This is a genomic window from Delftia sp. K82 (assembly GCF_002193035.1).
Taxonomy (GTDB): Bacteria; Pseudomonadota; Gammaproteobacteria; order Burkholderiales; family Burkholderiaceae_C; genus Comamonas; species Comamonas acidovorans.
Genome location: NZ_MYFL01000003.1, coordinates 881,931 through 937,872 on the forward strand (window position 1 = coordinate 881,931; position 55,942 = coordinate 937,872).

At 64.0% G+C, this 55,942-nt stretch carries 54 protein-coding genes and 2 pseudogenes (2 of these 56 only partly in view); 15 read left to right on the forward strand and 41 right to left on the reverse strand.

The genetic code is table 11. The features are described 5' to 3' along the window. The 4 genes from KDK82_RS20780 to KDK82_RS20795 form a co-directional block, all read left to right on the forward strand. Nucleotides 1–488, forward strand: the 3' portion of a protein-coding gene (locus KDK82_RS20780) for a site-specific integrase (protein WP_088166084.1). Its footprint begins 802 nt before the window's first position; the window shows 488 of its 1,290 coding nt (coding positions 803–1,290); its start codon lies beyond the left edge, outside the window; its stop codon occupies nucleotides 486–488. A 347-nt stretch (nucleotides 489–835) separates the two neighbouring features. Then, nucleotides 836–1,207, forward strand: a complete 372-nt coding sequence (locus KDK82_RS20785; RefSeq protein ID WP_043372548.1) for a type II toxin-antitoxin system RelE/ParE family toxin — start codon at nucleotides 836–838, stop codon at nucleotides 1,205–1,207. Beyond that, a complete protein-coding gene (locus KDK82_RS20790; RefSeq protein WP_043372545.1) occupies nucleotides 1,200–1,523 on the forward strand; it encodes a DNA-binding transcriptional regulator in 324 nt (107 codons plus the stop codon). The genes KDK82_RS20785 and KDK82_RS20790 overlap by 8 nt, the downstream gene beginning before the upstream one ends. 52 nt (nucleotides 1,524–1,575) lie before the next feature. Further along, nucleotides 1,576–2,361 (forward strand): hypothetical protein, encoded by a 786-nt coding sequence (locus KDK82_RS20795; protein WP_043372541.1) that lies wholly within the window; start codon nucleotides 1,576–1,578, stop codon nucleotides 2,359–2,361. 106 nt (nucleotides 2,362–2,467) lie between these two features. Here the strand turns inward: KDK82_RS20795 and KDK82_RS20800 are convergent, their stop codons facing one another. From KDK82_RS20800 to KDK82_RS20875, 16 genes are all read right to left on the reverse strand, one after another. After that, on the reverse strand, nucleotides 2,468–2,737 hold the full coding sequence (locus KDK82_RS20800; protein WP_088166085.1) for a DUF2274 domain-containing protein: 270 nt from the start codon (nucleotides 2,735–2,737) through the stop codon (nucleotides 2,468–2,470). Beyond that, nucleotides 2,734–4,002 (reverse strand): TrbI/VirB10 family protein, encoded by a 1,269-nt coding sequence (locus KDK82_RS20805; protein ID WP_088166086.1) that lies wholly within the window; start codon nucleotides 4,000–4,002, stop codon nucleotides 2,734–2,736. Before KDK82_RS20805 ends, KDK82_RS20800 begins: the two co-directional genes overlap by 4 nt. Before the next feature lie 2 nt (nucleotides 4,003–4,004). Then, complete coding sequence (gene trbG, locus KDK82_RS20810; RefSeq protein ID WP_088166087.1) at nucleotides 4,005–4,997, reverse strand: P-type conjugative transfer protein TrbG; 993 nt, start codon at nucleotides 4,995–4,997, stop codon at nucleotides 4,005–4,007. Beyond that, nucleotides 4,994–5,698: a conjugal transfer protein TrbF gene (gene trbF, locus KDK82_RS20815; RefSeq protein WP_088166088.1), complete on the reverse strand. Its 705-nt coding sequence runs from the start codon at nucleotides 5,696–5,698 to the stop codon at nucleotides 4,994–4,996. Before trbF ends, trbG begins: the two co-directional genes overlap by 4 nt. 17 nt (nucleotides 5,699–5,715) lie before the next feature. Next, nucleotides 5,716–7,092: a P-type conjugative transfer protein TrbL gene (trbL, locus tag KDK82_RS20820; protein ID WP_088166089.1), complete on the reverse strand. Its 1,377-nt coding sequence runs from the start codon at nucleotides 7,090–7,092 to the stop codon at nucleotides 5,716–5,718. After that, nucleotides 7,089–7,433 (reverse strand): hypothetical protein, encoded by a 345-nt coding sequence (locus KDK82_RS20825; protein ID WP_088166090.1) that lies wholly within the window; start codon nucleotides 7,431–7,433, stop codon nucleotides 7,089–7,091. Before KDK82_RS20825 ends, trbL begins: the two co-directional genes overlap by 4 nt. 12 nt (nucleotides 7,434–7,445) lie before the next feature. Further along, on the reverse strand, nucleotides 7,446–8,174 hold the full coding sequence (gene trbJ, locus KDK82_RS20830; RefSeq protein WP_034046887.1) for a P-type conjugative transfer protein TrbJ: 729 nt from the start codon (nucleotides 8,172–8,174) through the stop codon (nucleotides 7,446–7,448). Further along, entirely contained in the window at nucleotides 8,171–10,618 is a 2,448-nt protein-coding gene (gene trbE / locus KDK82_RS20835; RefSeq protein ID WP_088166091.1) for a conjugal transfer protein TrbE, read from the reverse strand. Before trbE ends, trbJ begins: the two co-directional genes overlap by 4 nt. Nucleotides 10,619–10,630: 12 nt before the next feature. Continuing rightward, nucleotides 10,631–10,903: a VirB3 family type IV secretion system protein gene (locus tag KDK82_RS20840; protein ID WP_088166092.1), complete on the reverse strand. Its 273-nt coding sequence runs from the start codon at nucleotides 10,901–10,903 to the stop codon at nucleotides 10,631–10,633. After that, nucleotides 10,900–11,286: a TrbC/VirB2 family protein gene (locus tag KDK82_RS20845; protein ID WP_022995779.1), complete on the reverse strand. Its 387-nt coding sequence runs from the start codon at nucleotides 11,284–11,286 to the stop codon at nucleotides 10,900–10,902. The genes KDK82_RS20840 and KDK82_RS20845 overlap by 4 nt, the downstream gene beginning before the upstream one ends. After that, nucleotides 11,283–12,353, reverse strand: coding sequence for a P-type conjugative transfer ATPase TrbB (gene trbB, locus KDK82_RS20850; RefSeq protein ID WP_088166093.1), 1,071 nt, complete (start codon nucleotides 12,351–12,353; stop codon nucleotides 11,283–11,285). The genes KDK82_RS20845 and trbB overlap by 4 nt, the downstream gene beginning before the upstream one ends. Continuing rightward, entirely contained in the window at nucleotides 12,350–12,826 is a 477-nt protein-coding gene (locus tag KDK82_RS20855) for a ribbon-helix-helix protein, CopG family (RefSeq protein ID WP_034046909.1), read from the reverse strand. The genes trbB and KDK82_RS20855 overlap by 4 nt, the downstream gene beginning before the upstream one ends. Beyond that, nucleotides 12,823–14,838, reverse strand: coding sequence for a conjugal transfer protein TraG (locus tag KDK82_RS20860; protein WP_034046911.1), 2,016 nt, complete (start codon nucleotides 14,836–14,838; stop codon nucleotides 12,823–12,825). Before KDK82_RS20860 ends, KDK82_RS20855 begins: the two co-directional genes overlap by 4 nt. 231 nt (nucleotides 14,839–15,069) lie before the next feature. Next, a complete protein-coding gene (locus KDK82_RS20865; protein WP_034046912.1) occupies nucleotides 15,070–15,333 on the reverse strand; it encodes an EexN family lipoprotein in 264 nt (87 codons plus the stop codon). After that, nucleotides 15,330–16,274: a LysR family transcriptional regulator gene (locus tag KDK82_RS20870; protein WP_034046914.1), complete on the reverse strand. Its 945-nt coding sequence runs from the start codon at nucleotides 16,272–16,274 to the stop codon at nucleotides 15,330–15,332. The genes KDK82_RS20865 and KDK82_RS20870 overlap by 4 nt, the downstream gene beginning before the upstream one ends. Nucleotides 16,275–16,383: 109 nt before the next feature. Then, complete coding sequence (locus tag KDK82_RS20875; protein WP_034046916.1) at nucleotides 16,384–17,727, reverse strand: nucleobase:cation symporter-2 family protein; 1,344 nt, start codon at nucleotides 17,725–17,727, stop codon at nucleotides 16,384–16,386. Nucleotides 17,728–18,175: 448 nt separating this feature from the next. Between KDK82_RS20875 and KDK82_RS20880 the strand changes: the two genes are divergently transcribed. From KDK82_RS20880 to KDK82_RS20895, 4 genes are all read left to right on the forward strand, one after another. Continuing rightward, nucleotides 18,176–19,159: an isopenicillin N synthase family oxygenase gene (locus KDK82_RS20880; RefSeq protein WP_088166094.1), complete on the forward strand. Its 984-nt coding sequence runs from the start codon at nucleotides 18,176–18,178 to the stop codon at nucleotides 19,157–19,159. A gap of 16 nt (nucleotides 19,160–19,175) precedes the next feature. Next, nucleotides 19,176–19,622: a VOC family protein gene (locus tag KDK82_RS20885; protein WP_058332139.1), complete on the forward strand. Its 447-nt coding sequence runs from the start codon at nucleotides 19,176–19,178 to the stop codon at nucleotides 19,620–19,622. A gap of 336 nt (nucleotides 19,623–19,958) precedes the next feature. Then, nucleotides 19,959–21,011 carry a BMP family ABC transporter substrate-binding protein gene (locus KDK82_RS20890; RefSeq protein ID WP_230945022.1) on the forward strand — a complete coding sequence of 351 codons (1,053 nt, stop codon included), beginning with the start codon at nucleotides 19,959–19,961 and terminating at the stop codon, nucleotides 21,009–21,011. Nucleotides 21,012–21,466: 455 nt separating this feature from the next. After that, nucleotides 21,467–22,420 (forward strand): LysR family transcriptional regulator, encoded by a 954-nt coding sequence (locus KDK82_RS20895; protein ID WP_088166095.1) that lies wholly within the window; start codon nucleotides 21,467–21,469, stop codon nucleotides 22,418–22,420. Here the strand turns inward: KDK82_RS20895 and KDK82_RS20900 are convergent. From KDK82_RS20900 to KDK82_RS20925, 6 genes are all read right to left on the reverse strand, one after another. Beyond that, complete coding sequence (locus KDK82_RS20900) at nucleotides 22,417–22,986, reverse strand: LysR substrate-binding domain-containing protein (RefSeq protein ID WP_179217955.1); 570 nt, start codon at nucleotides 22,984–22,986, stop codon at nucleotides 22,417–22,419. The two genes, KDK82_RS20895 and KDK82_RS20900, sit on opposite strands and share 4 nt — an antisense overlap. A gap of 462 nt (nucleotides 22,987–23,448) precedes the next feature. Beyond that, complete coding sequence (locus KDK82_RS20905; protein ID WP_034046930.1) at nucleotides 23,449–23,847, reverse strand: VOC family protein; 399 nt, start codon at nucleotides 23,845–23,847, stop codon at nucleotides 23,449–23,451. Between the two features lie 94 nt (nucleotides 23,848–23,941). Next, nucleotides 23,942–24,772, reverse strand: a complete 831-nt coding sequence (gene fghA / locus KDK82_RS20910) for an S-formylglutathione hydrolase (RefSeq protein ID WP_058332135.1) — start codon at nucleotides 24,770–24,772, stop codon at nucleotides 23,942–23,944. A 10-nt stretch (nucleotides 24,773–24,782) separates the two neighbouring features. Further along, nucleotides 24,783–25,892: an S-(hydroxymethyl)glutathione dehydrogenase/class III alcohol dehydrogenase gene (locus KDK82_RS20915; RefSeq protein ID WP_034046935.1), complete on the reverse strand. Its 1,110-nt coding sequence runs from the start codon at nucleotides 25,890–25,892 to the stop codon at nucleotides 24,783–24,785. A gap of 101 nt (nucleotides 25,893–25,993) precedes the next feature. Beyond that, entirely contained in the window at nucleotides 25,994–26,965 is a 972-nt protein-coding gene (locus KDK82_RS20920; protein WP_034046937.1) for a 2-oxoglutarate and iron-dependent oxygenase domain-containing protein, read from the reverse strand. A gap of 64 nt (nucleotides 26,966–27,029) precedes the next feature. Then, nucleotides 27,030–27,992, reverse strand: a complete 963-nt coding sequence (locus KDK82_RS20925) for an isopenicillin N synthase family oxygenase (RefSeq protein ID WP_088166097.1) — start codon at nucleotides 27,990–27,992, stop codon at nucleotides 27,030–27,032. Between the two features lie 849 nt (nucleotides 27,993–28,841). On the opposite strand from KDK82_RS20925, the gene KDK82_RS20930 reads away from it, so the two are divergent. Continuing rightward, nucleotides 28,842–29,645, forward strand: coding sequence for an outer membrane protein OmpK (locus KDK82_RS20930; RefSeq protein ID WP_080731513.1), 804 nt, complete (start codon nucleotides 28,842–28,844; stop codon nucleotides 29,643–29,645). 114 nt (nucleotides 29,646–29,759) lie between these two features. Here the strand turns inward: KDK82_RS20930 and KDK82_RS20935 are convergent. The 10 genes and pseudogenes from KDK82_RS20935 to KDK82_RS20990 form a co-directional block, all read right to left on the reverse strand. After that, nucleotides 29,760–30,249 (reverse strand): annotated as a pseudogene (locus tag KDK82_RS20935) (DUF3363 domain-containing protein); the annotation flags it as partial. Nucleotides 30,250–30,319: 70 nt separating this feature from the next. Further along, nucleotides 30,320–32,302: a relaxase/mobilization nuclease and DUF3363 domain-containing protein gene (locus KDK82_RS20940; protein WP_088166098.1), complete on the reverse strand. Its 1,983-nt coding sequence runs from the start codon at nucleotides 32,300–32,302 to the stop codon at nucleotides 30,320–30,322. A 460-nt stretch (nucleotides 32,303–32,762) separates the two neighbouring features. After that, nucleotides 32,763–33,362, reverse strand: a complete 600-nt coding sequence (locus KDK82_RS20950) for a S26 family signal peptidase (protein WP_088166100.1) — start codon at nucleotides 33,360–33,362, stop codon at nucleotides 32,763–32,765. Next, nucleotides 33,359–33,904 (reverse strand): DUF2840 domain-containing protein, encoded by a 546-nt coding sequence (locus tag KDK82_RS20955; RefSeq protein WP_088166101.1) that lies wholly within the window; start codon nucleotides 33,902–33,904, stop codon nucleotides 33,359–33,361. The genes KDK82_RS20950 and KDK82_RS20955 overlap by 4 nt, the downstream gene beginning before the upstream one ends. Beyond that, the gene (locus KDK82_RS20960; protein ID WP_043376397.1) at nucleotides 33,901–34,185 is read right to left on the reverse strand and encodes a hypothetical protein; all 285 of its coding nucleotides are present in this window, start codon (nucleotides 34,183–34,185) and stop codon (nucleotides 33,901–33,903) included. Before KDK82_RS20960 ends, KDK82_RS20955 begins: the two co-directional genes overlap by 4 nt. Then, entirely contained in the window at nucleotides 34,182–34,820 is a 639-nt protein-coding gene (gene parA / locus KDK82_RS20965; RefSeq protein ID WP_043372464.1) for a ParA family partition ATPase, read from the reverse strand. Before parA ends, KDK82_RS20960 begins: the two co-directional genes overlap by 4 nt. Before the next feature lie 265 nt (nucleotides 34,821–35,085). Further along, nucleotides 35,086–35,931 (reverse strand): replication initiator protein A, encoded by an 846-nt coding sequence (locus KDK82_RS20975; protein ID WP_088166102.1) that lies wholly within the window; start codon nucleotides 35,929–35,931, stop codon nucleotides 35,086–35,088. A 26-nt stretch (nucleotides 35,932–35,957) separates the two neighbouring features. Then, nucleotides 35,958–36,242 (reverse strand): annotated as a pseudogene (locus KDK82_RS20980) (helix-turn-helix transcriptional regulator). 111 nt (nucleotides 36,243–36,353) lie between these two features. Continuing rightward, entirely contained in the window at nucleotides 36,354–37,121 is a 768-nt protein-coding gene (locus KDK82_RS20985) for a DUF2285 domain-containing protein (RefSeq protein ID WP_043372459.1), read from the reverse strand. Between the two features lie 343 nt (nucleotides 37,122–37,464). Beyond that, nucleotides 37,465–37,815, reverse strand: coding sequence for a DUF2958 domain-containing protein (locus KDK82_RS20990; protein WP_043372458.1), 351 nt, complete (start codon nucleotides 37,813–37,815; stop codon nucleotides 37,465–37,467). 295 nt (nucleotides 37,816–38,110) lie between these two features. On the opposite strand from KDK82_RS20990, the gene KDK82_RS20995 reads away from it, so the two are divergent. From KDK82_RS20995 to chrA, 3 genes are all read left to right on the forward strand, one after another. Continuing rightward, the gene (locus tag KDK82_RS20995) at nucleotides 38,111–38,401 is read left to right on the forward strand and encodes a helix-turn-helix domain-containing protein (protein WP_043376396.1); all 291 of its coding nucleotides are present in this window, start codon (nucleotides 38,111–38,113) and stop codon (nucleotides 38,399–38,401) included. A gap of 134 nt (nucleotides 38,402–38,535) precedes the next feature. Next, complete coding sequence (locus KDK82_RS21000; RefSeq protein ID WP_043372456.1) at nucleotides 38,536–38,838, forward strand: PadR family transcriptional regulator; 303 nt, start codon at nucleotides 38,536–38,538, stop codon at nucleotides 38,836–38,838. Continuing rightward, a complete protein-coding gene (gene chrA, locus KDK82_RS21005; RefSeq protein ID WP_043372455.1) occupies nucleotides 38,835–40,064 on the forward strand; it encodes a chromate efflux transporter in 1,230 nt (409 codons plus the stop codon). Before KDK82_RS21000 ends, chrA begins: the two co-directional genes overlap by 4 nt. Nucleotides 40,065–40,108: 44 nt before the next feature. Here the strand turns inward: chrA and KDK82_RS21010 are convergent, their stop codons facing one another. The 9 genes from KDK82_RS21010 to KDK82_RS21050 form a co-directional block, all read right to left on the reverse strand. Continuing rightward, the gene (locus KDK82_RS21010; RefSeq protein ID WP_141101032.1) at nucleotides 40,109–41,065 is read right to left on the reverse strand and encodes a transposase; all 957 of its coding nucleotides are present in this window, start codon (nucleotides 41,063–41,065) and stop codon (nucleotides 40,109–40,111) included. 451 nt (nucleotides 41,066–41,516) lie between these two features. After that, nucleotides 41,517–41,831, reverse strand: a complete 315-nt coding sequence (locus tag KDK82_RS21015; protein WP_088166104.1) for a DUF736 domain-containing protein — start codon at nucleotides 41,829–41,831, stop codon at nucleotides 41,517–41,519. 810 nt (nucleotides 41,832–42,641) lie between these two features. Then, nucleotides 42,642–44,711, reverse strand: coding sequence for a ParB N-terminal domain-containing protein (locus tag KDK82_RS21020; RefSeq protein WP_088166105.1), 2,070 nt, complete (start codon nucleotides 44,709–44,711; stop codon nucleotides 42,642–42,644). A gap of 760 nt (nucleotides 44,712–45,471) precedes the next feature. Then, entirely contained in the window at nucleotides 45,472–45,855 is a 384-nt protein-coding gene (locus KDK82_RS21025) for a hypothetical protein (RefSeq protein ID WP_043154531.1), read from the reverse strand. A 277-nt stretch (nucleotides 45,856–46,132) separates the two neighbouring features. Further along, the gene (gene radC / locus KDK82_RS21030; RefSeq protein ID WP_043372445.1) at nucleotides 46,133–46,642 is read right to left on the reverse strand and encodes a DNA repair protein RadC; all 510 of its coding nucleotides are present in this window, start codon (nucleotides 46,640–46,642) and stop codon (nucleotides 46,133–46,135) included. 502 nt (nucleotides 46,643–47,144) lie between these two features. Then, on the reverse strand, nucleotides 47,145–49,559 hold the full coding sequence (locus KDK82_RS21035; RefSeq protein ID WP_088166106.1) for a TonB-dependent siderophore receptor: 2,415 nt from the start codon (nucleotides 49,557–49,559) through the stop codon (nucleotides 47,145–47,147). Nucleotides 49,560–49,712: 153 nt separating this feature from the next. After that, nucleotides 49,713–51,023 (reverse strand): sigma-70 family RNA polymerase sigma factor, encoded by a 1,311-nt coding sequence (locus KDK82_RS21040; protein WP_088166107.1) that lies wholly within the window; start codon nucleotides 51,021–51,023, stop codon nucleotides 49,713–49,715. Nucleotides 51,024–51,118: 95 nt separating this feature from the next. After that, nucleotides 51,119–51,862: a pseudouridine synthase gene (locus KDK82_RS21045; RefSeq protein WP_012203381.1), complete on the reverse strand. Its 744-nt coding sequence runs from the start codon at nucleotides 51,860–51,862 to the stop codon at nucleotides 51,119–51,121. 53 nt (nucleotides 51,863–51,915) lie between these two features. After that, nucleotides 51,916–53,586 carry an MBL fold metallo-hydrolase gene (locus KDK82_RS21050; RefSeq protein ID WP_088166108.1) on the reverse strand — a complete coding sequence of 557 codons (1,671 nt, stop codon included), beginning with the start codon at nucleotides 53,584–53,586 and terminating at the stop codon, nucleotides 51,916–51,918. A gap of 115 nt (nucleotides 53,587–53,701) precedes the next feature. Between KDK82_RS21050 and dapF the strand changes: the two genes are divergently transcribed. The 3 genes in view from dapF to KDK82_RS21065 are tightly spaced (at most 14 nt apart) and all read left to right on the forward strand, a layout consistent with a single transcriptional unit that may run on beyond the window. After that, complete coding sequence (gene dapF, locus KDK82_RS21055; RefSeq protein ID WP_088166109.1) at nucleotides 53,702–54,562, forward strand: diaminopimelate epimerase; 861 nt, start codon at nucleotides 53,702–53,704, stop codon at nucleotides 54,560–54,562. Beyond that, nucleotides 54,559–55,272 (forward strand): DUF484 family protein, encoded by a 714-nt coding sequence (locus tag KDK82_RS21060; protein WP_012203384.1) that lies wholly within the window; start codon nucleotides 54,559–54,561, stop codon nucleotides 55,270–55,272. The genes dapF and KDK82_RS21060 overlap by 4 nt, the downstream gene beginning before the upstream one ends. 14 nt (nucleotides 55,273–55,286) lie before the next feature. Further along, a protein-coding gene (locus tag KDK82_RS21065; protein WP_088166110.1) for a tyrosine recombinase XerC crosses the window boundary here: on the forward strand, nucleotides 55,287–55,942 show its 5' portion. Its footprint extends 436 nt past the window's final position; the window shows 656 of its 1,092 coding nt (coding positions 1–656); it begins with the start codon at nucleotides 55,287–55,289; the stop codon falls past the right edge of the window.

Sequence of the window (55,942 nt, forward strand, 5' to 3'; positions counted from 1 at the left end):
AGACCGGCCCCATGTCCAAGCCCATGAGCGAGGAAGCGCAGCGGCTGCTGACCCATGCCACGCGCTACGAGGATTCGCCCTACGTCATCACGGCCGCACGCGACCACAAGCGGCCCATGTCCAAGGGCGTTTACTACCATGCGTGGGTCACGATCGCCAAGCGCGCCGGTCTGGCGCATGTCGGCACCCACGGCATCCGCCACCGCTCGGCGACTGACATTGCCAATTCCGGCGTGCCGATCAAGGTGGGCATGGCGCTGACGGCGCACAAGACCGTGGGCATGTTCATGCGCTACGTCCACACCCAGGATCAGGAAGAACGCGAGGCCAGCGACGTGGTGGCGAAGCTGCGCAAGCTGATCGCCAGCGGCCAGCAGGCCGCGCCAGCGAAGGCCGAGGAAGCGCCGGAACTTCCGCAGGCGCTGGCCGAACTGTTCAAGCTGCTCAAGCGTTCGCCCGAACTGCTGGAAAAGCTGGAAGCCGCGTAATGCCAGCCCAAGCCCTGCGGGGAATTGTCGCGACAGTGTCGCGACAATTCCCGACCGCACCCGGCGCCGGATTGTCGTATCACCGATACGACAATTCGCCTGGGCGCAAACAGTCGGCCACTACGCCGGAACACGCCCCAGCGAGTTTCCGGCCGCGCCAGCCTGCGGCATCCTTCCATCATTTGCGGATGGACGCCCGCGGTGCCGCTTGAACTGACCGGCTTCGTTCTACTGGGCGGGCTTGGGCGGGCTGCACCTGCCACGGCAAGCGAGGCTGCCCAACGCTCTGGCAGCGTCCATCCCTTCATGGACAATTCATGCCACTTGGTGGTATAGTGAGAACAGCGATGCACATCTTCAAAACCCGTCACTTCCAGCGGTGGATGCGCAAGACGGCATTGAGCGATTCTGATCTGCGCAAGGCTGTCCTTGAGATGGCCGCCGGGCTGATCGACGCTGACCTCGGCGGTGGCGTGGTGAAGAAACGCATCGGATTGGCCGGGCGCGGCAAGCGCGGCGGAGTGAGAACGCTGGTCGCCACCAACAAGGGCAACCGCTGGTTCTTCGTATTCGGGTTTGAGAAAAACGAGCGGGACAACATCAGCGACGCCGAGCTGCAAGCCTTGCAGGACTACGCCGCCGATTTGTTGGAGCGCACGGCCGCGCAACTGGATGCAGCCGCTGCCGACGGCACTTTGCTGGAGATCACCGATGACTGAAAAAACCCAACCCAAGAGCCGAATTCTGGAAGCGGTGCATGAAGGCGCCCGCGACCTGCACCGCCTGGGGTTCATCGACAAGCGCAAGATGCAGAAGTACGACCTGCTGTGCCTGGAGCCGGTGCAGGACTACGATGCCGCCAGGATCAAGGCGCTGCGCGAGCGCCTGCAACTGAGCCAGGCCGTGCTGGCCTCGGTGCTCAACACCAGCGCGTCCACCGTCCGCAAGTGGGAAGTGGGCGACAAGCGCCCCAGCGGCCCGTCGCAGAAGCTGCTGGACATCATCGAACGCAAGGGCCTGGAAGCCGTGCTCTGAGTGCCGGGAGCGCATCACATGAGCAAGAAGCTCGACGATACGGAGAAAACCAATGTCAGCACAGTCCATTCCGTGGGGGCCAGTCCGCTCGACACTGACTGAAAAGTTCACTTTCGGTGACATTAAGCAGATCGTCGGCTACGGCGACCTAGATATGTCCAGGCTTGCACACCTCGAACAGAAACCGCAGAACGGCGCCTCGAAATCGCAGCTCTTGAGCGAGATCGACAGGCAGGTCGGCGCAATGGACGACAAGCGCCGCAGCGCCTTTGTCTCCATCTGCTGCGAAGAAATGATGCGCCGTAAGCCCGACGTCATTGAGGAACTGGAACGTGTGCTGTCCAGGGTGGGCTGGAAGTTCTCCGGTACGGCACTCATACCTATCGAGATTTTCGATGTTGCCGAGTTGGCCAGCCTCCCCGACGCCGCAGCGGCAGACATCCAGAAAGCGGCCACTAGGCTGCGTGATGGCGACCTCAGCGGCGCGTTGTCTGCGGCCTGCGGTGCTCTCGATGCCGTGACCAGCGACATTTACAGCCGCCACGGTCTGGGCGATGCAGGCAAGGCGTCATTTCAGGAGCGCATCAGGAAGTCTCTCGATGCCTTGCAGGTGAAAGACCGCCTGATCGGTGAGTTGACCGACATCGGCTGGGCTGAGCCCGACTACAAGCCACTGTCTGCCAACATCGACGGTTCCTTGAACCAGGCGGCCTTCGTGATGCAAAAGCTGCGGGCCGACATGGGCGACGTGCATGGAACCAAACCCGTCATTGCCGCCCTGGTCTATGACGCCATCAAATGGTCATCCTTGTTACTCAGGATGCTGGCAACTCGATGAACGTACCGCCTCACGCACCGATTAAATGACATGATGGGTGAAGCGGTGTACGTCTGACAATCCCAGAAAAACAAGCGGAACCCGCCCACGATGGCGGGTTTTCGTTTCAGGGGCCAGTATTTGGCATGGCTGGTGTCGCCGTCCGTGCTGGCAGCGGCTTGCCCGCGCGCGCCTTCCTGAATCCCCGATCTCGCGCCATGAACGCTTCCAGCATGTGCGGGATCAATGTCGCCGCATCGACCGCTTCGCCATACGTCTGCGCGTGCAGCGCGGCGTAGCGGTCGAGGTCGGCTTTCAGGCTGGCCGGGCAGGCAAAAGTCAGCTTCGTGGATTCCGTTTTCGGCAGCGGCCCCAGCCGCAGCTTGCGCATCGTCATCGTGAAGCCCCCCTGTTGAAGAAAAGCGGCTGGTACGGCCGCAACACCAGATCCCGATTGACGATGATGCGTACCGGCAAGCCGGGGCGCTCCGTCAAGGTGGGCTGGATGTTGAGGTTGCGCCGGGTCATCTCCTGGCCGACCTGATTGATGCTGTCCTGGGCGCTATCGCGGCCGGCGATGATGACGCGATCACCGTCCTGTCGGTTCTCCGGCGCCGCCAGCTCGGCACCGACGCCCAGCAGCGTCGTCAGCGCCGCGCCGGCAAAGATGCGATCCCAATGCCAATCCACATCGTCTTCCAGGCCGGCATAACCGGCCGGGTCGGTGCCGGCCAGGTTGTCGAGCGTGAGCGAAGACGTGTCGGGCAGGATGATCCGGTTCCACACCACCTGCACGCGGCTCTGCCCGTAGCTGACCTGGCTGTTGTATTTGCCCAGGATGCGCGAACCCTGCGGGATCAGCAGGAACTTGCCGGTGGCCGTGTCATAGACCGGCTCCGTCACCGTGGCGATCACGTCGCCCGGCAAGTCCGACTTGATGCCCGTCACCAGCGCCCCGGCGACCACCGTTCCGGCCATGACCTGATACGGCGAAGCCGGCAGGGTCAGATTGCCGGAATTACGGGTTTCCGTGGTTCCGGCTTTCTGGAACGCCTCTTTCTGGTCTTGCCGGTTCTGTACGGCGGTCGGGTCGGCAGGCTGGGCCGCCGTCGAGGCCGGGCCAGCCGCCAGTGGGTCGAACGCCGCATTGGCGGCGAAGCCCTGCGAGGCAGCCACCTGCGTCTGCGCTACCGGCGCGGCCTTCTGCGAACCCGAGCGGAAGAACACCGACGATGCCGCAGCCGCTTCGGCTTCCTTGCGCAGCGCGTCGTTCGGGTCGTGGCCGGGGGCCGCGTAGGCGGCCGTCACCGGCTGCTGCGACTTCACGATGGCCGGGCCAAGATCGCCCGGCAGCGGCGGCCCCAGCTCCGGCACCTTCGGCGGCAGCTTCGAGTAGTCGGCCGGCAGCGCGTCCAGCCCTTCAGACTTCGAGACGCGATCGACGTTGTAAAGCTCGGTCTGCTCGCCAGTGCTGCGCCGCTGCGGTTGCAGCGACCACATCAGTGCGCCGAGCACGGCGACCGATAGGCCGCCGGCGAGGATGGCCAGCGTGCGCCGGTTCAGGCGCGTGACCGGGCGCGGTTGCGCGCGCAGCGCCACCGCCTCGGGCGCTACCTTGCCCGCCTGCGGCGTGGCGAGGTCGGGAGTGTCGTCCTGGCTCATGGTCAGTTCCTCCGCGCCACGCCATCGGTGCGTTCGATACGCACCACGTCGCCGCCATCACCGCCCAGGTGCAGTTCGGCCGCGCCGAACAGCCGATCCACGATGTAGTAAGGCGGACGAAAACGGTAGTTCACCAGTTGCCCGTCGCCCTGCGCGCCGATGACGAACAGAGGCGGCAGTTCGCCTTGCGCGATGCCCGGCGGAAACTGGATATAGACCTTCTCGCCGTCATCGAAGGCACGCAGCGGCTTCCACGGCGGATTGCTGCCGCTGACCGCGTAGCGGAAGCGGATCTTCTCCAGCGACAAGCCGGTATCGACCGGCGCGGCGGCGCTGGCCGCCTGCGCCTGGCGCTGTAAAGCCAGCATCCGATCTTTCGGATAGTCCCAGGACACCGAGGCCATCCACGCCTTTTCCGTCGAAGTCAGCTCCAGCAAGTACGTCCGGCGGCTGGTGGTGATGACCAGATTGGTTTTCAGGCCCGAGCGAATGGGCTTGACCAGCACATTGACGCGCAGCGCGTCGCCGCTGCCGCTGGACGTGTCGCCGACGATCCAGCGCACGGTATCGCCAGCGGCGACCGTCACCAGTTCCTCGCCGGGCTGCAAGGAGACCACGGTCACGCGCCCCTGCGCGGCATAGACCTGATAGAGCGCGCCGTCGGTGAAGGGCCATACCTGAATCGCGTTGACGTAACCCTCGCGGGTCGGCGCGATGCGCGCCTCGGCATTCGCACGCGAGACACGCACCTTCTCGTCGGCCGGCTCCGGCGCGGCCGGGGCCGTGTCCACCTCGGGCAGCGGCTTCAACTGTGCCGGCAGCGCCAGTGGCTCGGGCACGGCCACGACTTCGACCGGCTTGGGCGGCTCTGGCAGCGGTTGCGCCTGCACCGGCTCATCGAGCGAAATGGTCGGCGGCGGCTTGCCCTGCGAGGCGCAGCCCGCCAGGGCCAGCAGGATCAACGGCAAAACGGATTTACGGAAAAGTGCATTCATGGCTTGGCTCCTTCGGAAGAATCCAGTTCGCGGCTCCACGCCAGGCCATTGACGTAGATGCCCAGGGGGTTGCGGCGCAGGCGTTCTTCGGTGCGCGGGGTTTGCAGGACGATGGACACCACGGCCGTCCACCGCTCCAGCCCGGCGGCCGCGCCATTGACGTAGCGGCGTTCCGTCCAGCGCACGTTGAAAGACGTGTCGCTGGCGCGGACGACACTGGTGATCTGCACCGTCACCGACTCCTTGCCGATGCGCACGAATGGGTCATTTGTGCGGGCGTAGTCGTTGAGCACGGCCGCGCCCTTGTCGGTGGTGTAGTCGTAGGCATCCAGCCAGTTCTGCCGCACAACGATGGGATCGACAGACAGCGATCGCACCAGGCCGACGAAGCGCGCCAGGTGGTGCGCGATATGCGCATCGGCGGGCCGGTACGGCGTGGCGGCTTCGCCCACGGCGCGTACCTGTCCGGCCTGATCAACCTCGATGACGTAAGGCGTCACGATGGACTGCGCCGAGCGCCACACCAGGCCACCGGCCATCAGCAGCGCAAGCACCAGGCAGCCGAACGCCATGAGCCGCCAATTCTTCGCCTGCACGCGGGCCGAGCCGATACGGTCGTCCCACACCTGGGCAGCGGATTGATACGGGGTGGCAGGTTGCGGCGTATCGGCATAGCGCACCTGCGGTCGCTTGAATCGCATGGGGTTCTCCTTGGTGGTCAGGTATCGGAATCGCGCAGGCTCGGGCCTTGCCCCGAGCCGCCGCCGTCGCCACCGCGCAGCGTGTGGGCGGCGGTGGTGGCGGCATGGGTGATCTGCTGGCGGCGGTGCATCCGCTTGGCCCAGGCGGGTTGCTCCTGCTTGGGCGCGCTGGCGGCACCTTCTGCCGCTTCGCCGGCGGTGGCCTGGCCTGCGCCGGCAGCGCCAGCGCCTGTGCCGTTCCATCCGGCGCGGAATGAATCGGCCACCTTCTTCCCGGCAGCGGAAGCGCCGGACGCGGCACGGCGGCCCGCCGCCTGCGCGCCCGTCTTGGCGGCATTGCCAAGGCCAGCCGCCGCACCCTTGGCTCCGCCGCCCGCAGCGGCGGAACCGGCCTGGAACGCCGACCGGGCGTTACCGGCCGCCGACGTGGCGGAACGCGCACCTGCGCCGGCCAGCTTGGCGGCGGCCGGGGCCATGCGTGCCCCGGCCATGACGGCACCGCCGACGCCGGTGGCGGCGGCACCGATGGCAACGGCCGTACCGGCAGCGCCGACTGCTGCGCCCGCCATCGCGCCCGCGCCAAGCTGCGGCGCACCGGACACGAGGCCCGTGGCGATGCCAGGGCCGAAGATGCCCAGCGCCAGCAAGGCGAGCGAGGCCAGCATCACGACCAGCGCGTGGTCGATGGAAGGCTCGTCAGGGTGAACCTGGAACTCCGCGAACAGGCCCGAGCCGATGCCGACGATGACGGCCAGCACCAAGACCTTGATGCCAGACGACACCACGTTGCCGAGCACCTTTTCCGCAAGGAAGCTCGTCTTGTTCCAGAGTGCGAATGGGATCAGGACGAAGCCGGCCAGCGTGGTCAGCTTGAACTCGATCAGCGTGATGAAAAGCTGTACCGCCAGCACGAAGAAGCAGAGGATCACCACCAGCCAGGCGAGGAACAGCACCACGATGGGATCAAGGTTGGTGAACACCTCGGGGAAGCCGGCCATGTCGCCGATCTGCTCCAAGATCGGCGCGCCTGCGTCGATGCCGGTCTTCGCCAGCCGGCCCGGTTTCAGGAAGTTATCCATGCTCAACGTCGAGCCGGTGGCCGTCAGGCCCAGGCCGGCGAACGACCGGAAGACGATGCCGGCCAGCCAGTTGAAGTTGTTGATGATGTAGGCGAAGGCGCCCACGTAAAGCACCTTGCGCAGGAGCTTGGCGATCACGTCCTCGCCCTGGCCAGTCGCATGGCTCATGGCCCAATACAGGCCCGCGATGGTCATGTCGATGACGATCAACGTGGCCGTCAGGAATGCCACTTCGCCTTGCAGCAGCCCGAAACCGGAGTCGATGTAGCGCGAGAACGTATCGAGGAATTTGTCGATGATGGTCACGTCGTTCATGGCGTGTCCTCCGTAGCCGAGAGCGGTGCATCGCCGGCCTCATCGGTGGGCGTGTCGAAACTCGCCGGGATCGGTGGCAGGTCGGCCAGCGAGCCGTATTCGTCCGGCCCGGTCTGGCCGGCGAAGAAGCGCCGCCGGAAGGCTTCGGCGGCGGCGCGGCAGTCGTCTTCGCCTGCGGCTTGCCGGTCGGTTGCGCATTGGGCGCGCAGCGCCTTGAGCCGCACGGGATCAGCGGCCAAGGTGGCGGCCAGGTCTTCGGCCCTTTGTTGGTCGGACGACTGGCCGCAAGCGGTCAGCAGCACGGCCAGCAGCGAAACCGACAGAACGGGAACGCATAGCATGGCCGCCTCCCGTCAGTTGTTGTAGAAGTTGACGGACTGTGGCGTGTACGGCGTGCCGGTGCCCAGGAAGCGCCGTCGCACTTCGCGGGCGCGCTCGGTGGCCGCCGCCTGCCGCGCCAGTTCCAGCGAGGCCGCACGGTCTTGCGTGATCTGGAGCTGCTGCGCCTGGATGGACTGCTTGGCCTGCAAGGCGAGAAGCTGGTTCGTCGCCTGCATGGCCTGCAAGGCACCCGTGGCCGATTGGCTCTGGCTCACGAGGTCGGCCAGCGCGCTTTCGTCTTGCGCCAGGTTCTGCGACACCTGCGCCTGCATCCGCATTGCGGTGTGCAGCCCGTCGAGGGTGTTCTTCCACCGCTGGCGGGCATCGCGGAACATCTGATCGCCGCTGATCGTGGCGGCGTACTGATCGGGGTACAGGCGCGCAAAATCGCGGTCGAGGTTCTGCACGTCATAAGCCAGCCCCTGCGCCTCGGCAATCAGGCGTTCGGTGGTGGCGAGCGTCGAGCGCAGCCGGTTGACGATGTTGAAGTCGAGATTCGCCAGGTTGCGCGCCTGGTTGATGAGCATCTGCGCTTCGTTCTGGAGTTGCTGAATCTGGTTGTTGATTTGCTCCATCGTGCGGATCGCGGTCAGCGTGTTCTGCACGAGGTTCGTGGGATCGACCACGACCCATTGAGCATGGACAGTGGTGGCGGTGCAAAGCATGGCCGCGACGGCAGCGGCGACAAGGCGCTTCTTCATGATGGGTTCTCCTGTGGTTGGGAAAGAAAAGAAGCCGCCGCCGGTGAGGACGGCAGCAGGTCGGCGGCCCAATCGAGGCCGCGATGGCGCAGCCACGCACCGGCGAAGCCGGGAGCGCCGGCCTGCGTCAGCACGCGCTCTATGTCGCGTTGGTCTTGCGGTGTGGATGCGCCCGCGAAGGCGAGCGCGGCCGGCCCCAGGTCGAGGTCGAACAGGCGATTTCCCAAGCGCGATTGGTAGTAGTAATCACGCTTGGGCTGCGCGGTGGCGACGATTTCGATTTGCCGGCTGTTGAGGCCGAAGCCCTCGTAGATCGTGCGAATCTGCGGCTCGGTCGCCTGCGGGTTGGGCAAGAAAATCCGACTCGCGCAGCTTTCGATGATCGCGGGCGCGATGGTTGAATCCTTGATGTCCGCGAGCGACTGCGTAGCGAAGATCACCGACACGTTTTTCTTGCGCAGCGTTTTCAACCATTGCCGGATGCGTGCCGCGAAGGACGGTTCATCAAGGAACAGCCAGGCTTCATCGAGAATCAGCAGCGTGGGCGCACCGTCGAAACGCGCATCGAAGCGGGCGAACAAATAGCGCAGAACCGCTTGCACGGCGGCGGGGCTGTGCATCAGTTCTTCCATCTCGAAGCCCTGCACGTCGCCGCTGCCGAGCCGGTCGCGGTCGGCGTCCAGCAGCTTGCCGTGCGCGCCGCCCAGCACATACGGCGACAACGCCTGCCGCAGCGCGTTCGATTGCAGCAGCACCGATAGCCCGGTCATCGTGCGCTGCTCCACGGGCGCACCGGCAAGACTGCCGAGCGCCGACCAGATGGCGGCTTTCTCGTCGGGGCCGACGGTCACGCCTTCATGCATCAAGCGGCCTTCGATCCATTCGGCCGCCCAGGTGCGGTAGCCCTCGCCGTCGATGCGGGCGAGCGGCTGGAAAGCGATGCCGCCATCGGCCCCGAGGTCGTAGTGCTCGCCACTCAGGCCGAGGATGGTGGCGCGCATCGAGCGCCCCATGTCGAACGCGAAGATGCGCGAGCCGCGATAGCGGCGGAACTGCAAGGCCAGCATCGCCAGCAGGACGGACTTGCCCATGCCGGTCGGCCCCGCGACCAGCGTATGCCCCACGTCGCCGATGTGCGTCACCAGCCGGAACGGCGTCGCGCCATCGGTGCGGGTGACGATCAGCGGCGGGCCGTCGAGGTGGGCGTTCTTTTCCGGGCCGGCCCACACCGCCGATACCGGCATCATGTGCGCCAGGTTCAACGTCGAGACGATGGGCTGGCGCACGTTGGCATACGCATTGCCCGGCACCGACGACAGCCACGCATCCACGGCATTGAGCGTTTCGGGAATGGTCACGAAGCCCCGGCCCTGGATGACGCGCTCCACCATGCGCAGCTTTTCGTCGGCCGCGGCGGCATCCGTGTCCATCACGGTGACGGTGGCCGTCAGGTAGCCGAAGGCGACTTGATCGCTGCCCAGCTCCTGCATGGCGGCATCCGCATCGGCCGCCTTGTTGCTGGCATCCGTATCGACCAGCGGGCTTTCCTGCTGAAAGATCGTTTCGCGCAGCAGCGCGATGACGTTCTTGCGCTTGGCAAACCATTGGCGCCGCAGGCGGCCCAGTTCCTTTTCCGCCTCGGCTTTGTCGAGGCAGAGGAACCGGGTGCTCCAGCGATAGGCAAAGCCCAGGCGGTTGAGGTCGTCCAGCAGTCCCGGCCAGGTCGAGGTCGGGAAGCCCCGCACCGACACCACGCGCAGGTGCTGGTCGCCCAGCATGGGCGCCAGACCACCGACCAGGGCGGAATCGACCAGCAGCGCGTCGAGGTGGAAAGGCACTTCGGGCACGCCTACGCGGTAGCGCCGCGTGGACACCGTGGCGTGCAGGTAGGTCAGCGTCTGCGCGTCATCGAGCCAGGCGATTTCCGGCATCACGCCATCGAGTAGGTCGAACACGCGATCGGTTTCCGCCACGAAGGCATCGAGCCGACCGCGCCAGTCCACGCCATCGCCCGGCGCATGCTCGTAGAGCAGCTTGGCCGCCCGGGCACGGGATTCCTCCGGCGGCAGGTAGGCCAGCGTCAGGTGATAGGCGCTCTCGAAGTGGTTGCCGGATTCCTCGAAGGCGGCGCGGCGTTCCTCGTCCACCAGCCAGGACAGTGGTTCGGGGAAGTCGGAATGCGGATAGTCCGCTGCCGGTTGGCGTTCTGCTTCCACGAACAGCGCCCAGCCCGAACCCAGCCGGCGCAGCGCGTTGTTCAACCGCGCCGTGGTGGCGATCAGTTCGCCCTGTGTCGCGCTGTCGAGGTCGGGGCCACGAAATCGTGCTGTTCTCTGGAAACTACCATCCTTGTTCAAGACGACACCCGGCGCGATCAGCCCGGCCCAGGGAAGCCAGTCGGCCAGCAAGGCGGGCCGCTGGCGGTATTCGGCAAGGTTCAGCATGGCGGCGTCCCCCTACACGTCCAACAGCGGGCGGTGCTTGATGTGCCGGGCGAAGACCTGCATGAACTGCGGATCGACGCGCGCGCCCCACACGGCCAGCGAGTGACCGACGATCCAGAGCACGACACCGGGAATCCAGAGTTGCAGGCCCAGCCCGACGGCGGCGGCCAGCGTGCCGTTGGCAATCGCCACGGTGCGCGGTGCGCCGCCCATCAAGAGCGGTTCGGTCAGCGAGCGATGCAGCGGCACCTCGAAGCCGGCCGCGAAGCTGTCCGGCCGACTCATACGACCGCCCCGCCGGAGAAGCTGAAGAACGACAGGAAGAACGAGGATGCGGCGAACGCGATGGACAGGCCAAAGACGATCTGGATCAGCTTGCGAAAGCCGCCCGACGTGTCGCCGAAGGCCAGCGCCAGGCCCGTGGCGATGATGATGATGACGGCGACGATGCGCGCGACCGGCCCCTGGATCGACTCCAGAATGGATTGCAGCGGGCCTTCCCACGGCATCGAAGAACCGGCGGCCTGCGCCGTACCGGCCAGGAACAGCAGCAGCGCGGCCAGCAGCAGCCCTTGCCCCGCCGGGCGGGCCAGGCTGCGCAGCCGCGCGAGGCTGGACAGGTGGGAAAGCGGATTTACGGAAAGACGGAAAGCATGGGCGTGCGTCATGGCAGTTCTCCAGGTTGGTCAAGGGACGGGGAAGGCGCAGCGGCATCGGCTGCGAGAGGAACCGGCGTCAGCTCGGGAAACGGCGTTTCCAGCGCGTCCGCCAGGCGGTAGCCCACACCGTCGAAGCCGACGACGCGGGCGATGCTTTCGACGCGGCGCTTGCGGCCGCGTCCGGCGATGTGGATGACGACATTGACCGCCTCGGCGATCAGCGCACGCGGCGGGTTCACCGCGACTTCGAGAATCAACTGTTCGAGGCGCAGCAATGCGCCCAGCGCGGAACCGGCGTGGATGGTGGCGATGCCGCCGGGATGGCCGGTGCCCCACACCTTCACCAAGTCCAGGGCTTCGCCGCCGCGCACCTCGCCGACAATCACGCGGTCGGGCCGCAGGCGCATCGTGGCGCGCACCAGCTCGGTCATGGACACGACGCCCGCGCGGGTGCGCAGCGGCACATGGTCGCGGGCGGCGCATTTCAGCTCTATCGTGTCTTCGAGCACCAGCACGCGGTCGCCGGTGGCGGCGATTTCCGCAAGCAAGGCATTGGCGAGCGTGGTCTTGCCGCTGCTCGTTGCCCCGGCGATCAGGATGTTCTGGCGCTCGCGCACGGCGCGGCGCAGGAACTCGGCCTGCCCGGTAGTCAGGATGCCGTCGGCCACATAGCGATCCAGGCCGATGATGCTCACGGCACGCTTGCGCAGCGCGAAGGCCGGGCCAGGCGCAGCCGGCGGCAAGATGCCCTCGAACCGCTCGCCGGTTTCGGGTAGCTCGGCGGTCAGCAGCGGTCGCCCGCGATGTACCTCCGCGCCGACGTGCGCCGCGACCAACCGGATGATGCGTTCGCCATCGTCTTCGGACAGTTCCACACCCAGCGGCGTGCGGCCCGACGACAACCGATCCACCCATAGGGTGCGGTCGGGGTTGAGCATGATTTCCACCACGTCCGGGTCGGCCAGCGCGGCGGCGATGACCGGCCCCATAGCCGTGCGCAGCATCTGGATGCGGCGATCCAGCGAGGCCGCAGCGGATGAACGCGGTTCGGGCGGGGTCTGCGGAACGGCGCTCATAAGGCACGCTCCGCAGTTCGTTCGTGGGCTTCGGCCAGCGCCGCCGTGTCATCCATCCGCGCCGGGTCGGGGTGTAGTTCCTCCACCACGTCGCGCACCAGGCTGCGGCCGCGCAGCAGGTGACGGCCAAGCTGTTCCACGAATTGCTCGAAACGCGCTTTGCCCTGCGCGCGGGCTGCGTCCTGATGGGCTTCGGGAACCGGCGTGCTGACGGTCAGGAAGTAGCGGATGAACAGCGCCAGCGTTTCGATCTGGATGTTCTGGTCGCGCTCCATGCGCTCGGCCTGGCGCGACAGGCGATCCAGCCGCTTGGCGATGGCCGCCTCGCGCTGGTCGCCGGCATCGGGCGACAGCCACGATGCGAGCGCCGCCGCGACGATGGATGACTTGGACACGCCTTTCTTGGCGGCCAGTTCTTCGAGGCGCTTGGCGTGCTCGGGCTGGATGAACAGATTGAGGCGGTATTGGCTCATAAGTCGATTCCGTCGTTGGGGTCGAGGGAAGCCAGCCGGGCCGTGCGCTGCATGGCCGGGTCGAGCTGGCCGGGGAGAGACGCCAAACCAGGCAGCGGCAAGTCGTCGTCGTCATCGAGCAGCGCCAGGTCGTTGCCTGCGGGCTGCGGTTCGGGGCTGTATTCGGCGACTTCGGATAGCTCCGGCTGGCGGCGTGGGCCGCCGTCGTCGGCGGTGCCTGCGGCGTCACTGGACAGGCCCGCAGCCGGGGCCGCTGGTACAGCGGGAATCGCCAGGCCGCTCCAGTCGTCGGGCCGGGCTGGCGGCGCATCGGCGTACTGCCCGGCCGCGAGCGCGGGCGGCGGCAGCACGCGGCGCTTGAAATTGCTGTCCGCGTAGTAGCGCAGCTTCTTCGCCTTGATCGGTGCCACGCTGGACACCATCACTACGGCTTCGTCAGTCGGAAGCTGCATCACTTCGCCGGGCGTCAGCAGCGGGCGGGCCGTCTCCTGCCGCGACACCATCAAATGCCCGAGCCACGGCGCAAGCCGGTGGCCGGCATAGTTGCGCTGTGCGCGCAGTTCGGTGGCGGTGCCAAGCGTTTCGGAGATTCGTTTGGCCGTGCGTTCGTCGTTGGTGGCGAACGTCACGCGCACATGGCAGTTGTCGAGGATGGAATGGTTCTGCCCATACGCCTTGTCGATCTGGTTGAGCGACTGCGCGATGAGGAAGCTGCGGATGCCGTAGCCGGCCATGAACGCCAAGGCCGTCTCGAAGAAGTCGAGCCTGCCCAGCGCCGGGAACTCGTCGAGCATCAACAGCAGTTTGTGGCGACGTGCGATGCCGTCGCTGCCGTCGAGCGATTCGGTGAGCCGCCGCCCGATCTGGTTGAGGATCAGGCGGATAAGCGGTTTGGTGCGGGAAATGTCCGAGGGCGGCACCACCAGATACAGCGACACCGGATGCTCGGATGCGATCAGGTCGGCGATGCGCCAGTCGCAGCGCGAAGTGACTTCGGCCACCGTGGGGTCGCGGTACAGGCCGAGGAACGACATGGCGGTGCTCAACACGCCCGAGCGTTCGTTGTCCGACTTGTTGAGCACTTCTCGGGCAGCGGACGCGACAACCGGGTGAGGCGCATCGCCCAGGTGCTTCGTCGTCATCATCCGGTGCAAGGTCAGCTCGAACGGGCTGGCCGGGTCAGACAGGAAGTTGGCGACGCCGCGCAGCGTCTTGTCCTCGCCCGCATAGAGCACATGCAGGATGGCTCCGACCAGCAGCGCATGGCTGGTCTTCTCCCAATGGTTGCGCTTCTCCAGCGCGCCTTCGGGGTCAACGAGAATGTCCGCGATGTTCTGCACGTCGCGCACTTCATGCGCGCCGCGCCGGACTTCGAGCAGCGGGTTGTAGGCCGCTGATTTCGGATCGGTCGGGTTGAGCAGCAGGCAGTGCGAGAAGCGCGAGCGCCAGCCCGCGGTGATCTGCCAGTTCTCGCCCTTGATGTCGTGGATGACGGCGGACGCGGGCCAGCTCAACAAGGTGGGCACCACCAGGCCGACGCCTTTGCCCGAGCGCGTGGGCGCGAAGGTCAGGACGTGTTCCGGGCCTTCGTGGCGCAGGTACTCGTTGCGGTACTTGCCGAGGAAGACGCCGGCTGGCTGCGTCAGCCCGGCCTTGCGAATGTCATCCGCTTCGGCCCAGCGCGCCGAACCGTAGGTCGTGACCAGGCGTGATTGCCGCGAGCGCCACACCGACATGGCGATGGCAACCACCACGGCCGCTAGGCCGCTGCCGCCCGCGATGGCCCCGCCTATGTCGAAGACATGCGGCGCATAGGCATCGAAGAAGAACCACCACTCGAACAGCCGCCAAGGGTGATAGACCGGCGTTCCGAAGAAATCAAACCACGGCAAGCCAAGGCGTAGTTGATAGCCGAGGGCGGCGGCTGTCCATTGCGTTGCACTCCATACGCCGGCGATCACGATGCCGAAAACGGCGGCGATCTGCCCAAACAACACGCCCTGAGCTTGCATGACTGGCCTCCGATATTCCTGCGCTTTTCCTCGTCCGAAAGCAGCACAAGGACGTGCCGCATAGCGCGAGGATCAGTGCCGGGTCAGTGCCGGTCAAAGACTGTTATCGGAAGATATTTGATGAAAAAAGCATCGTTTCAGGTTGGGGAGAAACCAATAAAAACGCCGCAGGCGCGGGCGCGCTGCGGCGTGTTAGCAAAAAATGCAGATTATTTTTCGGCGATCGGGCAATCAGAACTTCGGCGGCGTCTCCGATGGTGTGTAGGGTGTCTTTCCATCGCCGTAGAACCGCTTGCGCGTAGCTTCGGCCACTCGGTTGCACAACACGTCGCCAAGCGTTGCACGGTCGGTCTTGCATTGCTGGCGCAGTTCCTTCAAGCGCACTGGATCGGCGGCCAGTTCTTCCACGGTCGGCACGTTGGCCTGCTTGGGTGTTTCCGACGGGCCGCAGGCCGTGAGCAGCGCGACCAGCAGCAAAGGTGTCACTCGCTTCATAGCTCGATTTCCTCCTGTGGGTCGGGTTCAGGTGGTGGCGGGGCCCTTGTGCCTTCCGGTAAGTCGATTGCTTGTACCCGCTCGATAAATCTCGACAGCACTTCGGAAACCTCGCCTTCGCACCGCAGCAGGTAGGTCGTCAGCATGGAAGAGCGTCCAGCCAAAGGCCGGGCCACCACGCCAGGCTCCCGGCTTGCTGCGATGTGCGGCCCTCCAGCCAGTCCCAATGCGAAGCCAGCCGATACCACCACCATCATCAACTCGAACGAGGCAACACGCTCGGCAATCAACGGTTCGCGTTCGGAACGGCGCAGCACACGTTCAACCTGCTTCGCATGTCCCTCGCACACCTGTGGGTCAGATAGCACCAGCGGGAATTGCAGCACCTCGTCCAATGGGATGCGCTTGTGCTTAAGCAGATGATGCCGCGCCGGTACGGCCACCATCAGCGGATCACTCCACACCGCTTCGACAGCAATGCCTTCACCCACTTCATCCGACTGCGCAAAGCCCACGTCGTACAGGTCATCTTGCAGCCCCTTGATCTGCTGCGCCAGCGGTACTTGGAATAGTCGAATATCAACCTCCGGTTCCTCCTGTCGGCAAAGCGCGAGTAAGGCCGGCAAGCGCGAGGGCGTGATGCCATCAGACAGCGCTATGCGTAGTTGGCCGTGGAAACCATTAGCTGCTGCCTTCACGCTGTCTCGGGCCTGCTGCAAGGCGCTGAACACGCGCGGCACATGCTCCAGAAATAGCTTACCCGCCCGCGTCAATCGCGTGCTGCGACTGGTGCGGACGAACAACTGTTCGCCTAGGTCTTCCTCTAGTTCCTTAATTGTGCGGGACAGCGGCGATTGCTCAATGTGCAACTTCTCAGCTGCGCGGGCGAAGTGAAGTTCTTCCGCTACTGCCTGGAAACAACGCAAGTGTCTCAATTCCACCGAAGAATACCCCTCAGAACTAGGAAAAACTCAGCAGGCGCCTGTTGTCCCTGTGCTTTGTTTGGAAGAAATCAATCACGAGGTAGATTCCATTATCCAAGCGCATCAATCATGGCTCAGAATCTTTTGCAACCTCCATCAATTCGATTCGCGCGGAATTATCATCACCCAATCCATTGAAAAAAAGGTTTAGCAGAATAGCACTGATTGCGGTTAGCAGAATTGGACTCTCTAAGATGGGGGCCAGTTCATGAGGAAGCTTGGAGAAGAACTTCGGCATCACGACAGGAATCATGCCCAAGCCTATGCTAATGGCAATGACATATAAGTTATAAACATTCTTCAGATTGACTCGCGCCAGAACTTTAATTCCAGTTGCGGCGACCATGCCAAACATTACGATCCCCACTCCACCCAATACAAAAGGAGGAATCGAAGCGACTAGAACAGCCATCTTGGGAGAAAGCCCAAGAACCATCAGGATAACTCCTGCCATTACACATACCCAACGACTCTTTACCCCGGTCACACTCACTAGGCCTACATTTTGTGCATATGAGGTATACGGGAAAGTATTGAATATTCCGCCAATTACCGTGCCCGCCCCATCGGCGCGAAATCCTCGAACGAGATCCTTTTCGCTGACTGGCTTATCCACGATCTCGCCCAAGGCAAGGAACATTCCAGTTGACTCTATGAACGTCACCAGCATGACAATGCACATCGCCGCAATGGCCCAGAAGCTAAATTTCGGCAGCCCAAAATGAAAAGGAAGAATCAAGCCAAACAAGGGTGCATCGCTTAGCTCATTCAACGACACAAGACCTACTGCGCTAGAGACAACGAATCCGCCGATCAACCCCAGCAGAATTGCAATGTTGTTGAGAAAGCCAGTGGTAAACCTCACCAAGGCCAAAACAGATATGAGAACCAAGCCTGCGATCGAAAGATATAACGGGCTACCGAAGTCCGGGTTGCCATATCCACCTGCTGACCAAGCAGCCGCAACTCCCATTAGAGAAAGCCCAACTGCCAAGATTTCTGTTCCTGTTACGACAGGAGGGAAGAACCTCAGCATCTTCCCAACCAATGGGGCAACCAGTACGCCAAAAATGCCTGCCGCGATTGTCGCTCCAAAAACGCCAGGCAACCCCGCTTGCGGATCGCTGCCGATTGCAATCATGGGGCCAATGGCCGTAAAAGTTACCCCCATCATTACAGGAAGCCTGATGCCAACGCCTTTGAAGCCTATGCATTGAATCAAAGTGGCAATCCCGCAGGCGAACAGGTCGGCACTAATAAGAAACGCAATTTGATCTTTTGGAAGTCCGAGGGCCGCGCCAAGAACAAGCGGGATGGCGATAGCGCCAGCGTACATCACCATGACATGCTGCGCGCCAAGCAGCAGCAGTGTTGGAGCGTTCATTTTCTTCTCGATATGGATACTCTTCATTTATTCCTCAAGTCTGTAGGTGCTTCTTAATCTTCTGGCCACCGTATGCGCTGCCTTTGATGCCCCAACAGATTAGGACAGCACCTCAAAGTAGCTTGGTGTCGTGTAAATTAAAATTTTGAGGATATTCGGTGACTTGGCGCTGAGGAAGTCATCAGCAGAAACGCTGCGTTCCATTTTTGAAATGGTTGTGCGCGCGCGGATCAGTCCATGACATGCGTAAGCCCACACCGTAGCGCGGCATCGCAGGGGGGGCACCACCCCCATGCTTGCTTGGGGCACGCGTCTACCTAAGGAGACAAGCCGCTCGGGTCGTTTCAGAACAGGAACGTATCGTTTCCTTTAGACGCCTTACGTGATGAGTCGCAACGCCATAGATTAGCAATCTTCCAAGCGAAGCCTTCGTGCCTTGCATTTGAAGATCAACTAAATATGGATGCTTGCATCAATGATTATTTACACCCCCGCCTCAGCGGCAAAATTTATTCCTGTGATCGACTTGACGGGTAGCTTCTCCGAAGACTTCGCCGACAAGAAGGCGGTGGCGTGGGAAATTCACAAGGCCTGTCGAGAAACTGGTTTCTTTTATATCAAGAATCACGGCATCCCTGAAGGCATGATTCAGGCGCAACTTGAATGTGCCCGGCAATTCTTTTCGCTGCCTCAGGAAGATAAGATCAAGTTGAATGTGGCGCACTCGCCGTCAATGCGCGGTTACGAGCCAATGGCAATTCAAGCATTGGATGACGGTTCGAGGCCAGACTTCAAAGAAGGGTTCATGGCCGGTATAGATGGACTGCAGGCCTACACCACAAATGGGGAATTCAACAGCCTCAATCAATGGCCCAAGAGCAATCCAGAGATACGCGTGCAAGTGGAGGCGTATATTCAGGCGATGACCGGCTTGGGCAAGCATCTGCTGGGCATGTTGGCCCTGTCGCTTGAATTGCCAGAGGGCTATTTTTCGGATGGTCTCGACAATCCGATGATTACGACTCGCCTTCTCCACTATCCGCCGCAGCCCCGCGTTGGCGATGGCAACCAGATCGGTGCAGGAGCCCATACCGACTGGGGCATGATCACCATGCTCCTGCAGGATGATGTCGGTGGCCTAGAGGTGCGCAATGCGGACGGCGAATGGATTCGTGCGCCCCATATCCCCAACACCTTCATCATCAACTTGGGCGACATGGTGCCGGTGCTCACCCGCGGGATCTATCGCTCCAACATGCACCGCGTCCTCAACCTCAATCCCGAACGGCACCGTTATTCGGTTCCAACGTTCTTCGATCCGAGCTATCACTACAGGATCAAGCCATTGGCGCATTTCGAGGGCGCACAGGAATTTTCACAAGAAGAGCGTACCGTTGGAGAACACATCGCCAAAATGTATGCAAAAACCTATGGTGACCCCGCAGCAAAAACTGCTTAAAAATGGAGAATGCACAATGAAAGAACTCGTATGTCAACCTATGTTCAATATATTCTGCCGGGACATTGATCGGCAATTGGACTTCTACAAACACCTCCTAGGTTGGGACGAAATCAAGGAGGCTTCCTCGCCGATCTATCGGGTATTGACGGGCGCAGGCGTGCAGCTCGGCTTCAATGGCTGGATGGCTTACGATCTTTTGTCATTGGCGGACAGGATTAAGCCTGAGAAGACAGACTTCCCGATTAACACAATGATCACCTTTATGGTGGAGGAGCCTGAACTCGTAGACGGTGCGTTCCGTAAAATCACGGAATGGGGTGGGCGTGTCGTAAAGGCTCCGTTCGCCACATACTATGGCCATTGGCAGATCGTTTTTTGTGACCCCGAGAATAACGTAGTAAGAATAACGTCATCGGCATTGCCAGAAGGCATTCAACCTCCCGCCATTTCATTCGAATAAACCAACTGAAAGAACAGAGAGTTGGGTGCTGGGTGGAGAGAGAAATTCAGTCTCAACATCTTCAGCTCCAACTCGATACTTCGGCAGTGGAATTCCTAGTTTCCCCTCAAAGTCCTTCACAAAAAATACTGGTCAAATGGATTCTTCCAGTATTTATAAGAATATTCGATTGGGTGTTTGAGGCTAAGAAAATGGCAGACTCCGCACCAAATTCCGTCGAAGCGTATTGCTCTCTAGTTACCCTTCAAAAATCGAGCTTGAGTCGAGGACGACCACGACGCGCGGCGTCATCTTCAACCCACACAAGGAATCACCATGTCGCTGATCCGGTTCATCATGATGGCAGCTATCCTCTCGGTCACGACTATGACGGCATCTGCCGCCGATCCGCTCAAAGTTGCTTTCGTCTACAGTGCTCCCATCGGTGATGGTGGCTGGAACTTTGCACACGAAAAGGCACGGCGGGAAGTTCAAGCCAAGTTTGGCAACAAGATCAAGACCATGTACGTTGAGGCAGTCGCTGATGGTGCCGACTCGGAGCGCGTCATGCGCGATCTGATTTCCCAGGGCGCCAACGTGCTCGTCGGAACCAGCTTTGGCTATATGGGCCCAATGCTGAATCTTTCCGGCGAACACAGCGCTGTCAAGTTCGAGCACGTCTCGGGCTACAAGACTTCACCGAACATGCGTGTGGTCAACAGTCGAATCTACGAGGGCTACTACCTCGCTGGTATTGTTGCCGGGAGTATGACGAAGTCGAACATTCTCGGGTTCGTTGGTGCAGTACCGATTCCTGAGGTGATCAGAAATATCAACAGTTTCACGTTGGGTGCTCAGTCGGTGAACCCAAAGATCACGACTAAAGTCGTGTGGATCAATGAGTGGTTCAACCCCCCCAAGGAAACTGACGCGGCGAATTCCTTGATCAACTCAGGTGCGGACGTCCTCATGCAAAACACGGCATCCGCAGCAGTGCCACAAGCTGCGGAGCAACGCGGCAAACGTGCGTTTGGGGTGTATTCCGATATGGCCGCCTATGCTCCGAAGGCAGTGCTGGGTTCGGCAATCATCAACTGGACTCCCTACTACACCCACGCGATCCAGCAGGTGTTGGATGGCTCATGGAAAACGGGTGCAAGCCTTTGGGGCGTCAAGCAGGACTCCATCGACCTTGTTGGGATTGCTCAGGATGTACCGGCGTCAACGAAGGCTCGGCTGATTGAAGTGAAGAGCGGCCTCAAGAGTGGCGCGTTCTCAGTCTGGAAAGGCCCGATTCTCGACCAAGCAGGAAAGGAAATGGTAGCTCGCGACAAGGATGCGGCAGATGCCTTTTTGGAAGCCATGAACATCTATGTCAAGGGCGTTGAAGGCAAGTCACCAGGTAAGTGAGTCGAGATCAGTAGCCTTTCATCGCAGTGATGCTTTCGGTGATCACGGCATGTTGCAGCGCGGTCAGGGAGAATCCTGGCTCCGATTATTTGACCACGCCGGAGCCTCCCACGATCGATCATCTCCCCCCTTCAGGCTGCAACTACCATCCGCGCCAGAGCGGCGGCGTAGTAGAGCATGCCGGGCTGCATGGACTAGGTTCGAGCGACGCGCGTTGCAACAGGCGAATAGACGTTCAGGCCTTAGGGGGCGGTCGTAACGCGGTCGTTAACCTTCTAGCGTACCTCGCCCATCACCGCGGCCCATCCATTTGCGGCTGGTTCCACATTCCGGAACCATCTCTCTATGCGACGCACCGTTCCACTTTTGGAACGATTGTGGGTGCATACTAGGTTCAATATGTGTTCCCACGAGCACTTGTAGCTGCATGAGCGGTACAGCCTAGGTCGCACCGGATGAATATCGAACTCAAACTTGTCGAAGCCTTCGCCTCCATCGTGAGAGCAGGTAGCCTCACCAAAGCAGAAGCTCAGACTGGCGTTGCGAAGGCTACTCTGAGCCGGTCACTTCAGCGCCTGGAAGACGAGCTGGGCGTACAACTCCTCATCCGATCTGCTCGAAAGATTGTGCCGACAGAAGCGGGGCTGGCGCTCTACTCGCATTGTGAGGCATTGCTTGCAGACTTGAGCGGGCGATGGGCGGCTGCGCGCCATGAAGTTCAAGAATTGGTACAGGGAGGGCAGGGTCGCCTGAAGGTGCTTTCCGACAATCAATTCACGACGACATTCGTATGCCACGTAGTCAAGCTGTTTCTGGAAGGGCATCCCACCATACTTTGCGAATTGGATGTAGCAGAAAGAGCGGATTCCCCAAAGCTCGATGAAGTGGATTGCTACGTCTGCGCTGCGGCGCCGAATGTTCCCGATGTTATAGCGAAGCCAGTGGGGCAGCTTTCATTCGGACTGTATGCCAGCACTCAATATGTGGCGAATCATGGACTACCAGTGACGCCGAAGGAACTCACGGCGCATGATTCGATTGTGTTGAGGCAATCTGAATTTTCAGAGCGAGTCATGCTTCACTCCAGAGAAACGTCGCAGAAGTATATTTCGCGCATAGCGGTTCGAACCAACGACTATTGGCTAATGAAGACTTTCTGTTTGAATGGCTTGGGTATCGCCTTGTTACCCGACTTCTTTGTGCAGCCAGAGGTGAAAAGCGGAGGACTCGTGGCCATACTTCCCGACTGGAAGCCAGAGAAAAAGAAAATCTACTGCGTATACCAGCGAAACCGCTACGGCTCGAAGAAGTTACGTGCGTTCTTGAATTTGCTAACCGAAAGCATGTCGGATATCGACCGCCTGAACAACTATACTGCGTCCATACTGCCACGCACTAGAAAAAGCTAGTCTGCAACATGCAGGTCGGGCCGTTCTTTTGGCAGGCTCAACGCCTTCAGATCCTCGCGTATTTTTTCCATTGCCCATTGAGCGGCGCGTGATAGCTGACGCTGTGGTGCAACACATAGGCACAGACTCAGCGGCTTGGCTTGGCGCTGCGACAGCGGCACGAAGGCCAAGCGCCCCTCTTGCACATCGCGGAACACGTCCAGCCAGCTCGTCACCGCAATACCGGCTCCACTGAGCACCAGGGCGCGCATCATCTCTACGTTGTTGCAACGAATCGCATAGCGTATCGCGTCCACATGTCGCGCATACAAGGCCTTTACGCGATCGCCAACAAGCAATGATTCCGCTGGCACGATGTGTCGCCAATCCAGCGTCTGTCCAAGCAGCAACTGCTCATGTCCAGCCAAAGCGTGCCCGGTGGGCATGGCAACGCCTATCGGGATGCTGCGCATCACCTGCATCTGTAACTGAGTCGTCGGTGGCGGATCCATCACAAGGCCGAAGTCAATTTCTCCGGCCCCCACTAACAGTGGAATCTGGGCATTACCCAGCACCTGAACGTCCACTGCGTGAATCGCCCCGGGTTTTGAGGAGGCTCAACACTCTGAGAGGCTGCTCACGCAGTCACTCACCGCGACTCGTACTCGATCTTTAGAAGCTGGCAAACCCTCATTTACGCAGCGTTTCTTCCTCGTCCCCGATCTCATCATCTTGGTGGAGATCGGGCACGCTCTTATCGCGTGTTGAGCCAGGACGATAGGCTTTGCCCCCCGGTAAGCTCCTGGCCGCGTGAGCGTGGCAAGAATATCCATCAGAGCAGGACTGAGACCGCGTCATAGGGATCCAGTCCCTTGTCGCGAAGGACTTGGTGTGCGCTGGTCGGTTGACCGCTGCGTGCCGCTTTCGATGATCGAGCAGACAAAGGCTGCAAAGCCTGCCGATGGCCAGCAACAGCGAGGCCATGCAGTCGGGGGCGATCTGCATGGCGATTACGTTGCGGATGGATGCCGACGGCGGCTGCCTGCTACTTAGACGAAAGCGTAGGCCGTGACCTTGTTGCCCGCCGGATCGCGCAGATAGGCGGCATAAGCACCGGGCAGGTGGCCGCGCGGGCCGGGCTTGCCTTCGTCGGCACCGCCGGCGGCCAGGCCCGCGGCATGGAACGCATCGACCTCGGCCGGGCTGGCCGCTGCGAAGCCGATAGTTGCGCCATTGCTCGAAGGCGCCTCGCCATTGCCGGGGCGCGCGATGATGAACGCGGGCTTGTCACGACCATACAGAACCCAGCCGCTGCCGAACGGCCCGAGATTCTTGATGCCGAGCGCGCCCAGGGCGGCGTCGTAGAAAGCGGTGGATTGTGCGACGTTGGCAGCGCCGATGAACACGTGCGAGAAAACGTCGTTGCCGGAGATAACGGGATTAGCCATGAGAATCACCTTTCAGGTTTCAATTGAGAATCGGGGATGGCCGATGAGCCGGACGGTGCATCGTGCCGCCCCCACTCCTTACAGGCAGCCACGGTCATGCCAACCGGGCCGCATGATGCGCGAAATGATTCGCCAGAAAGCTGGCGATGAAGTAATAGCTGTGGTCGTAACCCGGCCGCAGATTCAGCGTGAGCGGATGGCCCACGGCCTCGCAGGCCGCTTGCAGCAATTCCGGCCGTAGCTGGCCCGCGAGGAACTCGTCGGCCTCGCCTTGATCCACAAGCAGCGGCAGACGCTCCTGCGCGGCCCCAATCAATTCCACGGCGTCCCACTCCTTCCATGCGGCCCGGCCTGCCCCCAGGTAGGTGCCCAGGGCTTTTTCGCCCCAAGGCACTTGCGAGGGCGCCACGATGGGCGAGAACGCCGAAACGCTGCGATACCGCCCAGGATGGCGCAGCGCCGTCACCAGTGCACCGTGGCCGCCCATCGAATGGCCGAAGATGCCACGCGCATCGCTGGCGGGGAACTCCTTTTCGACCAAGGCGGGCAACTCCTCGGCGATGTAATCCTGCATGCGGTAATGCGCGGCCCAGGGCTGCTCCGTGGCGTTGACGTAGAAGCCCGCACCCTGGCCCAGGTCGTAGGCGGCATCGTCCGCGACATCGGTGCCGCGCGGACTGGTGTCGGGCGAAACGACGATCAAGCCATGCCGCGCGGCATGCTCCTGCGCACCGGCCTTGGTGATGAAATTCTGCTCGGTGCAAGTCAGGCCCGAGAGCCAGTAGAGCACCGGGCGCGCCTCACCGCGCAGCGCGGCTTCGGGCAGATAGATGCCGAACTTCGCTTCGCCACCCAGCGTTGCCGAAGCGTGCTTCCACACTTCCTGCCGGCCGCCGAAGCTGGCGTGTTGTTCGATCCGTTCCATCGCCGTGCGCTCAGTAGCGAATCACCGTGCGGATCGACTTGCCCTCGTGCATCAGATCGAAAGCCTCGTTGATGCCGGTCAGCGGCATGGTGTGAGTAACGAAGGGCGCCAGCTGGATCTTGCCGGTCATCGCGTCTTCGACCATGCCGGGCAGCTGCGAGCGGCCCTTGACGCCGCCGAAGGCCGTGCCGAGCCACTTGCGGCCGGTCACCAACTGGAAGGGACGCGTGGAGATTTCCTGGCCCGCGCCAGCCACGCCGATGATCACGCTCTGGCCCCAGCCGCGGTGCGCGCACTCCAGTGCGGCGCGCATCACGTTGACGTTGCCAATGCACTCGAAGCTGTGATCCACGCCCCAGCCGGTCATCTCCACAATCACCTGCTGGATGGGCTTGTCGTAATCCTTGGGGTTGACGCAGTCGGTCGCACCGAAAGTCCGCGCCAGGTCGAACTTGGACGGGTTGGTGTCAATGGCGATGATGCGGCCGGCCTTGGCGAGCCTGGCACCTTGGATCACGGCCAGGCCGATGCCGCCCAAGCCGAACACGGCCACGCTATCGCCCTCCTGCACCTTGGCAGTGTTCTTGACCGCCCCCAGGCCGGTGGTCACGCCGCAGCCCAGCAGGCAGACCTGCTCGGGGTTGGCGTCAGGGCTGATCTTGGCCAGCGAGACCTCGGCCACCACGGTGTATTCGCTGAAGGTGGAGCAGCCCATGTAGTGGTAGATGGGCTGGCCGTTGTAGGAGAAGCGCGTGGTGCCGTCGGGCATGACGCCCTTGCCCTGGGTGGCGCGCACCGAGACACAGAGGTTGGTCTTGCCGCTCTTGCAGAACAGGCATTCGCCGCATTCGGCGGTGTAGAGCGGGATCACGTGGTCGCCGGGCTTGACGCTGGTCACGCCTTCACCGACCTCGACCACGACGCCGGCGCCTTCATGGCCCAGCACAGCGGGAAACAGGCCCTCGGGGTCATCGCCGCTCAGGGTAAAGGCATCGGTGTGGCATACGCCGGTGTGGGTGATCTTCACCAGCACTTCGCCCCTCTGGGGCGGAGCGACGTCGATCTCGACGATTTGCAGGGGTTTGCCGGCTTCAAAGGCAACAGCAGCACGGGATTTCATGGCGCGGACTCTCTAGATATGCGCACGGTCGTTACCGTGCGTTGCGGATTTACATCGAATAGGTACGGACGAGATCCTTATCTCGCAACGCCTATGGCGATTCAGGCAGCCGTTGTCTGCTCGTCCGTACCGCGATGCGAATAGGTTTCGGAAAAACGCCAGAGCATGTAGTCGATGCACGTCGTGGTTTCGTACTTGAGCGGATTGCTCTCGTCAAAACAGCCAGGCAGGCAATCAATGACAGTGTTCGGGTTGGGCTCGGCGAAGAACGGAATGGAATAGCGATCCTTGCCCTCCGGGCTGACTACCCGATGAGGAGTGGATTTGTAGCGATCGTTGCTCCAACGGGCCATCATGTCGCCGATGTTGACGACGAATGTCCCAGGAATGAACGGCGCATCCAGCCACTCACCTTCCAGATTGCGCACTTGCAGACCGCCGACCGGATCCTGGTAGAGCAATGTGACGCACCCATAGTCGGTATGCTCGCCCGCACCTTTGCTTGCGTTGGCAGCGCCTTCTCGTGGCGGATAGTGAATCATGCGCAAGGCGCTGATGGGCTCGGCAAACCGCTTCGCAAAAAAATCCTCGTCCGTGCCAAGCGCAATCGCAATGGCTTTCAAGAGCGTGAGGCCCAGATCGTGCATATCCTGATAGTGCTGCTCCCATAATTCCTGCCAGCCCGGTAGGTCGGGATGGCGGTTGGGGCCACGCAACGGCTTACCGGCCACAACGTCCGGATGATCAGCCGGCAGGTGGAAACTCATGTCAAAGGTTTCCTTGTGATCGCCCGGCTGGCTCGGATCCAACTGCTCGGCAGCAATAGCGCCGTACCCTGTATGGCTGACGCTCTTGGTGATATCGATCTTGAGCTTCTCCTCCAAGGGCAGCTTGAAGAAACTCTGGCCGGCGGCCAACAATTCCTCGATGCGCGATTCAGCGATGGGGTGGCCCTTGATGTAGAAAAATCCCCAAGTGCAGCACGCTTCGTCGATCTGATCTGCAACCCTTTTCCAGGCTGCCCGGTCATTCTGATAGAGCGGGCTGATATCAATGATTGGCAATGTTTCCATGATGAAGTCTCACTGTTTTAGGCGATATTGCGAAAAGTGTCCGTAGCTGGCCGGGGGCCCAATATCACGCGTATGTTTTTTCCATCATGGCGGCCATGTGCTCGCCCACGGTACGAGAGGCTGCGGGCAAGGATTCGTCAGCAGGCAACCCGTCTGGAGGTGTGATGCGGTAGAAAAAATTGGGATCGAAGAACGTTGGAACCGAATAACGGTGCCGCTCGGGATTGAGGTTGAGGACGCGGTGCATGTTGGAGCGATAGATCCCGCGGGTGAGCACCGGCACCATGTCGCCCAGGTTGATGATGAAGGTGTTAGGGATATGGGGCGCACGAATCCATTCGCCGTCCGCATTGCGCACCTCTAGGCCACCGACGTCATCCTGCAGGAGCATGGTGATCATGCCCCAGTCGGTATGGGCTCCTGCACCGATCTGGTTGCCATCGCCAACGCGGGGCTGCGGCGGATAGTGCAGCAACCGGTTAGTGATCATTGGCCGTTCAACTCCTTCAGCGAAGTAGTTTTCAGGCAGCTCCAGCGAAAGAGCCAACATGCCCAGCAGATGCTTGCCCAAGCCGGTCATCGCCTGAATATACGCCTCTACTTGCACCCGCATCTCCGGATAGCTTTTTGGCCATTGATTGAGGCTGTCATACGCACCATTGGTTACATAGGACTGGCTGCTATCGACGCTGGCATAGAAGCCTTCCTTGATGTCTGGCTTCGATCCTTCGTCCAGAGTCTGCAAAGCCATGGGCTCATATCCGCGCATTGTTGGCGAGTGGCTCAACGCAATTTCATCCTTCTCGCTCTGGGGAAGGCTGAAGAAACGACGTGCACATTCAATTTGTGCTTGAAGCATGCCTTCAGGGATGCCGTGGTTCTTGATATAGAAGAAACCTATGTCTCGACAGGCCTTGTGAATTTCCCACGCAACAGCACGCTTGGCTTCAGCATTATTGGAAAAGGTGTCGGCCAGGTCGATAACGGGAACAAACTTGGCTGCAGCGGGGGGGCTATAGATGATCATTTCAAACACCGGTCAAAGGAATTTCACACTTGCCCGAACCTCGCCTTGGCAAGCAGGGATGGGCCCTTGTTGCATAACATGATGTAAATATAGGCGTGGGAGGCCGGATTGAGAAGCGTCCGGCGGGAACATCATGTTCCAGATTTGGAACGGAAGGCGGTTCCGTGTGTGATCCTGTTCATCGCTGGCGCGGTGTCGTTTTATGGCAGAGTTCCCTTTGCCGCCGTAGTTCTAGCTTGTCGCTGTAACCGCCGTTCTCGCGCCCGTCCGCCTCCCCCGAACGCCCGCAACCTTGCATGATCTTCGTTCCAACAAGATCAACGGTTACAGCGGCGTATGTCGTGCACGCGCCTTCTCCCGGCAGTCTAGTGGGCATGGGCCACACCCATCAGCGATGCCACTGCAGCAAGCATCTGCTCACGCGAGCCCATCAAGCATTAGTAGGTTAGGCCCGGCTTAGCGTCGAACCAGCCATTGGTTTGTTCGCAACTGGTGCGCGCCTTCTCCGAAGTGACGGAGATGTTTCTACTGACCCCACTCAATTTTCGTCAGTCGCAATTGTGAACTTAAAAAATCCTAAGCGACAGATCTGAAGTTCAAGCGTTCATTGATGCTTGCGCACCAAAAACCAGCAAATTCGCTTGCTCCCGCACCACAACAGGGAGGGGTGAAAGAAATGGCACGCCAGTGGTGCGTTCCATATTTTCACCGGAGGTTTGAGGCTACTTATCTATCCACTTCGAGGAGGTGAGAAATACAGTCCTTCCAGGGCGCGCTCCAAATCAACTCTCTACCAAAGCTTGGACTCTGCGAGGAGTTCAATCAAGAATCACCCACCCTGGAGGTCAAATGAAGTTCAATTCGCTAGTAGGAACTGTTGGAATGGCGGTTGCCATGTCGGCCACGTCAGCAATGTCTGCCGACTGGAGCACAAGTAATTTTGAGTATCGCCGAGGCAGCAGCTATAACGACAACGGATCTACAGGCGGCCCGAAGTTTTCAAAAGATATATTGCAATTCGAGAACGTAAGTGGATTTGGCTGGGGTCGCTCCTACTACTTTCTTTCGATGGCAAAATCAGACAGCAAAGACGCCGGGTATAGTGAGTTGTATAGCGAGGGGAGTGTATACCTCAGTCTTTCCAAGGCCTTGAAAAAAGATTTTTCATTTGGCTTCATCAAGGATGCCAATCTTAACGCGGGCTACAACTTCGGTAGCAAAAACAGCGCTTTTGGTTCGAATCCGAAAGTGCTTACGTATGGACTCGGAGTTGAACTCGACGTGCCGAAGTTCTCTTACTTCAACGTCGACATTGCTGCCTTTAGAGATGTCGGAACATACAGTGGCTTCGGTGGAGGCAAGTTGTGCGGTAGGAACTCAACCACATATCAGATCACGCCGTATTGGAGCGCCCCCATTCGCATGGGGGACTTTCGATTCGTCTTTGATGGTTACATGGATATCATTGGGGCTCATGGAAGCTGTAGCCAGCAAGTCCTGACGCAGATTCAGCTGAAATTGGACGTTGGAAACTTCTGGGGAAAGCCCGACAGTGTATACATGGGAATCGAATATCAATACTGGAAGAATAAATTTGGTAATAGCGCCAATACCGAAAGAGTTCCTCAGTTTGTGATTAACTGGACGCTGTAACTGGGGGCATTCATGTAGCGTTAATAAGATTTTTGAGATTGATGCCGAAGACCTAAGCATCTCGCGATGCTTGATATCTGCTACAGAAAGACGATTCAAAGTGGGGCTAAGGCATCATTTCTTATATAAAATTGAGACGCCACGCTGCAATTTGACATGCCATGACACCCTTCCAGGGCGCACCGTCGCGGCGAGTTGCTGCCCCAAGCGCTGCTCGATCATCGGCTTCCACGGCACCAGGCTAAACTCCCCTGTCATCGTTGAGCATCGCGCAGCGCCGGCTGGCGAGCTTGGCGCTGTGATGGTAGATGCCCGCTACACGCTGCCCGTCGGCTATTGGGGGTTGCTCCAAGCCGGCTTCAGTGGCAATGTCCTTGGCGGCCTGCCCCTGTTCTTTAAGGAAGTCGGCGGGCGGCTGCATAGCCTGCCTTGGCGTCACCACCAGAGCTAGGTCGCCCAATCCGCGGCCACCGCCGATTAGTTGCTGGTCAAGCTAGGTGGCGCCGGTGACACTGGCCTGCAACTCCATGGGTCGGTGCAATTTCAGTTACATCGCTACGCCACCCAGGCGTTGGACGTCGTACTGGCGGCTACGCTCGGCCAGGTACTTACCTGAAAAAGTTGTACCTGAACCACCACGGAACGCACTACTAGCCCAGCGCATCCGTAGCCGTTCAATTGATTGACGACTCTCGTTGCCGCCCAATTTCCCATGACACGCCACCGCCGCGCACCGTCGCGGCAATCTGCTGCCCCAGCCGCTGTTCGATCACCGGCCGCCACGGCACCAGACTGAATCCCATTCCGTCATCAAGCATTGCGTAGCGTCCGCTGGCAAGCATGACGGAGCGCCGGTAGATGCCGGCCACACGCTGCCCGTCGGCCACGGGGCGATGCTCCAGGCCGGTATCAGCGGCAATGTCCTTCGCGGCCTGCGCCAGTTCCCGGTTGCGCAGCGTGCCCAGCAGGTTGCGCGCCAGGATCACGCGCTGACCGCGCCGCTCCGCCAGTCCCTGTTCGGCCAGGAAGTCGGCGCGCTGCTGCACGGCCTGCTTCGCATCGCCGCCAAAGCCCAGGTCGCCCAGCCCTCGGCCGCCGCCGATCAATTGCTGGTCAAGCCAGGTTGCGCCGATGACGCGGGCCTGCCGCTCGATGGGCAAGTGCGATTTCAGTTCCACGGCAATGCCGCCCAGCCGCTGCGCGTCGTACTGGCGGCCACGCTCGGCCAGTTCGTCCGGCACCTTCCATAGCCCTTCGGCCACGCGCTCCACGATGCCGGCTCGGCGCAAGGCTTCCAGCCGCCGGACATGGGCGGCGACAACCTCCTGCGGGTCACGTCCGGGCTTGGCCCGGCCCTGTTCGATGGCCAGGTGATGATCGGTGCGGTACAGGCCATCGCTCGCCAGCGCGACGATGTTCTTATCGGCGGCGCGCACGTCGGCCGAACCCTTCACTTCCACCACCGCGCCCTTGGGATAGTTCGCCAACTCGTCGCGGGCGTTCAGCGTGACGTAGTGCGCCTTGCCATCCGTGCCGTCGATGACCAGATAGCCCCGGTCGTGCAACTCTTCGGCCAGCCCCTTCGCGGCGACGCGGCCGATGACGGTACGGCCATCGTCGCCCGGCTCGAACACCGCCAGTTCGCGCGGCTGGCCGCTCATGGCCCGCTGCATGGTGCGGATGATGTCGCCGCGTTCGCCCAGGGCGCGCAAGGTCTTCTCGGCATCGGCATGGACGGCCCAGGTGCCGGGCTGCACTTCGTCGGCCAGGCCCAGGCGCTGCAAGCGTTGCAGGCGGCCGATCAGCAGCAGGCGTTGGCGCTGCAAGCGGGGTTCGTTGAACCGTTCGACATGCACCCGGCCATCCTCGCCGGCCTCGCGTTGCAAGGTGCGATCCAGACTCGTCCATCGCTCCTGCTCCACCTCGCGCCCCAAGGTCTGCTGGATCTCCAGTTCGGTACGCGGCCCCAGCCATTCCGTTGCCAGTTCGGCAGCCCGATGGCGGAAACCGTGGGCGATGTAGTCGCCCGCGATGATGAGGTCTTTGCCGGTGTCATCGCGCCCGCGCACGATCAGGTGGGTGTGCGGGTTGTCGGTGTTCCAGTGATCGACCGCCACCCAATCCAGCCGCGTGCCCAGGTCGGCTTCCATGCGGTTCATCAAATGCCGGGTGTAGCCGCGCAGGTCGTCCAGTTCCACGCCGTCTTCCGGGGAAACGATGAAGCGGAAATGGTGCCGGTCGTCGGCGCAGCGTTCCTTGAAGCCGTCCAGGTCGGCTTCATCAGCCTGCGGCCCGTAGGCCCGGCCCGGTTCGCCATCGCGGCCCGCGCCGTCGCGCTCAACATAGCGCAGGTGCTTGGCGAGCGATTGCGGACTGGCCCGCTGGTGATTGACCAGCAGCGTCTTGATGGTCACGCGCCGCGACATGGGCGTTAGCTTCGCCCCGGCGAAGCGCGCCGCCGTATGGCCGCGTCCCAGGCGCGAGCCGGGCCGCTGGCCGGTGCCTGCCGCCCCAGGACGGCGCACCGCCGACTTGCCGCTGCTGGCTTTGCCGGCCTGCTTGAGCACCTTGGAAACGAAGCTCTGCCCCTGGCCCTTGCCCCGGTTCTTCGGGGCGCTGGGGCGCACGCGGAAATCGTCATCGCGGCGGTCAGTCATCGCCGTTCTCCCTGCAAGCTCTGGCGTGCCCGGTCGTGCGAAGCACGCGGGCATGCCTGCATTGGCGCGGGCCTCGCGCCCCACGCGGCACGGCGGCGAAGCCGCTCCGTGCCGCGCCACCCCCATGTGCAGACAGGCTTTCGACGCGGCCCGGTGCCGCGTCCTTTTGTCTTGCCTTCCGCCTTTGCCTTCCGCTGTCGCTCCAGGCACCGTCGGCCCGGCGGCGCTGCTGCGTGAGCAGCCAGCGCGCCGGCGAACGCGCGAATCGACGCGATGAAGGCCGCAGGTCGGGCGCGTTCGAGGCAAGACGCCTGCACGTTGGACGGCCGCGCCGAAGGCAGCGCGACGTGCGGTGCCCAATTCGCAGGATTGGCACCGGCACGGCAGGCGCGACGACACGGCAACAGCAGCGAGAACGACATGCCCGATGGCACGCCGGAGCGCAGCGAATCGGCGACCATCACGGGCGTGTCTCCAGCCAGACCGGGTGCGCAACGCCGATCACAGCGGATGCGCTGACCGGGCCGAAATAGCGGCTGTCGAACGATGCCGGATTCGTCACGCTCAACAGGAACAGTTCGCCCGGTTCAAGGCGGCGGCAAAGCTGCAAGGACGGCAGCGCCCGGCCCAGCCGGTCGGCGGGCAGCACGGCGGCCGAAGGCACGCCGTCGATGCGTACCTGACCGGCGACGATGCAGACGTGTTGTGGCGCGACCGCGCCCACACGTTTGAGCAGCGGCACGCGCACCGGCAGGTAGCCGCGCTGCGCAGCGAGCGCGGCGGCCGTGGCCGGAAGCGGCACCAGCACGATGCTGTCCACGGACAAAGGACGTGGCAGCGAGGCGGTGCGCGGGTCGAACGGGTCGATGCGATACCAGCCGACCGCCACGCTGTCGGACGGGTTGTAGGTCAGACGCGGCAGCGGCGACACGAAGGCCGCCCAGGCCAGCGCAGCGAAGTCGATGGCGGCCAGTGTCGCCAGCACGATGCGAGCGCGCAGGCGTGAGCGAGGACGCGGCGGTACGGCGGGCGCGTTGGCCGTGGTGGTCGGGGCCGTCATGGCAGCACCTTCCCGGCCAGCCAGGCGGTATGCCGCTCGGCGGTGTATTCGGGCAGCGCAAGGCGAGCCGCAAGACGGTTGCCCAGCGTGCGCCAGTACGCGGGCGACACGTCGATGGCGGCGATGCCCAGCGCCTCGATGCCGTCGATGCGCTCCAGCACGGCGCGCACGTTGGCATCGCCTCCGGCGTGCAGTAGCAGGCGCGCGCCCGGCTGCACACCGGGGATGCGCTGTGCGGCGTCCAGCGGTGTGCAAACCTGCATCACCATGAGCTGCCAGCGGATCGTGCCGTAGTCGTTGGCCTGCCAGCGGATGCGGCAGAGCATCGCGCCCGGCAGGAACACCGCGCAGCGCCGCCAGCGGTCGAGCTGGAGCGTGCGCACCGGTTCGCCGAAGCGCAGGTAGAGCTTGAAGCGATGTTCGAGGTAGGCCAGCGAAACGCGCGTCAGCGGCACGTTGCCGGCCTGTCCGGCGAGTGCCGAAAGCGCAGGCAACGGCGCAGCCGGTGCCGCGTTCGCGGCAGGCAAAGCGGATGCGGTCATGGTGTGTTCTCCCTGCGGTGCTCGGGAAACTCCCGCTCCAGCAGGCCTCGCAGCAAGTCGGCCACGGTCACGCCTTGCGTGAAGGCCGACACCTTGATGCGCGCCCGCATGGCGGGCGTAATGTCGAGGGTCAGGCGCGCGGTGTAGAGGTCGCCTTTGCCCAGCGCATCAGCATCGCCCTGGCGAATCCACGCCTCGGCGTGCGGATTCGCGGGCGGACGTGCGCCGATGCCGACGCGCTTGCCCGTGCGTTTGCTGTTGGGTGGCTGCTTCGCTGTCATGTCGGCCACCGCAGCAGTTCGTCCACCAGGGCGGTGATTTCGCGGGCAGCGGCACTGTCGGGCGCTGTCTCGCGTGCGAGCCGGCCAGCGGCCACGCTGTCGGCGAAGACGATGCGCTGATGCACCTCCGAACGCAGCGCGGGCAGCGGCTGTTCGGCCAGCGATTGCCGCGCCTCGCGGCCGATGATGGTGGCGCTGACGCGCCGGTTGATGACGAAGGCCGCGCGCAGCGCAGGCCGGAACACCTGCGCCTCGCGGATCAGCGAAACCATTTCCGAGCTGGCCCAAAGGTCGTAGGGGCTGGGCTGCACCGGGATCAGCACGCGCTCGGCCGCCAGCAGCGCGGAGCGCGCCAGGGCGGCGATGCGCGGCGGCCCGTCGATGACGACATGATCGGCGCGGCGGGCCAGCTCCGGCGCTTCCTGATGCAGCGTTTCGCGGGCGAGGCCCACGGCGCTGAACAGCCGTGGCAAGCCTTGCTGGCTTCTGCGCTGCGTCCAGTCCAGCGAGGAACCCTGCGGGTCAGCATCGAGCAGGACGACATGCTGGCCGCGAAGCGCCAGTTCACCCGCGATGTGCGTGGCGAGCGTCGTCTTGCCGACACCGCCTTTCTGGTTGAGCAGAGCGAGGATCATGGCGCGGCCCTCCCTGCTGGAAAGCCGGGCTTTGCCTGCCGTGCAAAACGCGGTTCGCCGTGCCGTTGGGTGGTTGTCCACCGAAACGGCGCGCTTCTACTAAAAGTTATGTATTTCTTGTTAGGTAAGTTAGAGGGGCCGCAAACCCGCGCCGTTATTGGCTTTCCGGCGTTTTCGTACTCCTGATAGCACGATAGGCGTACTCCTGATAGCACGATACCCGGTACTCCTGATAGCACGAGGCTATTCACAAGTTTTCCCGCAGTTATCCCCGTGCCGTGTGCAGCACGGGCCGGAACGTCAGCAGCTCCGTTCCGTCGTCCGGCATCCGCTCGATGCCCAGGACGTAGCCGGGCAACGACTGCCGCGCCACCAGGGCGCGCAGGTCGTAGGCGAAATCGGAGAAGCGCGCCGCGCTGCCCGATTTGCGGTGCAGGTGCCGGAAGTCGAATTGCCAGCCGTCCGGCTGCTTGCCGCCGTGCTTGCGCACCAGGCGGTACAGCCAGCGTTCGATGCCGCCCTTCAAGCGGAAATACGCCGGGTCGATGGTCAGCACCAAGGCGGCGTCGAGCACGCCCGCATAGAACCAGTCCGGCAGGATCAGTTCGATGCCCAGCGGCACGCCGCTGGCATCGGCCAGTTCCTTCCACTCGTTGATCCACGAGAAACGATGCAGTCGCCTTCCCGTGGTTTCGCGGATGGACGTGGCCACCGTGGTCGATTGCAGCCGGTCGAGCGCGGCTTTCAGCCGCAGGTAGTCGTTCAAGGACGTGCCGCGCCCGATGAATCGCAGGATTTCGTAGGGCGTGGCGCATATCCAGCGCGACGGGCGCAAGCCCGCGTCGCGCGCCTCCACGATCTGCGAGGCGGCCCAAATCAGCAGGTCGGCATCCCATATCGTTGCGATGCCGTGCTCCTGCGTACCCTCCACGCGAATGGTGATGCCGCCGGCGCGGAAGTCGATCGGCGCGGTACGCCGCGACTTCGCCAGCGAGAAGAACGGAAAGGCCATCAAGTCCTGGCTGTCGCGGGGTGCCATGTCGCCCGGCAGAGCGCGGAACAGGTCGAGCTGTTCGCGCTGCGGCAAGGCTTGCCCTGGCGGGCTGGACATGGCGACGGCCACCCACGCGCCAGCGATCAGCGACCATCACGATAATCGCCCGCGTGGCGTTCGGCGTATTCCGGGTCGGAAGTCGCTTCGTAGCTGCGCTGGTCGGCCCAGGCGTCGAGGTCGGACACCGCCTACATGACGCGGCGGCCGAACTTGCGGAACTTCGGGCCGCCGCCGATCACGCGCTGTTTCTCCAGCGTGCGCGGCGACAGGCGCAGGTATTCGGCGGCTTCGTCGTTGGTCAGGTAGCGTTGGGGCTGCGCAGGCGCAGCGACAGCAGCGGCGGCAGGCCGCAAGGGAGCGGGTCGCATGGGATGTACCTCCATCAAGCCCGGCCACACCACGCGGCCGGATAGAGGCACTTTCGAGAAAGCGAGGCTGCTTGCTAAGGGACGATCTGCGGGGGACGCGAAACGTCCCCCCTACTGCAACGGCGGCGGAAGCTGCGCCAGGCGGCGATAGCCGCCGCGCATCAGCGCCTCGCCACGGCGTACCAGCCGCCGCACGCGGGCACGCAAGGCGCTGTCCTTGTGCCAATCGGCCGCGACCGCATCCGCGCCAAACAACCCTTCGGCGACTTCGCGCAAGGACGCGCCCGCCAGGGTCGCGTCGAGCGCCTGCAAGGTGTGCAGCTCCAGCACCGCGGCTGTCGTGGGCCGGGAACGGGCCGCCGCCGCAGGCGCGGCAACCGTTGCCACGGCCAAGGCGTCCAGCTCGGCCGCAAGCGTGCGATAGCGCGCGCAGGGCGTGGCGCAGGCGCGGGTGGCGTAGAGGTAGGCCATGCCGTCTTCCAGGCTCGGCGCAAGCGCGAGCCGCAGGCAGCAGCCGGGCCAGTGCGACACCAGCACCAGGCGCTTGCCGTCGTGGATCAGTTGCTTGCGGCCAGGGACACGCCAGAACTCGAAGGCATGAGCTTTGGGCGGCGGGTCGGCATCGGGGTAGAGCTGCACCACGGCATCGTGATCGGGGAACCAGGCCGGATGCGCGTCACGCGCATCCAGGGCCGGATCTTCCAGCAGGCGCAGGCCCCACTCCTGCGCTGCGTCCGGCCGGCGACGACGGCGTAGCCAGTCGAGCCGATAGCCGGGATTTCGGCGTAAGTATTCCCAGGCCAGCGCAGGGCCATCAAGGTGCAGGACATAGAGATAAGCCGCTGTCGGATACCAGTGTTCGGCGCTGCGATCAGTCATGGCGAAACCTCCCAGTGTTCGGGGTGCGTCGCCACGATTTCCGCGATGCGGGAGCTATCGAAATGCCATCAGGTCATCATCAAAAACGGTTAAGCTGTAACTATCGGTGTCAAGACCGTTTGGCTCCTGCGCGTTGCGGAAATCGTCTGAATGCGACGGCTGCGCCACCCGGAAATGGTGCGCGGCACCGGATACCGTGGCGCAGACCGCGCAAAAGATCATGACTGTTTGCAGCAGGGTCGCACCGCTTCGGTGCAAAGATGCCGATCCAGACCGTGCAGGTCTTGGGTAAGACTGAAATAGTCACAATGCGCCCCGGCTGGCCGGGCTGCGCTGGCCTTCATCAGTCCGTGATCGCGCCGTTCTCCTGCGCCAGCCGGACGTACTCCGACAGCGGGCGCAGCGCCTGGAAATAGCGATCCCGTCGCACCGGCAGCTTGCGCGGGCCGGCGATGCCGGCCAGGTCGGAGAGCTTGACCGTCCCTAGCGCAGGCATGCCGATGCCGAGGTCGATCAGGCCATAGGCGGTATCGCCATCCGCAGGGTCGAGCGACACCAGCAGCCAGGTCACATGCGCGTCCGGGGTGAACAGCCGCACCACGGGCAGCGGGTCGAGGCGCTGGCCAGCGGCAAGCGCCGCGCCGTGGGCCAGCAGCCGGGCGCGTTCGTCGGTGGTGACAAGTGGCAAGGTCATGGCAGGAACCTCCACGAACCGAGGATGCGCGGATGCGCTTCTGCGTCGAAGCACGGAACCGCCGAACCGTCTTCGTGCTTTCGTGGGGAAGCACGGATGCGCAAGCCATCGCATCCGTAGAAGCACGCAAGCGCAGAAGCGGAATTGTAGGAAGCCGGAAAGACACGGATGCGATTCCCCGGTTCTGTCGGAACCCGTAGATACGGATTTCCGTAAAAGCACGGAACAGCGTTTTTTCGTCAATGAGTTAAAGATAACGTGGTTTTAATTGTCCTTCGATTCGACGCTTCTGTCTATGCAGAAGCGATCCGTTCAGCTAGGCCGACCGGCCGGCGTTACCACCTTCGATGCCGAACTGGCGCAAGCCTTCGGCGCGGCGGTGCGCGCGCTACGGATGGAACGGGGGATTGCGCAGGAATCGCTGGCGTACCAGGCTGGCATCGAGCGTTCGCACATGGGTAAGGTCGAGCGTGGCGAACACATGCCCACGCTCGCAATCATCTTCAAGATCGCGCGCGCACTCGATTGCAGTACGGCGGTGCTGATGGCTGCAACGGAAAGCCAGGTCGCGGCATCCGAGCCATAGCCGCAAGCGGAGCGCGCAGCGCCGCTAGGCGCGAAGGCGTGAGCAACTGTCTTAAAAGTCAAGACAGCGCATCGTGAAAATATCGAATTTCGTTATCGTTATTCGATATGAAAGAAAAACCAACACCCCGCGCCATGGAGCACCACGACCTGCTGTCGGGGCTGATCCGCCTGCACGTGCTGCACCACGCGGCCGAGCAGGAGATCTATGGGCAGTGGATGATCGACGAACTGGCCCACCACGGCTATCGCCTCTCCCCAGGAACGCTGTACCCGATGCTGCACAAGATGGAGCGCGACGGCTACCTCGTCTCCCGCCAGGAGCGTGAAGGGCGCACCGTGCGCAAGCTCTACACGATCACGCCCAAGGGCATGGAAGGCTTGGCGCTGGCCAAGGAACGCATCTGGGAGTTCACCGGGGAGGCAATGCACAAATGACAGATTCCACCAACACCTTGCAGCATGAGGCCGCAGCCGCGCGCGGCTCACCCGTCGAAGTCTTTGGCGCCTTCCTCAAGCTGGGGCTGACCTCCTTCGGCGGGCCGATCGCGCACCTGGGCTATTTCCGCTCGGAGTTTGTCGAGCGCCGCCACTGGCTGGATGACCGCAGCTACTCCGATCTGGTCGCCCTGTGCCAATTCCTGCCGGGCCCAGCCAGCAGCCAGGTAGGCATGGCGCTGGGGCTGGGCCGCGCGGGCTGGCTGGGCCTGCTGGCGGCCTGGGCGGGATTCACCTTGCCGTCGGCGATTGCGCTGATCCTGTTCGCCTTCGGCATCGCGGAGTACCAGGGGCTGGCCCAGTCGGGCTGGGTGCATGGGCTCAAGGTGGTAGCCGTGGCCATCGTGGCGCAAGCTGTCTGGGGAATGGCCAAGTCACTGTGCCCGGATCGGCCGCGTGCTGCCCTAGCCATTCTGGCGGCGCTGCTGACCATGATCCTGCCCTCGGCTGCAGGCCAGCTTGCCGCCATTGCAATGACAGGACTGTTGGGCTGGTGGACATTGAAGATCGCGCAACCCGGCGGCGGCCGAGCCCACAGTTACCCCGTCTCGCGCAAGCTGGGCATCGTGGCACTGCTGCTGTTCGCCGCACCGCTCGTCGGGCTACCCCTATGGGCGGCAGCCACGGGCTCATCCACGATCGCGCTGCTAGAAGGCGTGTACCGCTCCGGCGCACTGGTCTTTGGTGGCGGGCACGTCGTGCTGCCGCTGCTGCAAGCCGCCGTGGTGCCCAGCGGCATCGTGAGCAACGCCGACTTCCTAGCCGGCTACGGTGCGGCGCAGGCCGTGCCGGGGCCGCTGTTCACGTTCTCGGCCTATCTCGGCGCCGTCGCACAGGGGCCGCTGCATGGCTGGATCGGTGGTCTGGCACTGCTGGGCACCATCTTCCTGCCGGCCTTCTTCGTGCTGGTCGGTGCGCTGCCGTTCTGGGAAGGACTGCGCCACCGCGCGGGCATCCAGACGGCCATGGCGGGCATCAATGCCGGCGTGGTCGGCATCCTGGTGTCCGCGCTGTACGACCCGGTGTGGACGAGCGCTATCCACGGCAAGGCGGATTTCGGGCTGGCACTGCTCTCGTTCGGGCTGCTGACGGTGGGACGTGTGCCGCCAGCGCTCGTGGTGCTGCTGGCCGGGCTCGCGGGCTGGGTCATGGCGATGGGTATCTGAAGCCCAGGCGCCAGGACATAGGGACACCGCCACCATCTAGAAAGTCATGCCGGTGCAAGCGGCTCATTCCATGGCTGCCCGGTTTTGACCATGGCGTTCATGATGACCAACAGCTTGCGCATGCATGCCACGATAGCCACTTTCTTCGGCTTGCCAGCCGCCAGCAGGCGCTCATAGTACTGCCGTATCACGGCGTTGTAGCGCATGGCGACGATGGCGGCCATGTACAACGCACTCCTGACCGTGGCCCGTCCGCCGCAAATGATGCGTTTGCCGCGCGCCTGGCCCGAGTCCCGGTTCATCGGTGCGACCCCCACCAGCGCGCAGATCTGCTTGGCCTTGAGTTGGCCTAGCTCCGGCAGCTCGGAAATCAGCGTCGCAGCCGTCGCCGGGCCAACGCCCTTGACGCTCTTGAGCAAGGCGGCCAGATTGGATTGGTGCTGGGCCAGGTGTTCCGCAATCTTCCGATCCAGCGTCTCAAGCTGAGTCGAGAGCATATCCATCAGTTCCGCAATATCCTGCACCACCTCCGCGTGCGCCATGTGTTTGCGTTGGCGCTCGCTGACCAGCAAGCGCACCAACTGTCGACGCCGAAGTACCAACGCATGCAGATACTGCTGCGCTTGGTCTGGCATTGGCTTGATGAAGCGATCTCGATCAGGCCGCAGATTCAGCACCTGGGCCAATTCCGCCAGCATCCTGGCATCCACGCTGTCGGTCTTGACCAATCGCCCCATGGCCTTGGCGAAGTCCCGGGCTTGCCGAGGGTTGATGACGACGACGGCAAACCCCGCAGCCTGGAGCGCGCAGGCACAGGCCAGTTGGTACTGCCCGGTCGCTTCCATCACGATCAGCGAGACCTGATGGCTCTTCAGCACCTCGATCAACGCTTGATGCCCGGCGCCATCGTTGCTGAATATTGCCGTGGACTGCTCGTGCCCAATGGCTACATCCATGGTCTTCTTGGAGATGTCGATTCCGACTGCGACTTGATTGGCCATGATCCCTGCGTCCCTTCCTTGCAAATGCGAACGGCGTTCACGCAACTGTTCGGGCTTTCAGAGATCGGGCGCAAGCATGCGCCCAGGACTCACGCACGGGCTCGAGAGGCACCGAGGGATGACGGGCTACATGCTGCGGCCAACCCCGAACCCTGACAGGTCCGGGCGTGACGGCACTGCCGAACACGCACTTCAAAGATACAAGGGATTGAAGCCGAATGGACATGACGCCATTGGCGGCATGGGGCGCAGCCCGAAAGCCCGGCGGCGCAATGCGCCGACACGCCATGCTGTTCCTACTGCCACGGGCTTCGAGCCATTCGACCATCACCAATGCAATGCTGGCCTTGGACATGCGGGACATGGGGCAACTGCCGAAACCCTGTGCGTGCGGTGCTGCGATCAGCAGCACCGCGCCCCGCCGCAACGGGCGGGACGCGGTGGGCGGCCGTCAGGCCGCCCTGGGCTTGCTGCGCGACCAGATCAGGTCGTGCGTGCCGTTCTCGCCTTCGATCAGGCGGGCATAGACCGTCGCCGGGAACGAAGGATCGTCGATGGCAACCGACAGGTAATCCCGCCCGGCCTCGCTGGTTTTCTTCCACGCCGCGCCGAAGTCGTGGCCGGCCGCCTGAAGGCGGAAGTCCGGGGCGCTTTCGTTCTCGCCCTTATCGTTGGGAACGAGCTTGGCCTTGACGTTGAGGGTCAGGGTGCGGAGCTGGCCGGTGAAGCCGTCTTTCTCTGCGGTGAAGGTGCCGATGTTTGCCATGATGAATTTCCTTTCGGTTGAACAGGGTTCGCGCCCATCGCGTCCTGTTGTGATCCGACCGGCGGGGGACGGGCTGGCTGCACCGCTTGGGGGCGCAACGTAGTGGAGCGCCTGGAAGCGAAAAGAATTTGTCCCGCGAGGAATGCGCGCAGCGCAGGGGAAATTGTTTTCGCTGGAAGGTTGCAGCCATAGAAGCCCGGCCACCGCCAGGATTCACAAACAGACAGGACGCCTTGGGCCGACCCGCTCCGAAAGGAAACATGGCCGACTCGGCTCCCCGCGCGACGGCTTCACCGGCTTGCGCCCTGACACGGGCAAGGACAACACCCGGCGACAAGGGCGCAAGCGCCCCTGACGTAGCAGGCGGCCTCTTGCGTGAGGCGTGGCCTGGAAGCTCCATTGCAGGGACGGGCGGCGTGTCGGTGAACCGTCCTCCGTGACGTACAGGCGACGAACCGCCAGCGTCGAGGACGGCACGCTTTCGTGCAACCTGCGGCAGCAAGCCGGGGCGTAGCCCCACAAGCCCCGCCCATTGCGGCGGGGCGCGTTCGGAATGTCGTCGGCGCTGTGCGCCGACGCACTTGTGGGCTTCGAGGGTTTCCCGCGCACAAGGTCACTTGCGCGCCGCCCCTTCGCCGCCTGCCCGAAGACGGCGAAGGGGCGTTCTGGCTTTGGGCCTTGAAACCGGGCGCGGCCACCGCCGCGCCCGGATTTTTGACCATCGGCACCAGGGCAGAACGGCCTGGTGCCGATGCTGATGGAACAGCGAAGCGCCCCGGCCGAAACCGGGGCGCTCGGTGGTGGTGAAGGTCAGGCGGCGAGTGCGTGGGCCTGCTGCTCGTCGTCGTTGTCGATGGCTTCCGGCTCGTCGTTCGTCACGGCCTGCGGCGCATCCTGCGCCGTGGTGTCGTCGGTGCCTTCGGCCTTGAAGATGGCAGGCATCCAGCCGGTGCCATCCGCCAGCCGTTCGGCTTCGCTGGCAATGTCGGCCTTTTTCAACTTCGCCAGCCGTGTGACGTGCGCCGGGGCGTACTGCTCCACGGCTTCCAGAATCGCGGCCTTCGGCACATGCCGGAAATAACCCTCATTGGTGGGCTTCCACCATGCTGCCATGTCCAGCCCCACGGCCTGCGCCAGTTCCGCGCCCGGTTGCTGCTGCGTGGTGCGGGGTGTCACCACGTCCACCGTGACGGCCACGCATACCGCCAGCAGGCGCACCAGTTCATCTTGCGACTTCGCCAGCAGCACGGCGAACAGTTCGGCGCTGTCCTCCGGCAAGCCTTCGCCTGCTACCTGCTGCAACTCGCGCAACGCCAAGGCGGCGGGCGAATCCGGTATGTCCGGGGCGATGCCTTCCAGCCGGTCTTGCACTTTCAGGCTTACGCCCAGCGGCAAGTCGTGGCCGTAGTGGCTGCCCTGCAAGACGGTCTGCACCATGCCATGCACCAGCGCGGCCAGCGACACTTGCGGATGCCGGGCGACTTCGATTTGCAGCGCGGCGGTGCGATGGGCGCTCAACCGCTGCGCCAGCTTGTCGGACATGGCGGCGGTCTTGGGCTGCCCTTCGCTGTCTCCGTCCTCGCCTTCGTCGTCGTTCCCGGCTTCGCTTTCGCTGCCGAAACCCTGCCGCAAGCGTTCCAGCGTGCGCAGCGCCTTGGCTTCGGCTTCGCGCATCAGCCCGCGATGAATCACGGCTTCGCCGCTGCGGTCGATGGTGACGATGGCACCGGCTGCGGCCTTCGCGGTCGCGCTGTAGTCCTTCAATCCATCTTCCAGCGCCTGCAATTGTTGGCCCACGGCTTCGCCTTCTTCCTGCAAGGCATCGGCCTTTTCCTCGTCCTCGGCATCCAGCGCGTCATCCACGGCGGCGGCCAGTTCGTGCATCTTGGTTTGCAGCTTCTCGATGCGCTGCGCTTCGCGCTTGTTCGGTTCGCGGCGTTCCCTCGGCGCACGCTGGAAGGCGTGCAGGTCGGCGTGGGTCACGGCGGGGGTGGCATCCACCCACGCCCAGCCTTCGGCCTTCACCTCGGCAGCGATGCCCGCCAGCTTGTCTTGCGCCAGCCGTTCCAGCAGCGTGGCATCGGTCAGATACACGCCCGCATCACTTTCCGCGAACAGGTCGCGGCGGATGCCGCCGCCTGCGGCTTCGTAGGTGTCCAGCCCCACGAAACGCACCAGCGGATGCCGGTATGCGTCAATCTCGCGCTCGGTGAGGCGGTCGCGCAATTGCGAGGGGTTGCGCTGCCACGTCGGCGCGTCGTAGAACGCGGTTTCCTGCGCGGCGTGGTCGTCGGTGATGGCAAGGGCCATCAACTGATCGAGCGTCACGGCTTCGGCGCGGTACTCGGCCAGCAGGCGGGGTGACACGTTCGCCAGCTTCAAGCGGCGCTGCAACACCAGCGGGGACACGCTGAAATCTGCCGCTATGTCCTCGATGGGTCGGCCTTCGGCCACCAGCGCGGCGAATGCCTCGAACTGGTCGGCGGGGTGCATGGCTTCGCGCTGCACGTTCTCGGTGAGGCTGGCCGTGCGGGCGGTGCCATCGGCCACCAGCAGGCAAGGCACTTCCCATTCCTTGCTGATGCGGCGCTTCTTCGCCAGCAGCTTCAACGCGGCCAGCCTGCGGCCACCGGCCACGACTTCGTAATGCTCGCCATCGGCGGCAGCAATGACGATGAGGTTTTGCAGCAGGCCGACACGCTGGATAGATGCGGCCAGTTCGGGGATGGACATGCGCGGGGTCTTGCGCACGTTGCGCCCGGTCGGGCGCGACACCAGCCGCGACAGCGGAACCAAAATCAGGTTCTTGGTCGGGTCGGCCACTTCCAGCGGCACGGCGGTTTCGATGGCATGGATTTCGGTTTTCAGAACGGCGCTCATGGTCTTTCTCCTGACGAAAAGGGTTTGCTGTTCAAGCCGCACACCGGATTCCTAGATTCGGAAGCCCAGCCTTTCGGCTGTTCTGTGCGGTTGGCACGAGGAACCCGGTTGGCCCTGTTGCCACCGTCTTTCCTGAGTTCATCGCCCGCGGCCAAAGGAGTGCGCGGACGGGGGCCGTCAAGGAAACAAGCGCAGGGTTGGTGCGGCCCGCAGCGCAGCGAGGACACGGCCCTGCGCGCCTTGACGGCGCACGGGAGCGGGCTACGGTCGCGGACAAGGTGATGAAGTCAGGGGAGACGGATGGACATGGCAACGGCCGTCCCTGTGTGCCGAACCGCACGCAAGCGAAGCGCGCAGGCACGGATCGAGGAATCCGGGCCGAAGGCGTCAGCCGAGCGGAGCGAGGGAACGATGGAAGCCCGCCAGGGGCGAGACTCGCGCAGCGAGGCCCGATGCGAAGCACGACAGCGCGACCGGCCATGTTTCTTGGCCGGGGACGCTCATGCCATCAACGATGGACAGCATGGGCTGGATGCCCAGGATGAAATGCCGCTGGTGCGCAAGGGTTGCCGCGCCGGCGCAGCCGGGGCGGCGGTATCGAGGGGCGCCAAGCGCAGCGCGGCGGGGATGGCCGCATGGCCTTCCCCTGGAGTGCAAGCGAAGCGCGCAGCGCCGTAGGCGCGAAGGCATCGGCACCGGGCGCAGCAGAAAAAAAGGCGCGTCGCCCCGAAGGACAACGCGCCGGATGGTCGCCGTGCGATCAGTGCGCAGTCATCGCTTGCAACTGCTCAATCACGCCGGGTTCAACGAACACGCATGGCTGCTTGTCCTCGATCGGCACGTTGAACACATCGGCGAACACCTCGCGTTTCAGGTGCGCCAGGCGGCCCGTGCGGTATGCCTGTTCGGGCTTCATGCGGCCGCTGGCCTGCGAGCCGCTGCGCTGCGGGTCGCATTCGACCAGCGCGACAAAGCCATCGTCGGACAGCTTCTGGTGTTCAGGGCACAAGCCCCAGCCTGTCGCCGTGTGGCGCTCCATGCTTGCGCGCAGGCGCTTGTCCAGCAGGATCGCGCCGGTGTCGAAGCGAGCGCCGCAGACCAGGCAAACGTGTTGTTCGAGGGAAACGTGCGATTTGTCGTTCATGACGATTCTCCAGTTTCACGGGCGGAATTGCCCGGAACCGTCGCCAGCACGGCGCAGCGCAAGCAGTCAGGGGTCGAGGACGGCCGCCAGGCCGCAAGCGTGCTTGCACGCGCAGCCCTTGACGGCGAGAACGCCGTGATACGGTGAAGGGGACAGCAAGACCGCCCCATACCTCCATGCAGGCCCATGAATTTCCGAAACGCTGTCTCGGATTTTCGAGGCAGCGTTTTCGCCCAGCCCGCGCCGGGCGCAGCAAAAAGGGGCCGAAGCCCCTTCGTCAGATCAGGCCACGTTCGGCAAACGATGTGGTGTCGGTGCCCGCCACGATGACGTGATCCAGCACGCGCACGTCCACCAGCCCCAGCGCCTCCTTGAGCCGCTGGGTCAGCGCCCGGTCGGCACCGCTCGGCTCGGGATTGCCGCTCGGATGGTTGTGCGAAATGATGACCGCCGCCGCGTTGAGCCGCAGCGCCTCCTTGACCAGCTCGCGCGGATACACCGATGCGCCGTCGATGGTGCCGCGGAACATTTCGGCGTATTCGATCAGCCGATGTTGCGTGTCCATGAACAGCACCGCGAACACCTCATGCTCGAAGCCGGCCAGCTTGGCGCGCAGGTACTCCTTGACCGCCGCCGGCGACGTGAACGACGTACCGCGTTGCATCTTGCGCTCGATGGCCTGGCGCGCGGCCTCCAGAATCTGCTCGGCAGTCGCCAGCAGGTAGCGGCCCTGTGCGTCACGCACCATCAGCGAGGAATCGAACGAGGAAAAGGACAGTTGCGACATGATCGTGCTCCGGTTGCTCGGGCGGAATTGCCCGGAACCGTGGAGAGCACGGCGCAGCGCAAGCAGTCAGGGGTCAAGGACGGCCGCCAGGCCGCAAGCGTGCAAGCACGCGCAGCCCTTGACGGCGAGAACGCCGTGATACGGTGAAGGGGACAGCAAGACCGCCTACACCCGCCCACGCCCAATGCACACACTCGCCTTTGTGCAAGCGGAGCGCGCAGGCCCGCCAGGGCCGAAGGCGTCAGGGGTCAAAGCCGGATGGCCGCGATTCGGCACGAAGCGCGGGGCGCAGCCCGCGAACCCGACGGCGGCACGCCGGGACGTCAGCATTGGCATCAAGGGGAAGCAAAGAATTGGGGAAGCTGCTGCGCTGGAACACGCCATGCTTATCTGATGACGTTCTTTCCCTTGGCTCTTATCTGGCTCCTAGACCAGACAGGCAGGGCATCTTTGGCAGCGAGGCTCGGGCGCTAAACCCGCATGGAGACTGGCTTTCCGGCGATCAGGTCGCTTGAAAATTCTGCTTGACAAAACTATCGAACAGGTTGCTGACGTTCATCTGCAGGTCCAGCTGCCGGTTCACCCGATAGCCGATGACCAGGTCGGCCACGGCATAGGCGGACTGGCGGATTGCATAGCCTTCGGCGCTGGTCAGCGACTCGGACGTGGTGCGGCTCTGGTAGCGCAGGCCGCCGCCCACGCGCCATGCGCCCAGTTCGCCGCCCAGGTGGTACATGGCCGACAGCTTGAGCTGGTGACGCGGCGTGTAGCTGGCATAGGGCGCGCCCTTGGCGCCTTCGGTGCTGTCGCTGGCGATCTTGGCCTGGGTGAAGGTATAGCCAAGGCCGGCGTTCAGGCGCGGCAGGATCTCGCCGCTGATGTCCACGTCCAGCCCCTTGCTCCTGACCTTGCCCACCGAGCGGTAGCAATTGGTCTTCACTGTGCAGGAGTTGATGTCCGCGATGGCCTGGGGCAGGTTGTCCTGCGTGGTGTTGAACACAGCAACGGCCAGGTTCACGCGCTCGTCCAGGTAGCTGCCCTTGAGGCCCAGCTCGAAATTGCGGCCCTCCACCGGCGCCAGCATGCTGCCCGAGACATCCAGAAAATCCTGCGGCCGGAAGATGCTGGTGTAGCTGGCATAGGCCGAGTAGGTCTTGTTGATGTCATAGGTCAGCGCCGCATAGGGCGTGGCATGGGCTTTCTCGCTGAATTCGCGCTCCCGGCTCCAGCTGCCCTGGCGCTGGACGTTGGTAAAGTCGTACCAGTCCAGGCGCGCGCCGGCGATCAGGTTCAGTGGCTCGGCCAGCAGGAAGCGGCCCGTGGCGTAGGCCGAGGTCAGCGTGGTCTTCTGGCGGCGCGTCCACAGGTCTTCGGCCAGCAGGCCGGAGCGGTCCAGCGAGTCGGGGTTCCAGGTATAGGGATCGACGCCATTGGCGATCAGCCATTCCCCCGTGGGCGACAGGTAGCTGTAGCCCTGGTCGCTCCAGCGGATGGTGCGGCGGCTGACGCCGAAGGCCAGGTCATGCTCGCGGCCGAACAGGCGCACGGGGCCCTGGGCCGAGGCATCGAGGCTGAGCTGGCGCTTGTCGTAGTCGTACAGGCCGCCGGCCACGTCGTAGCGCGTGCGGCCCTGGTCGTCCAGGCCGCCCGAGACCAGGTAGGCGCCGTCCAGCGCGGACTTGGCCTGCAGGGCGCGCGCGGCCAGCCTGGCCTTCCAGCCGTTGTCGAAGCGGTGCTCCAGGTCGGCGAACAGGCTGACCTCCTTCTTGTCCCATTTGCTCCAGGAGGGCGAGAAACGCCTGGATCGCGCAATGTCGAGGAAGGAGCCATCGAAGCCCATGGGCACGCCCATCCATTGCGAGCCGGGGTTGTCTTCGTTCACATAGGAGCCGCCCACGCTCAGCGTGGTGTCGCGCCCCAGGTCGAACTCGGCGGTGCCGTACAGCAGCTGGCGGCGGCTGCTGTAGCCATCGATGAAGTGGTCACGCGACTGGGCCGAGGCCACCACACGCCCGCGCGCCGAACCGTCCTCGTTGAGGGCGCCGCCCACATCGAGCTCGCCCACGGCCTGGTTCCAGCTGCCGCCGCGCAGGGTGACCGAGCGCTGGGGGGTGCGCGGCGCGCGCTTGCGCACGAAGTTGATGGTGCCCGAAGGGTCGCCCACGCCCGTCATCAGGCCCGTGGGGCCGCGCACCACTTCCACGTGGTCGTACATGGCCATGGTGTCGTAGGTGGAGGTGTCGGTTTCATACGAGACGGGCACGCCGTCCTGCAGGAACGAACCGATCACGAACCCGCGCGAGAAATAGCGCGCCCGGTCGTCGCTCCAGCGGTTGATGGTGATGCCGGTGGCGCTGTTGGCCACGTCGTCGATGGACAGCATGCCCTGGTCGTCCATCTTCTGGCGCGTGACCACGGTGAGGGACTGGGGCGTCTCGCGGATGGACAGCGGCAGCTTGGTCGAGGTGCTCATCAGTCCCGTGGTGTAGGAGCCCGAGCCCTCGGTGGTCGTGGTCTCGCCCACGGCGGAGACCGTGACTTCGGGCAGGGCCACGGTGCCGGCGGGCTTTTCCACCACCAGCGTGCCCTCGCTCACATGCCCCTCCAGCCCGCTGCCGCGCAGCAGCCGGGCCACGGCGGCGGCGGTGCTCAGGCGCCCTTCCACGGCGGGCGCACGGCGGCCCTGTACCAGTTCAGGCGCGGCCAGCAGCTGCAGGCCAGCCTGGCGGGCCAGTTGGGCCAGCGCCTGGTCCAGCGGCTGGGCGGGAATGTGGAAGTCGGTGCTGGCGGCCGTGGCTGTGGCCGGTGCCGCCTGGGCCAGAGCGGCTGGAGACAGCTGCAGGGCCAGCAGCGCGATGCCCGCCGCAACGGCATGGTGGCAGGCAAGGCGGGAAGGCTTGGAGGGGAATGAAGGCATGGAAGGTCCGTGGCGGATCTGGGCAATGGCGATTCCCGGGCTGCGAATGCGTCGCGTTCCCGGGTCCTCATGCCTATACGAACGGGCGCAGACATTCCCTCACGCCTGGTGCGCATGCGCCGTGCATTCCGGGGCCATGGGCGCATCAGCGCATCAGCTGCGGCGGCGGATGACCAGGGTGCGCCCGGTTCCCGGGCCCTGTTCCTCTTCCTGCACGCTGACCGGCAGGGTGCGCGGGAGCATGCGCAGCCAGCCCTGGGCCGCCGCAATGCGCACGCGCCCCAGCACGGGCAGGGCGGCGGCGTCGGGCTCCACGCGCAGTGGCTGCAGGCTGTAGCGCTCCAGGCGCCGGGCCACCTCGGCCAGCGGCGTGTTCTGGAAGTCCAGCCAGCCATCGCGCCAGGCGGCCACCGCCGCAACGGTTTGCACGGCGGCCGTCTGGCCTGGCGCCAGGCGCAGCATCTGGCCTGCACCCAGTGCATGCCGGGCGCCGCTGCCGTCGCGCACCTGCACGCGGCCCGCATCGACGGCGACCAGCACCGCATCGTCCTCCAGCGCCACCTCGAAGCGCGTGCCCAGCACGGTGACCTGTACGTCCGCCGCCTGGACCATGAAGGGCCGTTCCGTGTCGCGCGCCACGGCGAAGAATGCGCTGCCGGCCAGCAGCCGCACCTGGCGGCGCGTGGCGTAGAAATCCACCTCGGCGCGGCTGGCGGCGTCCAGTGTCAAGCTGCTGCCGTCGGGCAGGGGCTGGTTCAGCAGGCGGCCGGTGGCCGTGGCCAGTCGCACCTGGTACTGCGGCATCCACTGGCGCCAGGCCAGCCAGATCGCCGGGCTGCCGACACCCAGGCCCGCCATCCCCAGCAGGGTGGACAGGGCGCGGCGGCGGCCCGTGCGTGGTGCGGGTGCGGCGGTGTCTCCGCGCCAGCGGCGCAGCGAGGCTTCCACGCTGTCCATGGCGCGCATGACCTCGCGTTCCACGGTTTTGACCGAGACGCCGTGGCGCTCGGCCAACTCCGCATGCGAGGCGCCCTCAATCCGGTCGGCCAGGAAGATGTCGCGGCAGCGCGCGGGCAACTGCGCCAGGGCGCCTTCGACCCCGGCCAGGGCCTGGCGGTAGGAATGGGTGTCGGCCACATCGGGGCTGAGGGGGGAGGGCGGCTCGCCTTCCCTCGCGCTGGTGTCAAAGCGCTCGGCCGTGCGCTGGCCATGGCGCAGGTGGTCGATGGCGATGTTCTCCATCACCGCGTAGAGATAGGCGCGGCTGGCGCCTGGCGGACTGTCCGGCGCGGCGGGCGCATCGCTTTCGCCGCGCTGGCGTTCGGCCAGGCGTATCCAGGCGTCATGCACCAGGTCACGCGCGGCCTGCGGGCCGGCGCGGCGCGCCACGAAGCGCACCAGCTCGTGGTAGCTGTCCTGGAAGGTGCTCAGCAGGGAAGAAGAGGAAGAGGCGGGCGCAGGCATGCGGGAGGCCCGAAGGCAGCACGGGAATCCCGCATTCTATGAAATGATTCTCATTTGCCGAATGTGCTGCCCGCCGCGCACCCGGCAATGCCGGCCTAGAACCGCTCCCAGGGCATCAGGTAGCGCCACTGGCCTTCGGGCACCTTGGCCAGAGAGAGGCGGCCAATGCGCAGGCGGCGCAGGCTGACCACGCGCAGGCCCACTTCGGTGCACATGGCGTCGATCTCGTCGGGGGCGATGCCCTTGAGCGCAAAGCGCAGGTGGTTCTCGTTCTGCCAGCTCACGCGGCAGGGCGGCAGCTGGCGCTTGCCGATCGGCAGGCCGGCCTTCATCAGCTCCAGTCCGTCCTCGTGGATCTGGCCCTCGACGCCGACGATGCATTCCTGCTCCAGCCACATGCCTTCCTCGCCCAGCTTGCGCGCCACGCGCTTGTCCTGGGTGTAGACGATGAGGCCGCTGGCCGGCAGCGGCAGGGGCAGGAAGGATTCCAGGTTCTTGAAGTGCTGGGCCAGCACCAGCAGCGGCATGGGCGTGTCCACCTGGGCCATGCTGGCTTCGCCCAGCAGGGAGTGGGCGCTGCGCACCCGGCCATAGGGCCGGCCCTGGGTGTAGCCCGCAGGCTTGTTCATCAGCAGGGTGACGGGCGGCACGGCCTCGGGCTGGGCGCCGCTGCGCAGCGTGACCTGCTGCTCGGGGCGCACGCGCGTCTCGGGCAGTTGCACGACCTTGCCGTCCACCTGGACGTTGCCGGCGGTGATATGCAGTTCGGCCTCGCGGCGCGAGCATTGTTCCTGTTCGGCCAGGCGCTTGGCCAGGCGAACGCTTTCAGATTCAGACATGCGCGCAGCTTAACCAGATACCAGGCCCCGCGCGCGTCGTCGGTCATTGCCGGTCATTGCCGCCCGCACAGCGCACGGATGCGCTCCACATGCGCCAGCAGCGAGCGCTCGGCAATCGGCCACAGCTGCGGCGGTGCGTCGTCATAGGCCAGCCGCACCCAGTCCTGCACGCTGCCGTCGGGCTGTTTTTGCATGGCGGCCAGCACCTTGGCCTCGCGCGCCAGCCGGTGGGCCTTGAGTTTGGCGATCGCCTGGCGCGCAAAGCCCAGCACATAGCCATGGGCAGGCAGGATGAAGCGCGCATCGTGCGCGGCGCACAGCGCGTCGAGCCTGTCCAGCGAATCGATGTAGTCGCGCATGTTGCCGTCAGGCGGATCGATGATGGTGGTGCTGCCATTGAGGATGTGGTCGCCGCTGAACAGCAGGGCGTCTTCCTCCAGCACAAAGCACACATGGTTGGCCGCATGGCCGGGCGTGAACACGGCCTGCAGGGTGTGGGTGGTGCCGCCTTGCGCATCCTGCAGCACGATGCGCTGGCCGTCGGTCAGTGCGTAGTCGGGCGTGAAGCGGCTGGCCGGCCGGGCCGTGGGCGCCGAGGGCAGGCCGCCAATGGCGGGCCTGGGCTTGCCGGCCTGCACCGCCAGCGCCTGCAGCAGCGCGGCGCCCGGCGAGTGGTCGGCATGGGAATGCGTGCACAGGATGTGGCGTATGTCGCCGCCCGCCGCATCGAACAAACGCTGCACATGGGCGGCATCGGCCGGGCCGGGGTCGATGGCGGCGTAGCCCGTGGCGGCATCGCCCACCAGATAGCTGTTGGTGCCGGGGCCGGTCATCACGCCGGGGTTGGGTGCCGTCAGGCGCAGCAGGTTCTTGCGCAGTGGCACGGCGCGCTCGCTCTGCCAGTCCAGCGTGTGCAGGATCTGGCCGTCCGGGCAGACCATTTCCAGCTCGCCGAAGGGGGCCTCGTCCTCCATGTGGCGGGCTTCCTTGCCATTGAGAAAGCCGGTGCGCGGGCAGCACCGCCACAGCGGCTGCTCGCCTTGCAGGGCGGCGAACACGGCTTCGGTGCCGGCGAAGCGGCTGAGCCGGTCCAGCGTGCGGATGGTAGGGAAGATCATGGGGAAGCTGCCCGCGCGGTGGCGCTCCAGCGCTTCCTGCGGGCGCACCCAGATGGGCTCGAACTGTTCCGACCCGTCGGCGTCGGGTTCCTGGTCTTCGGGCATGCGCGCCACGAAGAAGGGCACATCGAAGCGCCGGGGCTGGTCGCGGTCGGCCGTCCAGTGGGCCAGGTACCACAGCGCATCCACGGCCAGGCGCAGGCCGCGTGCCTCGCACTGGGGCACCAGCGGCGCCTTGCGGTCCAGCGTGGCCAGCTCGGCGGCAGATACCGGCCGGCCCCGGGCGTCGTGGGCCAGCAAAATGCCCAGTTCCTCGAAGGTCTCGCGCAGGCCGGCGATGGCCTGGGTGATTCGCAGTCCGTCGCCGGCCTGGGCGGGGCGGGTGCTGGCGCAGGCATGGGCGGCCTCGGCCGCGTCCTGGGCCTCGATGCCGCCGCCCGGGAAGACATAGGCGCTGGGCACGAAGCTGGCCTTGGGCGAGCGCCGCGTCATCAGCACCTCCAGCCCCTGGCCATCGGCGCGGTCGCGCAGCAGCAGGACGGTGGAGGCCTTGAGCGTGTCTACGGGCTGGCGCTGGGGGTGCAGGAGCTGGCTGGGGCGGATCATGGGGGCATTATGCGGATTGGCCCGCCCGCCGCTGTTGCGCAAGAGACGCAAGTACTGCTGCGGGGCATGGCCCCGGATTGCGCCATGAGGCTGCCGTGCAGGGGATAATCGCCGGATGCAGATCCGCTTTACCAAGATGCAGGGCGCTGGCAACGATTTCGTGGTCCTTGACGAAACCGCCGGCCCGCTGGGCCTGAGCGCAGCCCAGTACCGCTTCCTCGCCCATCGCCAATTCGGCGTGGGCGCCGACCAGATCCTCACGGTGCGGCCCTCGCCCGCCGAAGGCATCGATTTCGAATATGTGATCCACAACGCCGACGGCGGCGAGGTCGAGCAGTGCGGCAACGGCGCGCGCTGCTTTGCGCGCTACGTGCACGACAAGGGCCTGACCGGCAAGTCCGTCATCCGCGTGCAGACGCTGGCCGGCCTCATCGCCCCCGAGCTGCATGCCGATGGCCGCGTCACCGTGGACATGGGCCAGCCCGTGCTGGAGCCCTCCCTGGTGCCCTTCAATAGTGCAGACCTTGTGCCCCGCCCGCTGGGTGCGGCGCAGCAATGGCCCCTGCAACTGGGCGACGAGGCCATGGTCTGGATCGCTCCCGTTTCCATGGGCAACCCGCATGCGGTGCAACTGGTGGACGATGTGGACCACGCCCCCGTGGCCACCTGGGGCCCGCTGATCGAGCGCCATGCGCGCTTTCCCCAGCGCGTCAATGCGGGATTCATGCAGATCGTCGATCGCGGCCAGATCCGGCTGCGTGTTTACGAGCGCGGTGCCGGCGAGACGCTGGCCTGCGGCACGGGCGCCTGCGCGGCCGTGGTGGCCGGCATTCGCTGGGGGCTGCTCGACGTGCGCGTCGATGTGCACACCCGCGGCGGCCGGCTGACCATCGAGTGGGACGGCGGCGCGGTGCGCATGACCGGCCCCGCAGAGTTTGTTTTTGAAGGACAGATCGAGGTTCCCGACCAGCCATGAACAGCACTACCGATATCGCCGTCACCGAAGAGACGATTGCCGACTACCTGCTGAACCATCCGGAATTCTTCGAGCGCCACGCCGAGATGCTCGCGCGTGTGCAGCTGGTCAGCAGCCACAGCCCGCGTACCGTCAGCCTGCAGGAACGCCAGGCCGAGATGCTGCGCGAGAAGATCAAGGGCCTGGAGCACCGCATCATGGACATGATGCGCCACAGCAGCGAGAACGCCTCCATCGGCGACAAGCTGCATGCCTGGAGCTGCGCACTGGCCAAGGTCCAGGACCTGCGCGAGCTGCCCCACGCGCTCACGGCCAGCCTGCAGCATGTCTTCGAGGTGCCCCAGGTGGCCCTGCGCCTGTGGAACGTCTCCGGCGCCCAGACCAGCAGCATCTACACCATGGGCGTCAGCGAGGACGCCAAGTCCTTCGCGGCATCGCTGACCATGCCGTTTTGCGGCCCCAACATGGGCTTCGAGCCCGGCGGCTGGCTGGTCGATCCCGATGCGGCCCAGTCCCTGGCCCTGCTCACGCTGCATGACGGCGACAGCATCAACCCGGCCAATGCCTTCGGCATGCTGGTGCTGGGGTCTCCCGATCCCCTGCGCTTCGAGGCCACCATGGGCACGGAATTCCTCTCGCGCATCTCGGCGCTGGCCAGCGCTGCCCTGTCGCGCATGCGGCCCGTGCCGCTGACCCTGGCGCGCGGCTGACCGGCTGAAAGCCCATGCCGGGAGCATCGGACAGGGACGGGCTCCCGGAAGGCGATCTTCCGGCAGAGGATCTGGCGGCAGAAAACCTGGCGATGCTCCCCGCCGCCGTCCATGCCTATCTGGAGCATGTGCGCGTGCAAAAGCGCCTGGCCGACCGCACCTGCGCACTCTATGCGCTGGACATGGCCCGGCTTTGCACCATGGCCCGCGACGCCGGCCAGGAGCTGCTGGCGCTGCAGCCCGCCCACATCCGCCGCTTCGTGGCCCAGATGCATTCCCGGGGCCGCAGTCCGCGCGGCATTGCGCTCATCCTGTCTGGCTGGCGCAGCTTCTTCCGCTGGGCAGCCCAGCAATCGCTGGTGCCCTTCAATCCCGTCGAGGGCGTGCGCGGTCCCAAGGCCCCCAAACCCCTGCCCAAGGCATTGGGCGTGGATGACGCCGTGCAGCTGGCCGCCTTCAGCAACGCCGACGCCGACCCCTGGATCGAGGCACGTGACGCCGCCATCACCGAACTGCTCTACAGCTGCGGCCTGCGCGTGGGCGAGCTGGTGGGCCTGGACGTGGCGCCCGGCCAGGACACGCAGCGGCAGGGCCGTGGCTGGATAGATTTGCAGGCCGCCGATGCCCATGTGCAGGGCAAGGGCGGCAAGCGGCGCACCGTGCCCGTGGG

Coding starts and splice junctions, on each gene's coding strand:
- KDK82_RS20905 (WP_034046930.1), bottom strand. CDS start 23,847: ATGGCTAATCCCGTTATCTCCGGCAACGACGTTTTCTCGCACGTGTTC.
- trbL (WP_088166089.1), bottom strand. CDS start 7,092: ATGAACGACGTGACCATCATCGACAAATTCCTCGATACGTTCTCGCGC.
- KDK82_RS20840 (WP_088166092.1), bottom strand. CDS start 10,903: ATGAGTCGGCCGGACAGCTTCGCGGCCGGCTTCGAGGTGCCGCTGCAT.
- KDK82_RS20805 (WP_088166086.1), bottom strand. CDS start 4,002: ATGAGCCAGGACGACACTCCCGACCTCGCCACGCCGCAGGCGGGCAAG.
- KDK82_RS20880 (WP_088166094.1), top strand. CDS start 18,176: ATGATTATTTACACCCCCGCCTCAGCGGCAAAATTTATTCCTGTGATC.
- KDK82_RS20890 (WP_230945022.1), top strand. CDS start 19,959: ATGATGGCAGCTATCCTCTCGGTCACGACTATGACGGCATCTGCCGCC.
- KDK82_RS21020 (WP_088166105.1), bottom strand. CDS start 44,711: ATGAGCGCCGTTCTGAAAACCGAAATCCATGCCATCGAAACCGCCGTG.
- KDK82_RS20790 (WP_043372545.1), top strand. CDS start 1,200: ATGACTGAAAAAACCCAACCCAAGAGCCGAATTCTGGAAGCGGTGCAT.
- KDK82_RS20825 (WP_088166090.1), bottom strand. CDS start 7,433: ATGCTATGCGTTCCCGTTCTGTCGGTTTCGCTGCTGGCCGTGCTGCTG.
- KDK82_RS20855 (WP_034046909.1), bottom strand. CDS start 12,826: ATGAGCCAATACCGCCTCAATCTGTTCATCCAGCCCGAGCACGCCAAG.
- KDK82_RS21010 (WP_141101032.1), bottom strand. CDS start 41,065: ATGGCCAATCAAGTCGCAGTCGGAATCGACATCTCCAAGAAGACCATG.
- KDK82_RS20865 (WP_034046912.1), bottom strand. CDS start 15,333: ATGAAGCGAGTGACACCTTTGCTGCTGGTCGCGCTGCTCACGGCCTGC.
- KDK82_RS20990 (WP_043372458.1), bottom strand. CDS start 37,815: ATGACCTTGCCACTTGTCACCACCGACGAACGCGCCCGGCTGCTGGCC.
- trbE (WP_088166091.1), bottom strand. CDS start 10,618: ATGCTGAACCTTGCCGAATACCGCCAGCGGCCCGCCTTGCTGGCCGAC.
- radC (WP_043372445.1), bottom strand. CDS start 46,642: ATGTCGCAACTGTCCTTTTCCTCGTTCGATTCCTCGCTGATGGTGCGT.
- KDK82_RS20950 (WP_088166100.1), bottom strand. CDS start 33,362: ATGACGGCCCCGACCACCACGGCCAACGCGCCCGCCGTACCGCCGCGT.
- KDK82_RS20875 (WP_034046916.1), bottom strand. CDS start 17,727: ATGAAGAGTATCCATATCGAGAAGAAAATGAACGCTCCAACACTGCTG.
- trbF (WP_088166088.1), bottom strand. CDS start 5,698: ATGCGATTCAAGCGACCGCAGGTGCGCTATGCCGATACGCCGCAACCT.
- dapF (WP_088166109.1), top strand. CDS start 53,702: ATGCAGATCCGCTTTACCAAGATGCAGGGCGCTGGCAACGATTTCGTG.
- KDK82_RS20845 (WP_022995779.1), bottom strand. CDS start 11,286: ATGACGCACGCCCATGCTTTCCGTCTTTCCGTAAATCCGCTTTCCCAC.
- trbB (WP_088166093.1), bottom strand. CDS start 12,353: ATGAGCGCCGTTCCGCAGACCCCGCCCGAACCGCGTTCATCCGCTGCG.
- KDK82_RS21015 (WP_088166104.1), bottom strand. CDS start 41,831: ATGGCAAACATCGGCACCTTCACCGCAGAGAAAGACGGCTTCACCGGC.
- KDK82_RS21040 (WP_088166107.1), bottom strand. CDS start 51,023: ATGCCTGCGCCCGCCTCTTCCTCTTCTTCCCTGCTGAGCACCTTCCAG.
- chrA (WP_043372455.1), top strand. CDS start 38,835: ATGACAGATTCCACCAACACCTTGCAGCATGAGGCCGCAGCCGCGCGC.
- KDK82_RS21050 (WP_088166108.1), bottom strand. CDS start 53,586: ATGATCCGCCCCAGCCAGCTCCTGCACCCCCAGCGCCAGCCCGTAGAC.
- KDK82_RS21035 (WP_088166106.1), bottom strand. CDS start 49,559: ATGCCTTCATTCCCCTCCAAGCCTTCCCGCCTTGCCTGCCACCATGCC.
- KDK82_RS20785 (WP_043372548.1), top strand. CDS start 836: ATGCACATCTTCAAAACCCGTCACTTCCAGCGGTGGATGCGCAAGACG.
- fghA (WP_058332135.1), bottom strand. CDS start 24,772: ATGGAACGGATCGAACAACACGCCAGCTTCGGCGGCCGGCAGGAAGTG.
- KDK82_RS20975 (WP_088166102.1), bottom strand. CDS start 35,931: ATGTCCAGCCCGCCAGGGCAAGCCTTGCCGCAGCGCGAACAGCTCGAC.
- KDK82_RS20925 (WP_088166097.1), bottom strand. CDS start 27,992: ATGATCATCTATAGCCCCCCCGCTGCAGCCAAGTTTGTTCCCGTTATC.
- KDK82_RS21000 (WP_043372456.1), top strand. CDS start 38,536: ATGGAGCACCACGACCTGCTGTCGGGGCTGATCCGCCTGCACGTGCTG.
- KDK82_RS20960 (WP_043376397.1), bottom strand. CDS start 34,185: ATGACAGCGAAGCAGCCACCCAACAGCAAACGCACGGGCAAGCGCGTC.
- KDK82_RS20920 (WP_034046937.1), bottom strand. CDS start 26,965: ATGGAAACATTGCCAATCATTGATATCAGCCCGCTCTATCAGAATGAC.
- KDK82_RS20940 (WP_088166098.1), bottom strand. CDS start 32,302: ATGACTGACCGCCGCGATGACGATTTCCGCGTGCGCCCCAGCGCCCCG.
- KDK82_RS20930 (WP_080731513.1), top strand. CDS start 28,842: ATGAAGTTCAATTCGCTAGTAGGAACTGTTGGAATGGCGGTTGCCATG.
- KDK82_RS20860 (WP_034046911.1), bottom strand. CDS start 14,838: ATGCAAGCTCAGGGCGTGTTGTTTGGGCAGATCGCCGCCGTTTTCGGC.
- KDK82_RS20995 (WP_043376396.1), top strand. CDS start 38,111: ATGCAGAAGCGATCCGTTCAGCTAGGCCGACCGGCCGGCGTTACCACC.
- parA (WP_043372464.1), bottom strand. CDS start 34,820: ATGATCCTCGCTCTGCTCAACCAGAAAGGCGGTGTCGGCAAGACGACG.
- KDK82_RS20915 (WP_034046935.1), bottom strand. CDS start 25,892: ATGAAATCCCGTGCTGCTGTTGCCTTTGAAGCCGGCAAACCCCTGCAA.
- KDK82_RS20895 (WP_088166095.1), top strand. CDS start 21,467: ATGAATATCGAACTCAAACTTGTCGAAGCCTTCGCCTCCATCGTGAGA.
- KDK82_RS20985 (WP_043372459.1), bottom strand. CDS start 37,121: ATGACTGATCGCAGCGCCGAACACTGGTATCCGACAGCGGCTTATCTC.
- KDK82_RS20955 (WP_088166101.1), bottom strand. CDS start 33,904: ATGACCGCATCCGCTTTGCCTGCCGCGAACGCGGCACCGGCTGCGCCG.
- KDK82_RS20885 (WP_058332139.1), top strand. CDS start 19,176: ATGAAAGAACTCGTATGTCAACCTATGTTCAATATATTCTGCCGGGAC.
- KDK82_RS20795 (WP_043372541.1), top strand. CDS start 1,576: ATGTCAGCACAGTCCATTCCGTGGGGGCCAGTCCGCTCGACACTGACT.
- KDK82_RS21060 (WP_012203384.1), top strand. CDS start 54,559: ATGAACAGCACTACCGATATCGCCGTCACCGAAGAGACGATTGCCGAC.
- KDK82_RS21045 (WP_012203381.1), bottom strand. CDS start 51,862: ATGTCTGAATCTGAAAGCGTTCGCCTGGCCAAGCGCCTGGCCGAACAG.
- trbJ (WP_034046887.1), bottom strand. CDS start 8,174: ATGAAGAAGCGCCTTGTCGCCGCTGCCGTCGCGGCCATGCTTTGCACC.
- KDK82_RS21025 (WP_043154531.1), bottom strand. CDS start 45,855: ATGAACGACAAATCGCACGTTTCCCTCGAACAACACGTTTGCCTGGTC.
- trbG (WP_088166087.1), bottom strand. CDS start 4,997: ATGAATGCACTTTTCCGTAAATCCGTTTTGCCGTTGATCCTGCTGGCC.
- KDK82_RS20800 (WP_088166085.1), bottom strand. CDS start 2,737: ATGACGATGCGCAAGCTGCGGCTGGGGCCGCTGCCGAAAACGGAATCC.